A 48139-nucleotide genomic window follows, 5' to 3' on the forward strand; every position below is an offset into this window, starting at 1 on the left:
CAGCTCCTGATACGCAGCGAGCGCATGTTGTTCTCTTTCTACATTCGTACCAACACCGATATAGGTGGTGATCATGCTTGACCTCGCTCAATCACGACACCAACAGCGCGTGCTTGTGGCACTGCACCAGGTTTTGCTAAACGGATTTTCACCCAAGGCACAGAGAAACGCTGCATGATAAGCTCTGCCACTTCTTCGGCTACGCGCTCAACCAACAGAAAACGACCATTTTCAATATGGCTCAGTACCGCCTCACTCACTTGCGAGTAATCCAACGCATCTTGCACATCATCACTTTTACCCGCAGGCTTATTGTCGTGCGCCATTTCGATATCCAGAACCAACTTTTGTTTAATTTGTTGTTCCCAGTCGTACACGCCAATCGTGGTGATTACTTCTAATTGTTCAATAAAAACTTTATCCAGAGCCATCTTATGTCCTTCTATTACAGAGGTCGGATACCCGTGAGGGGTAATTTGATCGTAGTATTCTATACCTAAGTAACATTTACTTGGGTCATCACAATGTTACTTAGGTATAAACTGCGAAAGCATCTTTATATACAAGAAATCACATAATGCAAGCTCTATCACAGTGAGGATTTCTGCATTATGTGAATTCGAGGTATGATAGCAACTACGCGGGAACCGAGCATTAAATTCCAATCCATCAAGGACTTCTATGGACGCACTGGCACTGATAATGACAATGGCCGCCTATTTACTGGGTTCGGTTTCCAGTGCGGTTTTGATCTGTCGACTCTTAAAACTGCCAGATCCACGCAGTGTAGGCTCCAACAACCCTGGAGCAACGAACGTATTGCGTATTGGCGGACGAGGAGCCGCTGTTTCAGTCTTGTTGTGCGATATGCTCAAAGGCACCATCCCCGTATGGGGCGGATACTTTCTTGGTATCGACCCTATCATTCTTGGCGTCATCGCCATTGCTGCCTGTCTTGGCCACATGTACCCCATCTTTTTCCACTTTAAAGGCGGAAAAGGTGTCGCAACCGCGCTTGGCGCTATCGCTCCGATTGGTTTGGACTTAACAGGATTAGTGATGTTAACTTGGCTGTCAGTCGCCGCGCTATTCCGCTATTCATCCTTAGCGGCTCTCGTCACGGTTTTGGTCACTCCGTTTTATACCTGGATGTTTAAACCGCAATACACGTTACCTGTTGCTATGCTGTGTTGCTTAATCGTATTTAAGCATCATCAAAATATTCGGCGGCTTTTGTCTGGCGACGAGCCAAAAATCGGCGAGAAGAAACTGACACAAAAAAACTCGGCTTAATGCCGAGTTTTTCGTTTAAAGAGGGATGCATTGGTTATGCATGAACTCGATTCAGGAAGTTCAACAACATTTGGTTGACGAACTCCGGCTGTTCTAAACAACTGATGTGTCCCGCTTGCGGAATTTCTACCAACTCACTGCCCGTGATACAGTCTTTCATTAAATACGATTCGAAAACCGGGCGAGGCTTATCTTCACAGCCCACCGCAATTAACGTCGGCAGAGCGAATTTTTCCGAATCTTCAATCACATCACGGCGACCAAACACCATGCGACCAATGCGAGCCACTTCAACCGCACGCTCACCACTCAGGCTTTCTAAACTGCGTTTGAATGCAGCGACCAACTCAGGATTCACCTGCTCAGCGTTATCAGCAAAAAACAATGGCACGACAGCTTCAATAATTGGCGCAGGCACCGCTTGGACTTGGCTGATAGTATCAAGCATTGAAAAATACTTCTTATATGTAACTTCTGGCTCCCAACCAATGAAGGTATCCATCAATACCAGTGATTTCACACGTTGCGGTGCTTGAGCCGTCAGTTCCGCTCCCCACATGCCGCCAACAGATAAGCCCACCACAGAAAACTCTTCAATATCCAAATGATCCATCAACGCCAACATATGTTGTGCATAATCAACTAATGACTCTGTCGATGCAGGGGCCGCTTCTGACTCACCATGTGCCCACAAATCTGGCACAATACAACGATATGACTGGCTTAAAACTTCAATTTGTGGCGCCCACATTTGGCTATCCCACAAATAACTGTGACCAAACAGTAATACTGGACCATCACCTTTATCAAGGTAAGCAAGTTGCTGACCTTCAATTTCAAACTTATTCATTGTTATATCCATTTCTTATTCTTCCGCACTATCCTATCACTGAAACGATACCAAACTGCTCGCATCAGTCAGAATGTAAACGAAGCTTTTCATTGAATAGCTAAAAATAAAGGCCTCTGATGAACAGAGACCTTTATCGTAGTGAATCTATTTCAAACCTACCGCATAAGTTTGATTAAGCGACTGGCGTCAGTTGGTCAATCGGCCAACGTGGGCGAGCCTCTACCGACATATCGGCCACTTCGCCATTCTTCAAACGCTGCATACCAGCGTAAGCGATCATCGCACCATTATCCGTACAGAACTCAGTTCGTGGGTAGTAAACCTCACCGCCAACTTTCTTCGCTAGCTTCTCTAACTCTGCACGTAAACGACGGTTAGCACTCACACCACCAGCAATAACAATACGCTTCATACCTGTTTGCTCAAGCGCGCGTTTACATTTAATCGCCAATGTTGCACACACGGCTTCTTCAAATGCCAGAGCGATGTCTGCGCGAGTTTGCTCGTCATCGCCATTCGCAGCAATCGTATTTGCTGTAAAGGTTTTCAGGCCAGAGAAACTCATATCCAAGCCAGGGCGATCAGTCATTGGGCGCGGGAACTTAAAACGACCCGGCGTGCCTTTTTCTGCCAGTTTAGACAACAGCGGGCCGCCTGGGTAATCCAAACCCATTAGCTTCGCTGTTTTATCAAACGCTTCGCCCGCCGCATCATCAATTGACTCACCCAAAATTTTGTACTCACCGATGCCTCTCACTTCGACCATCATCGAGTGACCACCCGACACCAACACTGCCACAAACGGGAATGGCGGTGGGTTATCTTCTAGCATTGGAGCCAACAGGTGACCTTCCATATGATGAACAGGTACCGCTGGCACTCCCCAAGCGTAAGCAATACTGCGACCAATGGTTGCGCCAACCAATAACGCCCCAACCAAACCTGGGCCAGCGGTGTACGCCACACCATCAATGTCTTTTGAAGTGAGGTTCGCTTCTTTTAACGCCTCTTTGATAAGAGGAATGGTTTTCTTCACATGGTCGCGTGAAGCCAACTCAGGCACCACACCACCGTAATCTGCGTGCAGTTTTACTTGGCTGTAAAGCTTGTGTGACAGCAGACCTTTTTCATCATCATAAATCGCGATGCCAGTCTCGTCACAAGAGGTTTCAATACCGATAATGCGCATGGTTTTCTCAGTATGCTTTCTATATAGAGGAAATTTGGGCGTCATATTACCTCGCCTTGGTGCTGCAAACAAATTTTGTACAGACAATAATCGACAAAAGGCTTTACAAAGTAGTTGTGATCGGATTAAAATTCCGCACCATTTTTGATCAAGCTGGTAAGAGACCAAACAATTGTGATTTGGTCTGTTGAATGCCAGCGTTAACGAATAACCCCTGAGGTGAAAGGCATATGCCAGTAGTTAAAGTACGTGAAAACGAACCGTTCGACGTTGCTCTACGTCGTTTCAAGCGCTCTTGCGAAAAAGCAGGTATCCTTTCTGAAGTGCGTCGTCGTGAGCACTACGAAAAACCAACTACAGTTCGCAAACGCGCTAAAGCAGCAGCTCAAAAGCGTCACGCTAAGAAGCTAGCTCGCGAAAACGCTCGTCGCGTTCGCCTGTACTAATAACTGAGCTCCAAAAGGAATTTAGTTATGGCTCTGATTGATCAACTCAAAGAAGAGCAAAAATTAGCGATGAAAGCCAAGGACAAATTGCGCCTTGGTACTATTCGTTTAGCCCTATCAGCAATCAAGCAACGTGAAGTTGACGAGCAGATCACTCTGAACGATGACGACATTCTTGCAGTATTGACCAAAATGGTTAAACAACGTCGCGACTCTGTAGCGCAGTATGAAGCAGCGGGTCGTCAAGATCTTGCTGATGCGGAACAAGCAGAAATTACCGTTCTTGAGGACTTTATGCCTCAACCACTGACAGACGAAGAAGTAGCGGCTCTTATCGAGAACGCGATTGCTGAATCTGGCGCAGCTGGCATGCAAGACATGGGCAAAGTAATGGGCGTTCTGAAACCGCAAATTCAAGGGCGCGCAGATATGGGTAAAGTAAGCGGTTTAGTTCGCGCTAAACTGGCTTAAGATACCCCACCCAATTGCAGCAAGCCGTGCTATCCTTTGGAACGCACGGCTTGTTTGTATCTGGATGAATGGAATGAAATAAGTGAGCAACACGCTTATTCTTTTAAAGCATTCACTCCACTCATCATCTTCTTTTTTTGTTAGGTTTTATGGCTGGACACATCCCTCGCAGTTTTATCGATGACCTTCTAGCTCGACTTGATATTGTCGATATCATCGACGCACGTGTGAAACTTAAGAAAAAAGGCAAAAACTACGGCGCATGCTGCCCGTTCCACAACGAAAAGACGCCGTCATTCAGCGTCAGTCAAGAAAAGCAGTTCTACCATTGTTTTGGTTGTGGTGCGCACGGAAATGCCATCGACTTTTTGATGGAATTCGACCGGCTAGAATTCGTCGAAGCCATTGAAGAACTCGCTTCATACTTGGGCTTAGATGTTCCTCGCGAACAACGTAGTGGCGGTAATGGTTCGTTCCAGTCAGGCCCACAAGCAAGCAGCAGTGAAAAACGTAATCTATACGACTTAATGGGCAGCATTGCTCAATTTTATCGTAACCAACTCAAGCAGCCAGCAAGTAAAGTGGCGATTGAGTATCTAAAAGATCGCGGCCTGTCTGGTGAAATCGTCCAGAAGTTTGGCATCGGCTATGTGGCTGATGAATGGGATTTAGTTCGTAAGAACTTTGGCCAGAATAAAGAAAACCAAGACATGCTCGTCACAGGCGGCATGTTGATTGAAAACGATAAAGGCAACCGCTACGACCGATTCCGTGGTCGAGTGATGTTTCCTATTCGAGACAGACGCGGCCGAGTAATAGGCTTTGGTGGTCGAGTATTAGGTGATGGGACACCGAAATATCTCAACTCACCCGAAACCCCGATATTTCATAAAGGTAAAGAATTGTATGGCCTCTATGAAGTACTACAAGCGTACCGTGAGCCACCACAAATTTTAGTGGTTGAAGGCTATATGGATGTTGTCGCGCTTGCTCAATATGGCGTAGATTATTCCGTTGCCTCATTGGGTACCTCTACAACGGGCGATCACTTGCAAGTATTATTCAGGCAAACAAGCACTGTCGTATGTTGTTACGACGGTGACCGCGCAGGTCGTGAAGCCGCGTGGCGTGCCATGGAAAATGCATTGCCTTACCTAACTGATGGTCGCCAGTTAAAATTCATGTTTTTGCCGGATGGAGAAGATCCCGACTCTTATATCCGACAAAACGGAAAACAAGCATTTGAACAACAAGTGTCTAATGCGATGCCCTTGTCTGAATTCATGTTCAGCTCATTGACTCAGCAAGTCGATATGAGCACGAAAGAAGGCATGGCAAAACTGAGTACCCTTGCTGTTCCTCTCATCGACAAAGTCCCTGGCGGCACTTTAAGACTATACTTGAGAGAACTGCTTGGCCGCCGTTTGGGTTTGGTTGATGAACGCCAACTACAGCAGCTAATTTCAAAACAAGGTAAAGAGGATAAAAGGCCTCAACCTCATAAAGAAATCAAGCGAACGCCGATGCGAGAAGTGATCGCGTTACTGATTCAAAACCCACAATACGTAAGTATGGTGCCAGATCTAACTAGCGTTAGAGATTTACCCATTCCTGGTCTAAGTTTATTTGTTGATGTACTTGATAAATGCCAAGCGCATCCCCATATCAACACAGGCCAATTATTAGAGCATTGGCGAAACAGCCAAAATGAGACTCTTCTGTCTCGTCTCGCGAGTTGGGGCATTCCACTCGATGAGGACAACCAAGAAGAAATATTTTTAGACTCACTGGATAAAATTATTGCCCAGTGCGTAGAAAAACAAATTGAAAACCTGCAGGCCAAAGCAAGAAGTGTCGGTTTATCAGCCGAAGAGAAAAGGGAGCTGCTAGCACTTATGCTAGATTTAAAAGCGTAACCCTGTTTAATTAGTCAGCAACGATTTAATTTGTTATAGTAAGTGGTTTGCATTTCGCATACTGATTCCTTCACCAGATTACGAAGTTGGATACCGTCTATGGATCACAATCCGCAGTCACAGCTAAAGTCACTTGTTATTAAAGGCAAGGAACAAGGCTATCTGACCTACGCCGAAGTAAATGACCACCTACCTGCTGAAATCGTAGATTCAGAACAGGTAGAAGACATCATTCAGATGATCAACGACATGGGCATTAAGGTAGTAGAAACTGCTCCTGATGCTGATGATTTAGCACTGAACGATGACACAAATATTACCGATGAAGATGCAGCCGAAGCTGCAGCCGCTGCACTGTCTAGCGTAGAGAGTGAGATTGGTCGTACCACAGACCCAGTACGTATGTACATGCGTGAAATGGGTACTGTCGAACTTCTAACTCGCGAAGGCGAAATCGACATCGCAAAACGTATTGAAGAAGGTATTAACCAAGTTCAATCGTCTGTTGCTGAATACCCAGGTACGATTCCGTACATTCTTGAGCAATTTGACAAAGTTCAAGCTGAAGAACTACGTCTTACTGACCTTATTTCAGGTTTTGTAGACCCAGATGCTGACGACACCGCTGCACCAACGGCAACACACATCGGTTCTGAACTGACTGAATCTCAGTTAGAAGAAGAAGACGATGAAGACGTTGATGACGACGAAGATAGCGATGACGATTCAGATGATTCTGAAGAAGATGTAGGTATCGATCCAGAGTTAGCGCTAGAGAAATTCAACCAACTACGCAGCACCTATCAAAATCTTCAATTAGCAATCAACGAGTACGGCTATAACAGCCCGAAAGCAACCGTTGCTAATGAAATGATGCTAGACGTATTCCGCGAATTTCGTCTAACGCCTAAACAGTTTGATCACCTAGTGAATGAACTGCGTACCGCTATGGATCGCGTTCGTACTCAAGAACGCCTGATCATGAAGTCTGTGGTTGAATACGGCAAAATGCCGAAGAAATCATTCATCGCGCTGTTCACTGGTAATGAATCAAGCGAAGCTTGGTTGGATGAAGTTCTTGCTTCAGACAAGCCATACGCTGAAAAGATCAAACGTAACGAAGAAGAAATCCGTCGTTCAATCGCTAAGCTAAAAATGATTGAAGAAGAGACTTCTCTAAACGTACAGAACATTAAAGACATCAGCCGTCGTATGTCTATCGGTGAAGCAAAAGCTCGCCGTGCGAAAAAAGAGATGGTTGAAGCGAACTTGCGTCTTGTAATTTCTATCGCGAAGAAATACACCAACCGTGGCCTACAGTTCTTGGATCTTATCCAGGAAGGTAACATCGGTCTGATGAAAGCGGTAGATAAGTTCGAATACCGTCGTGGTTACAAGTTCTCGACTTACGCAACGTGGTGGATCCGTCAGGCAATCACTCGTTCAATCGCGGACCAAGCACGTACGATTCGTATCCCGGTACACATGATCGAAACGATCAACAAGCTAAACCGTATCTCTCGTCAAATGCTGCAAGAGATGGGTCGTGAGCCACTACCGGAAGAACTGGCTGAGCGCATGCAGATGCCAGAAGACAAGATTCGCAAAGTTCTGAAAATCGCTAAAGAGCCTATCTCAATGGAGACACCAATCGGTGACGACGAAGATTCGCATCTAGGTGATTTTATCGAAGATACAACGCTAGAACTTCCGCTAGATTCTGCAACTGCAACTAGCCTTAAAGTGGCGACAAAAGACGTGCTTGCAGGTCTAACGCCACGTGAAGCGAAAGTACTTCGTATGCGCTTTGGTATTGACATGAACACTGACCATACTCTAGAAGAAGTTGGTAAGCAGTTCGACGTTACTCGTGAGCGTATCCGTCAGATCGAAGCAAAAGCACTACGTAAACTTCGTCACCCAAGCCGCTCAGAGACTCTGCGCAGCTTCCTAGACGAATAAACGCAGCGCATATAAGCTTTAGAAATCAAAAAAAGGTGACTTTAGGTCACCTTTTTTATTATCGACTGTGCTAAGTGGATAAAAACTAAGCGCAATTGCCCCAGTTGGTATCTAGACACCTTGCAACGCTTCCCCTATAATCGTTGTCCTATTAAGGCCCCTTAGCTCAGTGGTTAGAGCAGTCGACTCATAATCGATTGGTCCGCAGTTCAAGTCTGCGAGGGGCCACCAAATTTCGAAAGGCGTAGCAGGTTAGTACCTACTACGCCTTTTTTGTGTCTGCTGACTTTGGGTACAGTTGTGGGTGTAGTAATTCGTTGCTCATATCCTCAACAACTTCAAACTTATTACCTTCCTCGGTTCTACCCCCTCTTTCTTTTCGCTTATTACCAAGCTTTCTATATAGTCGTAGAAACAAAATGTCTGCTCGCTATTTAAACCATTGACCCTTTTTCGACTTCTGATAGGATGGACATGTAAACGTATGGACGTCTAAAACAAAAATGGAGTTACAATGAAAAGTATTCGTCACCTAAAGAAACTAGCTTTGGTTCTCACGGCAGTAGTTGGCTTAAGTGCTTGTGGAGAAAAAGATGGCTCTATCATAAAAGTGGGAGCAACCGTAGGGCCTCATGCTCAAGTAGTTGAAGCAGTAGCGAAGGAAGCAGCGAAGCAAGACTTGAATGTAGAAGTCATCGAGTTTTCTGATTACGTGACACCCAATGCCGCGCTTAGTGATGGTAGCATCGACATTAACAGCTATCAGCACCAACCATTTTTAGACAACTTCAACAATAGTCATGACGCCCAATTAGTGTCGATTGGTCAATCCATTCTGATGCGCATGGGGCTTTATTCTAACAAGTATCGCTCATTACAAGAGCTTCCAAACAATGCACGCATAGCAATTCCAAACGATCCAACTAATGGTGGTCGTGGTCTATTGCTACTCGCCGATGCAGGTTTAATTGAGCTTAAACAAGGTGTTGGCCACAAAGCCGCCCTAACTGATATTACAAAAAATGCAAAGTCGTTTGAATTTGTCGAGGTAGATGCCGCCCAGTTACCACGAACATTGGATGATGTAGACGCGGCTGCGATCACAATGAACTACGTAATGTCTTCTGGTTTAGACCCGAAGAAACAAAGTATCTATCTTGAAGCAAAAGACGCACCGCTGGCCGTCATGGTCATCGCTACTCGTGACGCAGACAAAAATAATGAAGCGTATAAAAAATTCGTTTCTATTTACCAATCTCAAGCAATTCGTGATTATCTCGATCGTACGTTCAAAGGCACAATAGAAGCAGCTTTTTAATCAATAAAGCAACGAATACTTTGCCCACGAATCAGATAGAAAAGAGGCTAATGTTTTCTCATAGCCTCTTCTTTTCATTACTCACTAAATCGACTCATTGTCGACTTTCAGCCTCTAACTTCATTGCCAAATAAGCTTGGTCAGCAGAAACCAATTCAGGACGGTTAATCAACTTCCAGAGGAAATATGGTGGAATTAAAAATACGATGAAGTAGAGAGATTCATGGAAGAAAACATCGGCTATCGTTTGCTGATGCTCCCAAAGTGCCGTCAGTGCAAAGAGCTCTAACATCACGCCTAATACGCCAAAGACGACAGAGACAACAATCGCTAAACCCAGTAGTTCTCTAATAAAGTGCTTGTATGCCATGATACTAATTCCTTCTAGCAATAAGTCATACTAACTTACGCTCATAAGAACGAAACCAGCTTGACTATCATCAAACTCCCCTCATCACAGTTAAGAACTTAGTTTTATAAAAAAGGACTTGTATATAGCGCCATTGAAGATTGACCTCTCTATCACAATACAATGACATCATTTCTCGACTTTGAGACTAGCCTTTTACATTTATCAGCAGTGTAAACAAGAGGTCATAATGAAAAAATATACCTACCCTTTACTTGCCATCTCAGGCGGTCTTTTATTGACGGGCTGTGGTAGCGACGACTCTTCATCCGATACAGAAGCAGCCACTTTTTCTCTCAGCGTTTCCGATGCGCCTGTCGACGATGCCAACAAAGTCGTCTTAGCGTTTAAAGATGTTGTCCTTGTACCATTTGACCCAGAAACTGGCGAACAAACTGGAGAACATATTCTGTTAGATGTTAGTGACAATGGAGCACTACACCAAGTTGATCTAATGGAATATCAGGGAAGTAACGCTAAAACGATCATTAGCGAGCAAGACATCGCTCCTGGTGATTATGCTATGTGTGTGTACGCTAAAGACGGCAAACAATTAAACGATACAACGCTGTCATACGTAGAGAAGACAGACGGCAACATCAAAGGCTTAGTTGTGCCTAGCCGAGGCAGCTGTTTTGGTTTTAAACCAGATACGAGCGATCAAGGTCGCTTGAAGTTTTCGCAAAAAGGTCAGTATGTAAAAGTTCATACTGGTCATAATAGCTATGTTGTCGAGTTTGATTTGCGTAAAGGCCTGGCAGATCCAACAGGCAAAGATTACATGAACATGAACTCTAATGCGGTAAGCTTAGTAAACGCATCAGAATCAGGTCATATCGGTGGTGAAGTCAGTGAAATTCAATATCAAGCGTGTGAAGCAGACAGTGCAGCATCAAATGCAATAAATGACGTTCCTGCCGTTCACTCAGTCTATCTTTACGCAGGTTCGATGGATCGCTCAACCATGGGCGATATGGCCGCGATGGAACCACTCCAAGCGCCAGTTGCAGTAGCTAACGTGAATGAATCGCAAGACGAAGAAGGTAATACAACCTACAGCTACGAGTTTGGTTACATTGGCCCAGGCACCTACAGTATTGGGTACACCTGTAGCGCGTATGCTGATACACCAGATAACCATGAAACATCAGAAGATGGCTTCCTGATTTATCAACATTACACACCTGTTGATGTGGTCGAAGGTGAGCATACAGAGCAAGATATTAATCCTATCCTATAGCTCTCGTCTTATCGAAAGCCGCTCACACGATGAGCGGCTTTTTTTAATCCGATAAGTAATACTGAACGGTTGAGACCACTCGTACTTTCTTAATATATGGTGTGTTGCTATCACGATCGTAAATAGAGAACTGACCTTGCGTCGCACGCTTGATTTTACCAAGCGAACTTTGTGAATCTTTGGCGAACTTCTCTGCCACTTCACGAGCGTTTTTAGTCGCTTCCTCAATCATGTCTGGCTTTACATCATTCAGCTTAGTAAAGCTGTACTCAATGCGGTTCGCGTACGGGTCCTGATTCAGCAGTACGCCTTGCTTTCCTAGCTCACCAATCTCGTTAATTGCCGCTCGAACCACATCGACACTTTGACTATAAACCGTAACGGTCCGCGAGGCTAAATAACGAAACTCGATATCTTGCTCACTCCCGTATTGCTGTGCTTTTCTGTCAATGACAGCAGGAGAAGAAAGGGAAACGCTCGTTTCAGGGAGCCCTTTGGCACTTAAGAAATCCAGAATCAAACGCGTTTGCTGATCGATGTCATCAAACATAGCCCCCATATCATTACTCGCTAAGGTGAACTGAATTGGCCAGATCACTGTATCGGCAGAGTACTCTCGTTCAGACAATCCCTTCACCGTTACCACTCGCTCATAGGCTTTGTATTTGACTGCTGTTTGCTGAATAAAAAAGCCCAATACTCCTAAACCAATTATCAGACACAGCCCGAGCCATATTGACGCTTTATTGGAAATCTTCTCCATTCATCCTCCTAATTTCGCCAAAAGTAACAATTCGTCGTATCGATAACATAGCTCAACTACGGCCAGAAAATGGCGACCTAAAGCCAAGTTTTTGTCATATCGTTCGAAATGGTAAATAGAATAAATCACAATTGAACAGTGTTTTATTATGGTTTTTAAGATTATGTTGAAAATAAAATGGCTGGTAGTTCTAAGCGGATTATTTGTCTCAACGGCTTGTTTGAGTACTGACGACTTAGTAATGGATGACAACTCAACACAAGAACCCCAAGCGGGTATGTGCGATGAAGATCAATGCGAAGGGAAACGCTTTGATGGTCGTATTCTGCTAGACAATGAGCCGACCAAACAGGTCTTGAGCTCACTAGAAAGTCTCGGTGAAACGCTCAACTCTCTGAGTATCCTGATGTTTGCTGGCGACAAAACGTAACGCTAATACGTCCCTATCCCCTCGCCTTTGGTCAACAAAGCTTCACCAGTTTGTCACCAAAGGCTCATGGATTTGCCTCTGAACTGTCATCTGTAATTTCTACTATCCGATCAGCCACTTGTATGCTGAGGTAAATATGGATAGTTCAACCCCTTTTCGTCTCCCTCGTAAAACGCCGTTCGGCATTGGTGAAAACGTTGCAGAATGGGCAACGGGTTTAAGTCAGCTCGATAAATTCTACGCCCAACGCCCCGTGAATGCGGATACCAAAACTTTCTTGCGATTTACGCTGGATATTTTGGGAATCGACTATCGCATTGCCCATGGTTCGCTCGACGCAGTGCCAAAGCAAGGCGCAACCGTCATTGTGGCGAATCACCCTCTCGGTTGTGTTGAAGGCGTGATTCTCGCCGAGCTACTGTTGATGATACGAGACGATATCCAAGTTTTAGCGAATCAGTACCTAAAAACCGTACCAGAGCTCGACCAACTTTTTATTGGTGTCGACGTATTCGAAGGCAAAGACGCCGTCAAATCGAATATGAAGGCCCTCAGAGCAGCCAACAAACACCTTGCGAATGGCGGCTTGTTATTGGTTTTCCCTGCGGGTGAAGTGTCGCAGTTAGTGGATGCCAAACAACAGCGTTTAGAAGACAAAGAATGGAGCCGCAGTGTCAGTGCGTTAATTCGTAAGAACAAAGCCGCTACTGTTCCCGTCTTCATTCGTGGGCAGAACTCAAAACGCTTTTACATGGCAGGTAAAATCCACCCTCTTTTACGCACCTTGATGTTGGGAAGAGAGCTGCTCAACAAGAGCGCAAAAACCATTGAGTTGTCCTTTGGGCAAGCAATCAAGTTTAAAGAACTCAATAACCTCAACGATGATCAGATCGTCAATTACCTGAGGCTCAACACCTACCTGCTTAACCGCGATGTAAGTGCCACTCAGCAAACGGTCTCAGACAATGATCTCTTACCTATTGCAGCAGGGTTACCCATAGGCCAATTGCTTGAAGAGCTTCACAACTTACCGTCAGAAACCCAATTGCTTCAAAGTGGCGAGTTCGACGTATATTGCGCCAGTGCGCAGCAGATCCCATCTCTCCTGCATGAAATTGGCCGCTTGCGAGAACATAATTTCCGTGAAGTTGGCGAAGGGACCGGACAAGCGATAGACATCGATCATTTCGATCATGATTACCTGCACCTATTTGTGTGGGATCGTGAGAACCAATGCATGGTAGGTGCTTACCGTCTTGGATTAGTTGATCAATTATTGGCGAAATATGGCGTAGAAGGATTGTATTCGCGCACCTTGTTCAACTATGACCAAGGCTTTCTCGATCAAATGGGTAAGTCGATTGAAATGGGTCGTTCTGTGATTGCCGAGCAATATCAAAAAAGCATGAGTGCCCTACTCTTACTCTGGAAAGGCATAGCGACTTTTGTCCATCAACATCCCGAATACACGCACTTATTTGGCCCAGTGAGCATCAGCAACGATTACAGCCATACCGCGCGTCAGTTGCTGGCACAATCGATGACCCTACACCACTACGACAACGACTGCGCCGAATACGTCACTCCGTCAAACCCACTGCCAGAAACCAACTTAAACTGGAATACCAGCATGCTAACCGCATTGGGAGATTTACAGTTGCTATCTCGCGTGATCGCTCGAATTGACGAAGGCAAAGGCGTTCCGGTATTACTGCGCCAATATTTGAGTTTGAATGGTAAGTTGGTGTGTTTTAACGTCGATCCGGCGTTTAACAACGCACTGGATGGGTTGATTATGGTGGATTTACGCGATGTGCCTGAGAAAACGCTGGCACGTTACATGGGCAGTGGAAACGCGCGCGAGTATTTAGCTCTGAACCATTAACCGTCGTCGGAGGTATCGCGCTGCTCAAAATCGCTCTAAACAACACAACGCGAGCAGCGTGATGCGTTATTTACCCATAAGACATTAAAAACAAAGTGTTTAGTTAAACTCATCGCAAAAAGGCCAGTCATCTCAAGCTTTAATCCACAAAACGCCAACATCGCACAAACGTTCACGTTATAAACTTTCACAAAACCTCAAAATGGTCATAGATCACATTTTCAATCAAACCTAACGTCAAACAAAATGTGACATTGATCATTTCGAGTATTTAATTTGAGTTGAAAAAGAAATTAAAGGTGATCTTAATCACAATGAATTTTAATTTTATATTTGTCAGAAGATCGAATTGATCACTAATATTTTTATTGACAGATTTGAAAGTCATTTTTTGTTATTAAGTTACATATCAATTAATTGATCATCATCACTTAAAAAATGCTTTTCATCCGAAGAAATGCGGGGGTTGATCACGAAAAACCCGTCGTCAGTTCCAATTGGAAAATGTGTGGTAAATTGATTGGGTACTAAGCAATCAAACAAGCGGTTTTGGCGAACCGTTTACGACAACATATTCATCAGAACATCGAACGGGGAATTGTTATGATATCACCAGATGCCAAGATCAAGATACAAAATTTTGGTCGTTTTCTGTCAAACATGGTAATGCCTAACATCGGCGCGTTTATCGCGTGGGGCTTTATCACTGCTCTATTTATCCCAACCGGATGGCTACCAAATGAGACGTTAGCTTCCATGGTTGGTCCTATGATCACTTACTTGCTGCCACTACTGATCGGTTACACCGGTGGTAAATTAGTGGGCGGCGATCGCGGCGCGGTCGTTGGTGCAATCACTACCATGGGTGTGATTGTCGGTACCGACATCCCAATGTTTATGGGTGCAATGATGGTCGGCCCAATGGGCGGCTGGGCAATCAAAAAATTCGATAACTACATCGACGGTAAAGTAAAAAGCGGCTTCGAGATGTTGGTGAACAACTTCTCTGCGGGCATCATTGGTATGCTGTGCGCCATTTTGGCTTTCTTCCTTATCGGTCCATTTGTCAAAGTGCTTTCAGGCGCATTGGCAGCAGGCGTAAACTTCCTTGTTTCAGCGCACCTTCTGCCACTGACTTCTATTTTTGTTGAGCCAGCGAAGATCCTGTTCCTAAACAACGCGATCAACCACGGCATCTTCTCTCCACTGGGTATTCAGCAAGCGTCTGAAACTGGTCAATCGATCTTCTTCTTGATCGAAGCGAACCCAGGTCCTGGTCTAGGTATTCTGCTGGCTTACATGGTGTTTGGTAAAGGTACGGCTCGTCAAACGGCAGGTGGTGCATCCATCATCCACTTCTTCGGCGGTATCCACGAGATTTACTTCCCTTACATCCTAATGAACCCTCGCCTAATCCTTGCGGCTATCGCAGGTGGTATGACGGGCGTATTCGTTCTAACTATGTTTAACGCAGGTATCGTTTCTCCAGCATCACCAGGCTCAATCTTCGCAATCTTGTTGATGACTCAGAAAGGTTCAATCGTTGGTGTTCTAGCGTCTATCGCAGCCGCAACAGGTGTGTCATTCGCCGTAGCAGCACTGCTAATGAAGACACAAACGTCAACAGAAGAAGACGGTGATGAAGTAGCACTAGAAAAAGCAACATCACAAATGAAAGACATGAAATCTGCATCTAAAAACGATGCGGTGGTAAATAGCCAAAGCAAAGGTGACGTAGACCTAGCGACAGTACAAAGCATCATTGTCGCTTGTGATGCGGGCATGGGCTCGAGTGCAATGGGCGCGAGCATGCTACGCAAAAAGGTTCAAGACGCAGGTCTGAACATCCACGTAACTAACCTTGCCATTAACAGCTTACCAGAGAGTGCAGATATCGTGGTTACTCATAAAGACTTAACGGATCGTGCACGTAAGCATGCTCCACACGCACACCACATTTCATTGACTAACTTCCTAGACAGTGAAATGTACAACCAGCTAGTCACCAAACTACTAGCAGCACAAAACCAATCCGCAGCCAATGACGACCAGATGGTAAAAGTGTCAGTCATGGCGGCAAACGACGACAGCTTTGAGCCACAACAACCATCTGTATTCCAAATCCAGCGTGAGAACATTCACCTAGGTTTGAAAGCAGCCAACAAAGAAGAAGCCATTCGCTTTGCAGGCAACAAATTGGTTGAACTTGGCTACGCAGAACCAGAATACGTAGACGCGATGTTTGAGCGTGAAGCGTTGGTTCCAACTTACCTAGGCGAATCTATCGCTGTACCTCACGGTACGGTAGAAGCGAAAGACCGCGTGAAGAAAACCGGCATTGTAATCTGCCAATACCCATCGGGTATCCAATTTACTGAAGACGACGATGATGTAGCGAAACTGGTTATCGGCATTGCCGCTAAGAACGATGAGCACATCCAGGTGATTACCACCATTACAAACGCGCTCGATGAGCCGGAGGCAATTGAGAAGCTAACTAGCACCAACGATGTAGAAGAGATTCTGAACATCCTTGGCGGTCAACAAGCGGCTTAATTACTCCTTTAATTTGCTCCTGAGGCAAATGAGGTCAGCTGTCACCCCCTATGCGGTTGGCCTCACCCTAGTTTCGTAAGTCAACATTTTCAGATATTGGTAGGTAAGAATTATGAAAAACGCAGTTCATTTTGGTGCAGGTAACATCGGTCGTGGTTTCATCGGTAAACTCTTAGCAGACGCAGAAGTCGAGGTCACTTTCGCTGACGTTGATGCGCCGTTGGTAGACCAGCTCAGCCACAAACAAGAATACAAAGTGAAAGTCGTGGGCACCGAGTGCCAAATCGACACTGTTACCCACGTCACAGCGGTAAACTCAGCCAGTGATGACGTGATTGATCGCATCGTCAAAACCGATTTGGTTACCACAGCGGTCGGTCCAAACGTATTAGATATCATCGCGAAAACCATCGCGAAAGGTATCGCCAAACGTTTTGAAGCTGGTAATGACGCGCCACTTAACATCATCGCCTGTGAAAATATGGTGCGTGGTACCACACACCTAAAAGGCGAAGTATACAAACATCTGGATGAATCGCTGCACACAAAGGCAGACGAGTTGGTTGGCTTTGTTGATTCAGCGGTAGACCGCATCGTGCCACCAGCAGAAGCCGCCAACGATGACCCACTAGAAGTCACGGTAGAAAGCTTTAGTGAATGGATTGTGGATGAACAGCAATTCAAGGGCGAAATCCCTGACATCTCAGGCATGGAAAAGACCAACAACCTAATGGCCTTTGTCGAACGTAAGCTGTTCACCCTAAACACAGGTCACTGCATTACCGCTTATTTAGGTTGTTTGAAAGGGCACCGTACCATTCGTGAAGCAATTGAAGACCCAAGCATTCATGCTGAAGTAAAACAAGCAATGCAGGAAAGTGGCGAAGTGTTGATTCGTCGTTACGGCTTCGACCGTGATATGCACAACGCTTACATCGAAAAGATTCTAGGTCGCTTCGCCAACCCATATTTAGTGGATGAAGTGGATCGCGTTGGACGACAACCAATTCGTAAATTGGGTGCAAATGATAGATTAGTGAAGCCATTACTCGGTACAATCGAGTATGGCACTGAAAATAAAACACTTTTGAAAGGCATTGCCGCTGCCTTGAAGTACACTAACGACACCGACCCACAAGCGGTGGAATTACAAACCTCATTAAAAGCCGTGGGCGTAAAGAAAACGCTAGCAACGTACACTGGCCTGGCTGAAGACAGTGTTGAAGTGGCTCAAATCGAAGTGATTTACCACCAGCTTTAATCGAATCAAGGGGAGCTCTGCTCCCCATAAATATAATTTTAAACAGTTACTCAGTATATGGCAGATAACATCAACGAAACCGAGATCATTGAACGATTAAACAGCGCGCCATCGGTACGAGGCTTTTTTATTGCAGCAGTCGATGTGTTCAACGATTCCATCGACGGGCTAATACAAAGGATCTTTCGTAAAGATAACTTCGCCGTGCAATCGGTTGTTGGTCCCCTACTGCAAGACTCCGGACCGCTGGGCGATCTCTCCGTTCGTTTGAAACTCCTATTTGGCTTAGGCGTCCTCCCAGACGATATTTATCATGATATTGAAGACATCATTAAGCTTAAAAACCGACTCAATAGCGATGCATCCGACTACGAGTTCACTGATCCAAATATTCTAGAGCCAATCAAAAAGCTGCATCTGGTAAAGAAAATGGGCATGGTGCAATTAGAAGTCAACGAACCTGATGACGACATCGACCTTGAGTTTTATCAACTCCAACTTCAACGCCAGCAACAAATAATAAAATCAGGTCTCTCGCTCGCCATTGTCGAGATCTGTAACGAACTGGGCAAAGACAGCCCTTTTTAACCCAACCTCCGGCAAGGAACGCCTTCTCTACTAGCCTCTTTTCTTTGCGTATCCTTTCTGTATGACGTGCGTGAAAGCCATCACAGTCCATATTCGTATGTCTCTGTAATATCAGACCAATCTATCGCTGGCATTGAAACGGTATGGCATGCTTTCAATCGAAGACACTAAAACCAAATGGGCGTTTTTCCAGAAACACCATTGGGTATCTCCAGAATTTTCCCGCACTCCCGTACTTGAGTCGTGGGAGCGTTGCATAAAGCAATGCAGTCCTTACACCTGGTCAAAGCCACATATTGCCTCTGGATTTACCTTCTCATCTCTGATGAAACGCAACGAGCACCTCATCGAATGCGCCACTACCGTACTTGAAGACACTTACGACATGCTAGGAGACGAAGACCTGCTATTGATGGTGACTGATGGCAACGGCTGTATTCTCTCCACCGTCGGGCACGACTCTATGCGACAAGAGATGCAAGCACTCGGTATTAAACAAGGCTGCTTTCTGTCTGAAGGGAAAATTGGCACAAATGCAGTCAATCTCTGTATCAACACTCACATCCCATGTGAAGTTTTTGCTGCAGAACATTTCAATCGCCACTTACACTCTTATGCCTCTGTAGCGGCGCCTGTTTTCGACCAATTTGGCAAATTACGCGGTACAACATGCCTTTTCAAAAAAGCGGAAAGCTATAAGAAAGAAGACTTAGTCATCATCGCGTCGAGCGCGAAAGAAGTCAGCTTGCAAATCCATATTCAGTCGGAACAAGAAAACATTAACCGCCTCACTTGTGCTCACAACGCAACACTAGAATGCATGGATGACGGCCTTCTTGCCTGGGATGAAGAAAGCCGTATCACCATGGTAAATCATCAATCAGAGCGCTTGTTAAACATTGAAGCCAGTCAGGTCTTGGATAAAGAAGTCTTTTCTGTTTTACGCTTCCCGCCAAATGTCCTCAATAGTATTGAGTCGGGTGCAAACATCAACCGCAAACTCACAACGGTAGAAGTTCGTGGAGAGTTTGTTGAGGCAATCATTACCTTGCGTCCACTCAACGACGGCACACACTTATTGTTCTTGCACCCTATCGATAAAATTCGCGAACTTGCTCAACAACAAATAGGTGGCAGTGCGCGCTATACATTCAGCACTTTGCCTGTCATTTCACGAAAAATGAAGCACGTCATTACCGTGGCAAAGCGGGCCATAAAGTCCAAATCACCGATTCTAATTACGGGTGAAGAAGGCGTAGGAAAAGCTACTCTCGCCATGGCGATTCATAATGAAAGCGCCTACAAAGAAGGGCCGTTCATTACACTCAACTGCCGCTCCATCAATACAGAACAACTGGTCAAAGAAACTCTGGGATACGACGAGGGACAAGGCATGCCCTCTAAGTTTGAACTCGCCCATGGCGGTACGCTCTTTTTGGAAAAGGTGGAATATCTGTCACCCGATTTACAAGCCGTGCTACTTAAGTTGTTAAAAACTGGGCTCGTCAGCCGCAGCGACAGTTTGCGATTGATCCCCGTAGATTTTCAACTTATTACCAGCACCGCTTCAGAGATCAGCGAGTATGTCACTCAGCGCTCATTTGGTCGGCAACTTTATTATGAAATCTCCTCGAACGAGCTGCATATTCCACCACTAAGAAAGCGCAAAGAAGATATTGAATTTCTCGTCCAGCAGCTTATCAGCCATTATGAGCGCCGCCACAATGTGACGATCTCGATAGAGCCAGTCGCACTGGAAGCGTTGATGAATTTTCGTTGGTCAGGCAATAACTCCGAATTAAGAAACCGAACTGAGCGAATTTTGCTTAACCGCAGTTCGAACTTAATTAAGCTGAACGATATTCCAGAAGACATTAAACTGAATTCTCGCCATACCGCAGAGAATACGCCGGTAATCACGCTAGAAGAAGCCGAGAGAAGGGCTATCGTTCACGCTTGGAATCAGTGTGATGGAAAAATGCATGATATGGCGAAAGCATTGCAAATTGGCCGCACGACCTTATGGAGAAAAATTAATAAGTTTGGGCTGCAGGAGCAAATGAAGCTGTATTAAGCCGTGAAGTGGCGTTCCTATAACAAAAGTAAAACCGGCGTAAGCACGCCGGTGTAGATGTACTAACGATACGGTGTCGATTAAACATCAACAGACAGCTGACGAATCTGCGCTTTTAGTCCCGGTAGCAGACTCGAACTGGCGCTGAATTTTCGCAACCCCACGCGAAGCAATGTTTCTGTGGCATTTGGATCGCCAGCCATCTCGCCACACATACTGACCGGTATGCCCGCGCGATCGCCTGCTGCACATGTGAGTTCAATGGCTTTTAGTACCGATGGTTCAAAGTAGTTCACCAATTCGGCAACGGCGGCGTTGCCTCGATCGGCAGCCATAACATATTGAGTCAAATCATTGGTGCCGATAGAGAAAAAGTCGACTTCTTGGGCTAACGCATCAGCATTCAACACCGCGGCGGGTACTTCAATCATAATACCGACAGGCAAATGAGTCGCATCCAAGCCGAGTTGGTTTGCTTGATGCGCCAACAGCGCTTTTACTTTTCTCACTTCTTCAACCTGAGCCACCATCGGTATCATCAATTGAATATTCGGTTGCTCGTGAAAGGCTCTCAGAATGGCTCGAAGTTGGGCGGTAAACAATGACTCATGTTGAAGGCACAACCGCACCCCTCTCAAACCTAAAAATGGATTATCTTCCGATGGCATAGGGTAAGCGGCTAAAGGCTTGTCACCGCCAACATCTAAACTACGAATCGTAAGTGGCTTATCACCAAGTGCGGCGGCAATATCACGATACACTTGATATTGCGCTTCCTCAGTTGGCAATTCATCACTGTTTTGAAATAGAAACTCAGTCCGAAATAGACCAACGCCCTCAGCCCCCGATGTTAGCGCATCATCAATATCCTTTGGTCCGCCAATATTGGCGAATACTGGAATATGGACGCCATCACAGGTGACTGCGGCTTGCTGAGCACTCGCTAGCGAACTTTGTCGGGAGTTTTGCCACTCAATTTGCTGAGCTTCTAATTCCTGCTGTACGACATCTGAAGGAGAGAACCATAAATGTCCTCGGAAGCCATCAATAGTCACCACTTGACCAGCACGCACAGCATCAAGGCAGCCCTGAGCTTTAACGATGGCAGGAATCCCCATCGCACGAGCAAGAATCGCACTGTGAGAGGTTTTCCCTCCTTCACTCAAACAGATACCAAGCACTTTCGATTTATCAAGCCCGGCCACATCAGAAGGCATCAGGTCACGGGCCAACAAAATACTCGGTTCCTGAATGTCGATGGCATTTGGCGTTACGCCTGTCATTTCGACCATAACTTGGCGTGCGATATCATGCACATCTGCTTCGCGCTCCCGCATGTACTGACTTTCTGCCTGGCGAAACTCTTCGGCCAACGTTTGCAGTGATTCTATCCAAGCTTGCTCGGCTATCATGCCCGTTTGAATTCGCGACTCGACCGATGCCCATAATTCTGGGTCACTGAGCATCATGCTATGAGCAGAAAATATTTCCCCTTTCGGCTGCTTCGCTTGCTCCTGCAAATGTTGAACAACCACGCCTATCGCATGCTTGACCCGTTCAATTTCATCTTGTTCACTTTGGAAATCACGTTCAGGCACTGCTGGCATTTCATGAGTAAAAAGGACAACTGGAGCAGTAGCGATACCGTCATTGACTCGAATACCAACAACAGCACCTTCAATCTGATTTGGGACCATGTCATCGAGCAAAGTATCCGTGCTCTCTTCAGGCTCGATAATGCCTTGCTCAACCGCCTCTTTTTCTCCAAAGTGCTCACTAGCTAAGGCTTCAAATGCCTTGATTGCTTCACTGGATTGAGAGCCGAGTGCGCACAGCGTGATCGTCTCTTGGCTACGAACGCCAAGTTTCGCAATGCTGTTTAAGCTTTTCGCGTTCACACGGCGCTCGCCTTTTTTCAACCATAATTGGCAATCAAAAGGCGCGAGTGCACCAACAATGGCCGCAGCGGGACGAGCATGTAATCCATGCGGATTTTGTACTACCCAATCAAATGTCCGCTCTTGCTCAAAGTTCTCTGATACTGGCACTATCTCAGCGGATGTTAGTGGCTGATCACCAAGGTGCTCTCGTTTTACGCTTAACGCATTCTGTGCCTCTTCGACTACCGTCGATAAAGGTAGTCCGGCAGCAGCAGCCACCGACGCCGCCATGGTTCCTTCAACAATAGGGGCCGAGATAAGGGTGACATTTTCCCTCACATGATCATCAATCAGATCCAGAGCCATTTCCGTGCTAAGCAACGCGCTGCCAAGATCCATCAATACAACAACCCCTTGTTGATCTTGTACCTGCTCAATCGCTTCCATCACGGCAATGGCATCAGTTCCGATCGGGTTCTCTGGATCATCAATCCCAGCCGCAATCGCAAGCTTGGCTTTGCCTTGCGTCATTTGGGTGGCAAGTTCGGCCACCCCTTCTGCAAGGCGACGACTATGAGATACAACTACAATTCCCACCATCTTAATTACCTGCTATTGCCTGCTGTAGTGCTTTAATCATTAACAAAGAAGAGGTTGCACCGGGATCTTGGTGACCAATACTGCGTTCACCTAAATAGCTTGCTCGCCCTTTTTTCGCCAACATTTCAATCGTGGCAACCGCGTTCGTTTCTGCTAGCTCAACCATTTCATTCAATAAATGGTCAGCGCTCATACCATTTTCTAACGATGCCTTCACGCTAACTAAAACGGGTAACCAAACATCACACATGGTTTTATCACCCAGTTCCGCTTTACCACGAGACACCACACCATCCACACCGCTTTTTAGTGCATCCACTAACTCTTCAAACGTTAATTGCTCTCGAGTTCCGACAGCGGCAGCCGTGCGAATAAACAGCGTGCCATAAAGCGGGCCACTTGCCCCACCGACACTAGAAAGCAAGGTCATGCCCGTATTCTTGAGAATGCTGCCGATATTTTGGTCCGCAAATTGCGGCAGTTTTTCAGCAACTTTTTTAAAGCCGCGGTTCATATTGAGACCGTGGTCGGCGTCACCAATATCACGATCAAGGTCGGTCAGAAAATCTTGATTCTCTTGATACGTTTTTGCACATAGCTCTAACCAGTGAACGATATGTTGTTTTTCAATTTGCATGTTTGCTCCCCCCTGTTACCACTTGATCGCGGCCGTATCGACAGGAGCATCAAACAGCTCCAACATCTCTTTATCTGCTTTCAGCAACGTAATTGAAACGCCTTCCATATCGAGTGACGTACAGAAGTTACCAACCATATTACGCACGATACGGAACCCCGCTTGCTCGCAGTTATGAGCAAGACGGCGGTATACTCCGTAAAGCTCTGAAGTTGGCGTACCGCCCATACCATTCACCATCACAATGTAGTCGTGTTCAGCAGCAAAAGGCTCAATGCTGGATTCCACTTCATCCCATTCACCTTCGTCACGATTCCAAATACGCAAAGTGCGCTGATAAGGTGTGTTTTCAGCAACTTCAGCAAACATTTCATCCACTAACGTATCGACGTCGGTGTATTTCACTCGCTTGATACCTGGTTCACCATGGATACCAACACCAAACTCCACTTCATCATCTTCCAGAACAAAAGATGGTTTACCCGCCGCTGGCACAACACAAGCATTAAGCGCCACGCCAAATGAACGACAGTGATTATTAACGCGACGAGCCAGATCTTCACATTGCTCCAACGAATAACCTTTGTTCGCGGCAGCCCCAACTAACTTCTCAACCAATACCGTTCCAGCGACGCCACGGCGACCAGCGGTATACAGGCTGTCTTTGACTGCAACATCGTCATCCACCAACACCGACCCAACTTTAATGCCATCGGTATGAAGGAGCTCCACGGCCGTTTCAAAGTTCAACACGTCGCCGGTGTAGTTTTTAATGATAAACAGCACGCCCTCACCAGTATTCACTTGGTTACCACATTCGTACATTTGATCAGGCGTAGGTGAAGTAAATACCTCACCAGGGCAGGCACCTGTCAGCATGCCTTTACCAATAAAACCTGCGTGCAAAGGTTCATGACCACAGCCACCACCAGAAACCAATGCCACTTGCCCCGGCGTTTCCTCGTGCCACATGTAACGAGGCTCGTAGTTGGCTTTTAGCTCATGGCGAGACAATGCCAGGCCCTCCATTTGCTGCAATACAACATCATCGACTTGGTTAATTAACTTTTTCATCGTTCTATCTCATTCCATTTATATTTTTATGTAGGGTATGAATTCATCTTAAACAGAGAAAAAACGTGCTCAACAAAAATCAATCCGTTTCATATTGAAACAACGACTTCGGTATTTTCGTTTCAATATGAAACGAAAAACGACAGATTCGCTTGAATAGTGATCGGCGCCATAAAGCATACTAATGCTTATTACTTCTGACAGTCGGTTTGACACCGAGGTCATAAAAGCATGGAACAAAACCAGAGAGATCCTTCACCACTTACCTCACCAAACCTAATATAAACCTTATCGCTACAATGGATTTTCATTGCAGTCCAAAACACACATAAAAAAGGTTAAAGGTTTGAATTATGGACAAAATTATTATCAGCCCAAGCAAATACGTCCAAGGTGAACAAGTACTTACATCTATCGCTCACTATGTGAAAACATTAGGTGAACGTCCGTTAGTCATTGCCGATGAGTTCGTGACTAACCTGGTTGGTGATGACGTCAAACAAAGCTTTGCTGACGAAAAGCTTCCACTCACTATGAACATTTTTGGTGGCGAATGTTCGCGCGTTGAGATTGAACGCATCACGGACATTTGTGCGACTCAAAAACACGATGTCATTGTCGGTATTGGTGGTGGTAAAACCTTAGATACAGCTAAGGCCGTTGCGTTTTACACCAAAATTCCTGTCGTGGTGGTTCCTACGATTGCCTCGACTGATGCGCCGACATCAGCTCTTGCGGTGATATACACACCTGAAGGTGAGTTTGCAGAATATTTGATGATCCCTAAAAACCCAGACATGGTCATCATGGATACATCAGTCATCGCCAAAGCCCCTGTTCGCCTACTGGTATCGGGGATGGGCGATGCGCTCTCCACCTACTTTGAAGCTCGTGCCAACATGACCTCTGGTAAGACAACAATGGCAGGTGGTTTAGCGACGCGTTCAGCGCAAGCGCTTGCGAAACTTTGCTATGAAACCTTGCTTGAAGATGGTGTAAAAGCAAAAGCTGCGGTAGAAAATGGTGTGAGCACCAAAGCGGTAGAAAATATTATTGAAGCCAATACATACCTAAGCGGTATCGGTTTTGAAAGCAGTGGCCTAGCAGGCGCTCACGCTATTCATAACGGCCTAACCAAGCTCGAAGAGTGTCATCATCTTTATCATGGTGAGAAAGTCGCGTTCGGCACGCTTGTTCAATTGGTGTTAGAAAACGCAGCGATGGAAGAGATTAATACGGTTCTCGCCTTCTGCCGATCGGTAGGTCTACCAACCAACTTATTTGATATGGGCGTTAAAGAGCTTAATCACAATAAGTTGCGCGAGGTCGCCGAAGCTTCAACGGCCGAGGGAGAAACCATCCACAATATGCCATTCCCAGTGACGGCAGAAAATGTCTACTCTGCAATTCTAACGGCTCATCAACTGGGTCAATAACCCAAATAACTTCAAACAAGTTTGAGTCCCAAAGGCAAGCCTTAGCTTGCCTTTTATGCTTCAACTAACTTATCACTTCCATTGACACCTGCCGATGGCAACATCATAACAAACTGCGTCTTTTCTTTATCTGATGTTACTTTTATCTGTCCTTCATACGCTTGCACGATAGATTGGGTAATCGACAAACCTAGCCCTGCACCGACGCTGCCTACATGTTGGCGAGACTTATCTGCGCGATAAAAACGGTCGAAAAGGTACGGTAAGTTTTGCTCTGCAATGGTGTCACCTTGGTTGCTGACCGATATCGTAACCCATTCATCAACTACTTGAACGTCAATCACAATGGTTGAATCAGCATACGCATGGCGAACCGCGTTGGAGAGCAAGTTGCCCACCGCACGCTCAAACATGTTTTTGTCCATATAGAGCTGACCGTCGCCTGAGCTCACGATTCGCACCTCAGCATCTTCGGCCAATATTTCAAAATACGCGACCAAACGGTCAATTTCCTCCTGCACCGCAAACACTTCGTCATGGCGATGAATGAGCTTGTTTTCAGCCTTGGCAATGTAGAGCAAATCGTTGATGGTTTTCGTGATGCGGTTGAGTTCTTCCAACGTTGAGGCAATTGCATCCTGATACTCTTCAGGCGTTCGACACGCACCTAAAATGACCTGATTTTGCGTAGTAATGTTGGTGAGTGGCGTTTTTAATTCATGTGCTATATCAGAAGAAAACTCCCTCAAGCGGCGAAAACCAGTTTGCAACCTATCGAGCATCGCGTTGTGTTTGTTGGCTAACTCGTGCAGTTCTATTGGCAACGAATCGGGGTCGAGACGAATGCCCATTTGCTCTGGGGATATCTGTTGAATGTGCTGATTCAATCCCACAATCGGCTTCAACCCACGTTTTACAATCCAACCGCTCAACGCTGAAGAAATCACAAACGCCAAACCGAGCGCCCAAAACAAAATCCAGTCGAGTTTATCCAAAAACAAAATATGGTGGTTGATACTCATACCGAGCACCACCTGATACTCCCCAGCTTGAAACGCAAACGCGCGAATATTCAGCGAGTCCTCACTCCATTCGATGGCACGCTCGTGATTTAAGACCTGAGGTGAGCTAATGCTGTAGGCTCGGTTCTGAGGAATCGTCAGGCTCGAATTCTGATACACGTTCTGCTTGCCTTCAAACACCCACATATAGAGCGTACTGTTATTCGCTTGCTTGAACACATCCTCTGGCGAGCGTTTTAACTCGTTCTCAATGGCATTGAACTTACTGGAAATATAGCTGAAATCTTGCGAATAAAAGTGGTGCTCAATGGCGTACTGTAGGATGAAAGCCAAAGAAAAATAGGTAACAAACGTCATGCTAACAAACATCAGCACGAGCTTGTTTTTCATGGAAAAAGGCAGCGAAAACTTAGACATCACGACTCTCTTCGAGTTTGTAGCCCATCCCTCTGACAGTGTGAATCAGTGGTTTATCGAACGGTTTGTCCACTTTGCTACGCAGACGTTTGACCGCCACATCAATCACATTGGTATCGCTGTCAAAATTCATATCCCACACTAACGACGCAATGGTGGTACGTGAAAGCACTTGGCCAGTTTTGCGCATCAACAACTCAAGCAGGGCATATTCTTTGGCGGTAAGCGACATCGACTGCCCCGCGCGCGTGGCAACGCGTTTGATCATATCAAGTTCTAAATCTGCCACACGTAATGTTTGCGGCGATGCGACCACTTGCGCGGTAATATGATGACGAAATACGTTTTGAACACGCGCCAGTAGCTCCGCAAACGCGTAAGGTTTTACCACATAGTCATTGGCACCCAGCTCAAAACCGCGCACGCGATCTTCCACTTGCTCCTTCGCTGTCAGCATGATCACTGGGGTGTGAATCCCACTACTGCGCAATGTATTAAGCACCTGCCAACCATCGAGTTTAGGCAACATAATGTCGAGGAGGATTAAGTCATATTCTTCACTGGTAGCGTGATACAGCCCATCGACCCCATCATGCACTAAATCCACCACATACCCAGATTCAATCAAACCTTTTTGCAGATATTCTCCGGCTTTGTGCTCATCTTCGACGATCAATATTTTCAACTTTACTTACCTAGTGTGTTAGCGGGAGGGTGAGAACCTAGTATAAAGATCGAAAAAGAGCATGATGTGAACCACACCATACTCTTCCCCATTGGCAAACCATTATCGATTGTTATCGCGTTCGGCATAATGCACTTTGACATTCACTTTGCCCAAATATTCCAACTGACCATCTTCATTCATGCGTTCTTGCACGGTCACGAAGCCACCATCTTTTAAATGCGTACTGCGAGACTTCACATTAAACGTCAGGATATTGAGCTCTTTATTCAGTTCACGAGCCGTCATGGTTTTAAGTGAATTGAGTTCAGACAGTGCCTGTTGATAAGCCTCATCTGACGTTGCTGTCGGCGTAACTGAGATGGTTTTCATCTCTTCGCGGCTCACGTAGTTACCACCAGTGAAAAGTGGTTGAGCGAATGCAGATGCGCTAGTGATTGCCATTACCGTTACAAAAAGAGCAGTTTTGATTGCGTTCATGTTGTTAACCTTTGAGTGCTTGTTTTCAATGAGGTCATTATTGAACACCGCCTCTGACACCATCCTTTCAACAAAATGACATTTTTGTCATGAAAGCAACCTACTGGCGAAGGCTCTTGAGCGTTCCATTACGCTTAGAATAAGACAAAAAAGCGGCACATACTCTCGCATGTGCCGCTTGGGTGTCGGAGGACATTAAAGTTTGAAACTTTTCTATTTCCGAAGTGCGTTACTATCGTGGCTAAAAGAACCCAATACTGACAATAAAGATCGACACTTAGACTCAATCAATGTGGCTATCCAACGAAAGTGTGACAACAAAGTTTGAAACTCGCTTTTGGACAGAAATCATTTGCGGGAGTCTGAATGTTAGCAAATAGTGAATTACTAAAAGTATGGAATATCGGTAATGTTTGATAGCAAAGCTCAAATCCACTAGAACCATAGTTAGTTCAACGACAATGCTCAGGTATGCCTATTCACGAACGCAGCTCCGGAACTAACGAAACTCACAAACATTGTGGCACCGACAGATCAGAGATTTTGTCGATGCCTTTCCCCAGTCGTGATTACTTAGCTAACTGCTGTTCCACTAAGGTTTGCCAATAACGCATACCCGTACCCAGAATATCGTCATTGAAGTCGTAGTGCGGGTTATGGAGCGCAGTTCCACCACATTCTCCAACACCATTGCCAACTAGAATGTAACACCCTTTTACCTCACGTAGCATGAAGGAGAAGTCTTCACTGATCGTAAATGGTTCGCAGTTGCCAATAACATTGTCTGAACCTACGACGGCTTCTGCCGCCGCAATCGCGTGTTGCGTTTCTTCTGCCGTATTAATTGTGGAAAGAAAGCTATTGTTAAAACGGTATTGGTAGTCAACGCCCGCTGACATGCATTGACCAGCTACGACGCGCTCAATTCCCTTCTCGATCTTGTGCAATGCTTCATCGGTAAAGCTTCGCGTATCGCCGGTGATGGTCACTTGTGATGGGATCACATTCACTGTGCCATTGGTCTCGAAGTTCGTCACGGAGATGACAGCAGTCTCGTTAATGGCACTTAAGTTACGAGAAACAATGGTCTGCAACGCAGTAACCACTTGCGCCCCCACCACAATAGGGTCAGTCCCCATGTGCGGCAGCGCTGCGTGACCACCCGTTGCGTTGATCGTGATTTCGAAGCTGCTTTCACTCGCCATCACAGAGCTTGGGCGAGTCACAAACTTACCAGCAGGGATACCAGGCAAATTATGCATCGCATATATCGCATCCATATTCCAACGAGTAAACAGACCATCGGCAATCATCGCTTTCGCACCAGTACCACGTTCCTCATCCGGTTGGAAAATGAAGTACACGATACCATCAAAATTTCGGCTTTGAGACAATTCACATGCCGCGCCTAGCAACATGGCTGTGTGGCCATCATGTCCACAAGCGTGCATGGCACCTTCATGTTTTGACGCATGACAAAACGTATTCTCTTCTTTAATTCTCAAAGCATCCATATCGGCTCTAAGACCAATACTGCGCTCACTGGTACCTTGACGTAGAATACCTACCACACCTGTGCCACCGACCCCACGGTGAACTTCAAGCCCAAACTCTTCCAATTTGTTCGCAACAAACTCGGACGTTTTGAACTCTTCTGTACCAAATTCTGGGTACTGGTGAAGGTGTCTACGCCACTCAATTGCGGATTTTTCTACGGTCATATCTTTCTCCAAAGAAGAAGCTACCTAACCAGATAGCTTCGCATATTATAAGTTATAATTCGGTTTAAGCTTCTTGTGATTTAAGGTTTTGCTCTGCTTTCGGCTCTTCTTTTGTCTCGTATTTTGTGAAGACGTAAAGTGCAACAACAATTAACGAAACAATAATGGTTTTGCCCATCGCCATTTGCTCACCCAGTGTAAGTACCGCGACAAGGTAGCCAACAAGTGGCATTAGGTTCAGAGCCATCGTTGATTTTTCAACACCAATACGTTTGAAAGAGTAAAGCTGAATGAGGTAACTACCACCTGAAATACCAGTACCTAAGAAAATCAGTAGTGCAATCAGTAATGGGCTAGAGAAGATGATATAAATTTGAGATAGTGTCGGAGGACATTAAAGATTGAAACTATTCTGCCTCCGAAACCTTTTCCTTAAGTCGCTACCAACCACCAAGCATGACAATAAAGATTAAAACTAATATCGTACCCTCTGCTCTTACTTCCTAAGCAATGTACAATAAAGTTCGAAACTTTCACACAAAATACTCAATCACTTAACACCCATTTAACCTGCTAATGAAGTATTAAGAAAAAAGCACATTTTTTGGCCATAGCACGATATCAGGTACCAAGATAAGAAGTGCTGACATAAAGAGCAAAATGGCAATAAATACGGGGGTGCCTTTGATGACTTCCAAATAGTTTTTTTTGAAAACCGCGATGGCGGTAAAAATGTCACAACCGAAGGGTGGTGTGGCAGAACCAATTGCCATTTGTAGCGTGATAATCACCCCAACTAACACAGGATCAATGCCGACAGCAGTGAAGATAGGAACAAATATAGGAGTAAGAATTAACAGTACTACGATGGAGTCAACAAACATACAGCCAATGAAAAAAGCCAGAGCGATCACGAACAGAACTAACTCCTGTGATGCGTCTTCTAGGTTAAATGGTGACAGGAGGTCTTGAGGAATCATTTCGAAAGAAATGTACCACGAGAATGCTTGGCCCATGCCAACAAGGATAAAAACAACCGCGGTGATCATACCGGTTGCAAGTGCGGCATCTTTGATGTCTTTAAAGCCAAGAGTACGATAGATCACAGCTTCAATGAAGATGGCATAGAGGACCGCGAATGAAGCGGCTTCCGTCGGAGTGATAGCCCCAGTATAGATACCACCAATGATCAAACATGGGAATCCCAATGGTAAAAGGGCCTTTTTTATCACTGGAATCTTTTCTGCCCAGCTTTTTTGTTCAATGTTCACCAGACTGTCTTGGTGTTTAACGCTGTAAAAATAGCTATAAATACAAAAGAAGAGTGCCAATATAATGCCGGGAAGTATGCCAGCAATAAACAATTCACCAATACTGGTATTTGCTAATGTGCCAAACAGAATCAGCCCAATGCTAGGTGGAATGAGGTAAGCAATGTCACTGGCATTAATGATCAATGCCATGGTAAAACTGTCTTTATAGCCTGCTTTAAGCAGCTTAGGACGCATGATCTTACCGACAGAAACCACCGTAGCTTGAGTCGAGCCAGAAACAGAGCCAAACAGCGTGCAGCTTAAACACGCTGTGATAGGCAAACCACCTCGACGGTGGCCGACAAAGACTTCGATGAGGTTGAGGAGATTATCTGCCGTTTTGCCCTTGGTCATAATTTCAGCTGCTAAAATGAACATGGGAACCGCAATAAGTGCATTAGGCTGAATACCAGTCACCATTTGTTGAATGGTAACTTGCGGATCGACATCTGAAAAATGGATCATGCCAATAAGGGTTGCAATGGCTAATGGGAAAATCATTGGGAAACTTAAGAAAAGAAACACTACCATAACGATGCTGAGCACCGCTGTTACTACATAGGTGTCAAATTCACCCACAATCGCCATAGAAATAAAATCAATCATTCTTCGCCTTCTTTTTTATCGACAACTAGAGGGGAGACATAAACCTCTTCGTGAGTAACATTGACATAGGTTGTGCCGAAGTACTGTAAACTGGCAATGCCCAAGCTAACAGGAATAATGATATAAACGTAATACACTGGCATAATCAGCGCTGGGCTAACCTTGTTTAATGCCTTTATATCTAAGACATACATGGTGGAAAGGTAACAAAGATAAGCCATGAGCAATCCCGAACAAAAAGAAATCAGGATCATGAGGCATTTTTTCTTGCTTTTACTCAGGGGGTCGTACAGTGCCGTCATTCTAATGTTACGCCCTTGACGCACGGCATAAGAAAATCCAGCAAAAGTAATGAAAACAATGAGAAACTGATTAAGTTCTTCTGTAAAATACAAACTTTTTGAGAAAAAATATCGCCCAATAGCATTACTAACTGAGTTGATCATTATCAGTAAAATGCCAGAAATGAGGATAGTGGTTTCGATTTTTTCTAGAAGTTTATTGATGAACGTAAACACACTGAATGTGTCAGATTGAGGGGCTGTCTGAGTTTGATTCATAATAGATAACCGTTTAGATGCTGACATCATATGGGGTGTCAGCATCTAACTTAAACAAAAGTTACATTGAGGACGCTTTTTCTACTTCAGACATTACATTGTCGATTAGTATTTGAGCATCTTTTCGTGCTTGAGTTTGCTCACCTTGAGCGTAGGTTTCTGACACAACGTCTAGATAGACATTGTGTAAGTTTTCTGCCCGCTTTTTGAATTGTGCGATTTCGTCATCTGTTAATTCAATTATTTGAATATCAGGACGCTCTTGTTTGATCTTTTCTAAGTTCTCACTGTTGATCTTAACTTGATAGTCATAAGCGACTTTGTCTGCCACATCAATGGCTTTTTCAATCATGGCTTGTTTTTCTGGTGGCTGCTTTTTAAACCATTGGTTGTTGACTGAGACCGTAGAAACGTAAGGCTGCTGCTTTGGGTTGATGAGGAAGTCTTGCACTTCATACCATTTCGCGTTGTAGATGAAGTAAGGTGGGTTCACCATACCATCAATGGTTTTCAACTGCAGTGAGCCGTATACTTCCCCCCAAGAGAGTGGTGTTGGGGTTGCACCAAAAGCTTTGTAGGTTTCTGTTGGGATTGTGGATGTAAAGGTACGGATTTTTTGGTTTTCAAAATCTCGTGGTGAACGAATCGCTTTGTTAGCACCCCATAGCATTTGACCTTCAGACATCATCGAAAGAAGTTTAAGGTTAACAGACTCAAATTTTGGCTCAAGACCTTCATAAATTGACGTACTTTCAGTTAAGATTTGGTGCGTTTCTTCTTCGCTACCATTAAGTAGATAAGGTAGGCTGACTACTTGAATTTCAGGCACATATGACCCTAAGTGACCAGCTCCAACACTCACGAATTGGATGGTGTTCTTGGTAGCTAACTCAACGATATCGTTTTCAGTGCCTAGCTGGCCGTAATAATAGATTCGAACGCGAATGTCACCATCAGATTGCTCTTTAATTGAATCAGCAAAAGCTTGAGCATAAATGTCTTGAACATCGTTTTTCGCTTCTTCGGATGCAAATTTCCACGTTTCAGCGCATACACTACCTGCACCTAATACCGTTAAGAGTGACAATACAGTAACTAATTTCTTCATTACATATCCTTGTTAGATAATCCGTTGCGTCTGTGACATCTGATTTCGTTGGGAATTAAGCCAACCTTTTATAGCGTAGACACAACACAGTTTCTTCAAGAAACATTTTATTAACTAAATTAAAGCTAAGTTAAAAAATGCGCTCTCCTTATTCACAGTTCATTTACATCATCGAATGTTTTGGGGTTAAATAATGTGACCTAAGTCAACTCAATTATAAAAATGAGTTAAAAAAAGTGAATTCATTGTTCAAATGATATACAGGTCACATTATGCAACATATAGTTAACTATTCTGATTTTTTAACCTTCTTTTGAATGTTATAGTTAATTTTATGTTACATTTCGGTGCATTAAAATGAATAAGGACGCGTTGAAATTATAGACTCTGCTGTGACTATAGATTCGTTACAACACTATTCTAAGTTAACAATTTTTGACAGACATACTCTACAATGTCATTTCAGGGTTGGCTGATACGCTTGCAAATCAGCTAGGGGGATTGAGATTCATTCACTTGAAAGTTCCGTCGTCAAAATTGTGAACGGACACTATAGCGCGATGTGGGGCTAAAAGAGCTTTCAAGGTACGAAGAAAAAGTAGATTTACAGCCAAAAGCTACTTCTCAGCTCGCGGCGTTTTTCAAGGTAGCCGTCATCGTTTCCTTATTAAGCAGTTCCTCTTTCTGGATTTAGGTGGACTTCACCAACTGGCTCACAGTTCTTAATATCGCTAAGTCAGGGTTTTGCTGCTCGCTATACCTCAAGCTCGGCGCGTCAAAATATCTTCATCTTTTTCATTATGACGTTCTGAAGGCATGATATATTTTAGCTCAGTGTACTTGTTCCCAGCGTTGTACCTGCGCACGAAAGCTTCAACCCAACTGAGATTACTGTCGAGAGTTTCAAAGCCCTTTGTTGGCCAACTTAGCACAAAAAATCATTTACGAGAATTTGAACATTTGCAAGCAATGAATTGCTAGCAGTATGAAAAACCTCTTAATTCGGTGTCTAGTTTTGATTAAATGGTACAGTTCAAGGTTAACTATAGTCATAGTTCAACAGTAACGCTTCAGAATATCTGTACACGAATGCAACTCCGGGCTCAACAAATCCACACACATTGTGGCACCGACATATTAGAGGCTCTGTCGATGCCTTTTCCCAGTTGTGCTTATTTAGCTAATTGCTGTTCCACTAACGCTTGCCAATAACGTATGCCTGTTCCCAAAATTTCGTCATTAAAGTCATAAAATGGATTGTGAAGTGCTGTTCCACCGCATTCACCGACGCCATTACCAACTAAGATATAGCAGCCTTTTACCTCGCGCAGCATGAAGGAAAAGTCTTCACTAATTGTAAATGGCTCACAATTACCAATAACGTTATCTTTTCCTACGACCGATTCTGCAGCTTTAATCGCATATTGCGTTTCCTCTGCCGTATTAATTGTTGAAAGAAAACTATTGTTAAAGTGATATTGGTAATCAACGCCAGCTGACATACATTGACCAGCCACAACACGCTCAATCCCTTTCTTGATCTTGTGCAGAGCTTCATCTGTAAAGCTTCGCGTATCACCAGTGATCATTACTTGCGATGGGATAACATTCACGGTGCCATTTGTCTCAAAGTTTGTGACTGAAATGACAGCTGTTTCGTTGATAGCACTTAGATTACGAGAAACAATAGTCTGCAACGCTGTAACCACCTGTGCACCAACCACAATAGGGTCAGTCCCCATGTGCGGTAGTGCTGCATGACCACCTGTAGCATTGATAGTAATTTCGAAACTACTTTCGCTAGCCATTACCGAACTCGGACGAGTCACAAACATACCGGCAGGGATGCCAGGCAAATTATGCATCGCATATATCGCGTCCATGCTCCAACGAGTAAACAGACCATCAGCAATCATAGCTTTCGCGCCAGTACCACGCTCCTCATCCGGTTGGAAAATGAAGTAGACAATACCATCAAAGTTTCGGCTATGAGCCAATTCACATGCCGCACCTAGCAACATGGCTGTGTGACCATCATGTCCACAAGCGTGCATGGCACCTTCATGTTTTGACGCATGACAAAACGTATTCTCTTCTTTAATTCTTAAAGCATCCATATCGGCTCTAAGACCAATACTACGCTCACTGGTACCTTGACGTAGAATACCCACCACACCTGTGCCACCGATCCCACGGTGAACTTCAAGCCCAAACTCTTCCAATTTGTTCGCAACAAACTCGGACGTTTTGAACTCTTCTGTGCCAAATTCTGGGTATTGGTGAAGGTGTCTACGCCATTCAATTGCGGATTTTTCTACTGTCATATCTTTCTCCAAAGAGGAGGCTACCTAACCAGATAGCTTCCCATATTATTAGTTATAGTTAGGTTTAAGCTTCTTGTGCTTTTAGGTTTTGCTCTTCTTTTGTCTCGTATTTTGTGAAGACGTAAAGTGCAACAACAATTAACGAAACAATAATGGTTTTGCCCATCGCCATTTGTTCACCCAGTGTAAGTACCGCGACAAGGTAGCCGACAAGAGGCATTAGGTTGAGAGCCATCGTTGATTTTTCAACACCAATGCGTTTGAAAGAGTAAAGCTGAATAAGGTAGCTCCCCCCTGAGATGCCAGTACCAAGGAAAATCAACAGAGCAATCAGTAATGGGCTAGAGAAGATGATGTAAATTTGAGACAGATCTAGACCCATTGCAAATACCACGAAGATACCCATCACTGCTACCGAAATATACTGGTATAGCATAGACACCACTGAGCCATATTTGTCTGCCAGGCTCGCACGAAGGTGAGCCGTCCAAGCAAGCGCAAGCATTGAACAAGTAACATACACATAGCCTAGTAACGGCGTACCACCTTCAATTGTATTCGTCGGCCCTACGCTCATCGCGTAAATACAGACTGCCGATGCGATGAATGCACCCCATTGGATTTTGTTCATGCGGAAGTTCATGAACATCATACCAAAGAAGACGGTAGCGAATGGCTGCATACCCTGAATAACACCGTTCTCTGTGGCACCGATGTGAGCCAATGACAGGAAGTTAAATAGTGAAAACACCCCTTGCCCTACTATGCCGCATAGTGCAATTCGACCGATATCTTTTTTGTCAATTTTCAGTGACGACCCCAAGTCCACACTTAAACTCTTACTGCGCGACGTAAAACAGAAAATAATTGATAAGCCGATAACCGCTGTGACATATCGGAAAAATACCAAAGTCATTGGATCGACGGCCATAGAAAGAGGCTTAGAAACCACGCCTGTAACGCCCCAAATGCACGCTACCGCTATCGCAGCAACCCACCCTAAAAATGTGTCTTTATTTGCTGTGTTCATTTTGAGTCCTTTTCGTTTCACGTTATGGCCAACGTCACGAACCTCGCGCGTGGCTTGTCGTTATAATTGGGTATTTAGTCGATAATAATCAGTTCAGGTTCAGCTCGCTCAGATAGCCATTCCGCACCATCTTCAGTAATGACGATGTTTTCTTCGTGAACCATCGATTTGCCCGGTGCGTAAACCATGCCTGGCTCTAGTGTCATCACCATACCCGGCTTCAACACCGTATTGTCTGTTGCAGTGTTTGACGGGCGCTCCGTCAGCTCCATACCTAAACCATGACCCAGACGACCTACGTCATTACCCAGTGCACCGTTTGCTTCTAGCACTTTCCACATCGCGTTATAGATATCCGTCGTTGTCGCACCTGGTTTCGCAGCTTCAAAACCTTTGGTCGTCGCTTCATAAGTTGCTCGGTATGCCGCTTTTGTCTGCTCACTCGCATGTCCGAACGCCCAGTTACGGTCAAAGTCTGAGAAGTAACCATCGCGAACGGCACCGGTATCAATGATCAATACATCGCCCGGTTCAAGAATGCGGTCTGTTGGACCCATAATGATGCTGTCGTAACCATCAGGACCTGAGCCCGCAATAATGTATGGGCACTCATCCGCGCCTTCTAACAGCATGTCGATACGGAACTGCTTACAGATCTCACGCTCCGTCATACCGGCTTTGGCGTATTGTGGAACTTTCTTAAAGCCGACATTGGTGATGCGACAGATTTCTCGTGTCTTCTCAATTTCCGCTTGAGACTTAATTTGACGAAGCTCATGCATCTCTAAAGACACATCCACAAAGTCCTTCTTCACCATGGTGGTCAATTTCAGGTAGTTGTTCATTGGCATACGTAAGTGAGACTCGATACCCAGCGTCGCACCCACTCGGCCGTGGCGGCAAGGCAATGAGTTTAGAGCACTTGCGACCAAGCTAATGCCGTCATCTTCTGGACGAGGCGATGGCCAGGTAATGATATTGTCAATCCAAGTACCTGCCATACCACTGGCGCCGATTTCTGGAATAATCGCAATTGGTTTTCCTTCCGCTGGCACGATTACAAACCATGGGCGAGTTGGGCTGTGCCAGAACTGAGTATGAAAGCCAGTAAAGTAACGAACATTTGGCTCGGTGGTAAAAATCATTGCATCCAGCTTCTTGTTATGCATGACTTTTTGAGCGCGTTGGGTACGGTGTTCAAATTCAGATTGGTCAAAACCACGATTCAGAAAATTGTTCATTGGAGCCTCTTTGTTTATTCTATTAGACTTAGCTGTGGATCAATTAAGTCTTATAGTTAATATTTGTGAACAGTATGAAGGCAGTTTACTGATATTTGAGTTAAATAATGTGACCCGGATCCTACAGTTAACTATTGTTCACTATTGAGACTAAAAATCCCTTTTAACTTTGATTTCCATCAAGCTCAGTTTCCTTTAGTGAACTAAAAAGTTGAAAGACATTGAAAGCAAGATGAGACTGGTTACATTTAGTTAATGTACGGGTTGATTTCCAGCGAACATCAAGGGACAATAAACCTCAAGTTAAAGTTAACAGTAGTGGTCTATAATGAATGCATCAGCTTATAAGTCATTTAACGTCAAGTTCACTGAAATTGATCGACAATATCTTGAGTCCAATTTTCGACTAGCGGAAACCATTGCAGACTTTATCGGTCCGCACTGTGAAGTGGTTATTCACTCGTTTGAGAGCTTTGAAAAGTCCGTAGTGAAGATCGTCAACGGACATCACACCGGTCGTGAAGTGGGATCACCAATCACAGATATGGGATTGCGAATGCTAAGCGCATTCGAAAGGACAGGGGAAGTAACTCCTAAAAGCTACTTTACTAACAGTAAAGACGGCTCACTCTTAAAATCAACAACATGTGTGCTTGCAGGGGAAAATGGTAAACCCATTGGGCTGTTCTGTATTAATATGAACTTATCACACCCTTTCCCTGAAATTATCAAAACTTTAATGCCAGATGCTTCATTACCTCATGTTGGTGTACATGAAAACTTTAGCTCTTCGGCTACTGATGTTATTGAGCAAGCCCTTGAACATGCGGTTGAAGAAGTACAGAAAGACGCTTCTATCAATTTAAAAAGCAAAAATAAGGCGATCACTAAGGTCCTATTTGATAATGGTATTTTCGAACTAAAAGAGGCTACCGGGTTAGCTTCTGAACGTTTGGGTATTACACGCCATGCAATCTATAAGTACATTAGAGAGTTCAAAGCCTAACGGGCGTTTACCCCGGACCCTAAAATTAAGCCTCACAATAAGTGAGGCTTAATATTCAATTGTTGACGCTTAAAGCCACTTGATGCTTCTTGGACGAAGGCCTAACAAAAATAACCATACCGCCAACAATTAATCCCATTGCAACCACTCTAAGTATTGTCAGCTCTTCATTAAAAACAAAAGTTCCAATTAGGAAGGCAGATACTGGAATTAAGTTTAAAGCCATACTGCTCCCATCAACTCCAACCCTCTCAATACCATAGATGTATACCAGATAGCCTAATCCGGATACACAAGTTCCTAATATCATTACGCAGAGCAGTTTATAAGAAGGGGTAAGTAATAACTGGATACTGCTAAAATTTACTCCGTCGAAGAGTAGGTAAAAGAAGAACCCCAGAGCAGCAAAACCGAACTGGTAAAACATTGTCTGAGCCCCACCGTACTTCTGAGCCAGTTGTGCCCGTAGGTGAGTCACCGAAGCAAAACTCACCACGCTCAACAAGCAAATGAAATGACCAATATTAAATCCTTGTTTCGAACTTGAAGGTGAGAAGACCAATAACGTCACCCCAACGAGAGCAATAAACGCAGCCCCCATCTGAGTCAAGGTAAACCGCTCGCTATAGAACAGCGTACCCATCAATAGAATGGCAATAGGGACCAACCCTTGAATAACTCCATTTTCAGAAATAGTAATGTAATCAAGGGAAAGAAAAGAGAAAAAGCTAAATAATCCTTGGCCGACGACACCACATAAAAATAGTTTCAAAACATCTCTACGATTGTGCCAACTAAACCGAAAAACTTGCCTTGGTTTCTTTGGCGACTGTCCAAAGAAAAGAGACACTGACAAGACGATGAATAATACGGCAAAAGCAATCACATAGCGTAGCCATACCAGGACCTTCGCATCAATGACGCTGAGAGGCAAGGTTGCTAAAGAGCCCTCGGTACCCCACAACAACGCAACTGAAATCGCCGCAATCCATCCCTTAGCAGTATTTGTCATGGTTATGGTTAGTTGCTCTCAGCCAGTTGTGCTTCAACTTCTGGCGCTTTCTTGTGAGCAAATTTCATAAACATCATCATGGAGCCGATAACGACCGCAATCGCTAGCAACCTCATTGACGTTACCGCTTCACCAAGAGCGAACACCGCGAGTACAAACGAAGACAATGGCATTAAGTTCAGCGCCATACCTGTACCGTCTACACCGACTCTTTCCATTGCATAGATATAAATTAGGTAACTGATACCAGAAATACCGACACCCAAAATAGTGATGCAAATAATACGCAATGGAGAAGAGAAAATACCTAGAGCAGAAGAGAAGTCCGCACCAACAAACAGCAAGTAGATCCCGAAGCCAATCGCGGCAAATACGAACTGATGATACATGGTCGCAACTGAACCGTATTTCTCTGCAAGCTTAGCCCGTGCATAAGCCATTGTTGAGAAACTCGCCGCACTACCAAGGCAGATTAAGTGGCCAATATTAAAACCACTGCCTTCGACCGATGGATCCATCACCAAAATCGCTACGCCTGCAAACGCACCAACCGCCGCGACAATTTGCAGTACAGTAAATCGTTCACCGTGACGCAAGAAACCCACGCAAAGGATGATGATTGGGATTAGCCCCTGTATAACGCCATTTTCAGATGCAGTGATATAGTCCAAAGACAGAAACGACAGGAAACTAAATGCGCCCTGACCAATAATCCCACAAGAAGCAGCCCAAAAGATATCATGGCGATTTTCCCAGTTAAGTTTGAAGTCGACTTTTTTCTGTGGCTTACCAATCGCGTTACTGACCTTGATAATGACAAACAGGGTAATGAAAGCAACGGTATAACGAACCCAAACTAACACTTGAGCGTCCATAACTTCTAAGATCGGTGTTCCCACAATCCAAGGAATACCCCACAACAAACCGATAAATATGGCTGCGATCCAGCCTTTTACTGTGTTACTCATTATTCTTTCCTATAAATTTAGTAATTTTCCGTAACCTGGACATTGAGCTTTCTTGCCGACTAGGTGCATGGCATGCCAGAACATAGCCGAGTTGCTACAAACTACCGGGATGTTGAACTTGTCTTCAATTTCTTGGATATGATCGAGAACGCGAAGGTTAGTGCAGGACATAAACACAAGGTCTGCGCCCGACTCCGGCAAGATCGTTTCTAACGCCTCCAACATGGATGCTTTAGAGATCTTGGTAATGTCGGTATCCTTCTCGATCCCCAATGAACCTAAAATGCACACCTCAAACCCAGCAGCGGTCAATTGGTTATAGAGAGGGAAGTTCACCTCTGTTGGATAAGGAGAGAATACGGCGATCTTGCGTGCGCCTAAGTGCCTAAATGCAGCTTGAGCTGCTGTCCATGGGTTCGTTGCGGGAATATCTCCACGGTTTTTCGTGAGCAGTTGTCCAACCTTTTCTTCCCCTATAATGATTGAGGCAGAGGTACAGCCAAAGGCCATCACATCCATTGGTAAACCCGTAGCTATCAGATCCGATGCTTCACTGATACCCGTGGCAATTTGATCCAGCGCTTCTGGCGTCATTTCACTGCTGTAATAAACACGAGAACTAAAAACGCCCGCCTGCGTTCCCAGTAACTTTGCCCAGTCCATTTCTAGTGAATGATCCGTGCTCAGTTGAACTAGCCCGATATGCACCCGATCAATCCGAGGGGCTTGTGTATGCGACAGGCTAATTTCCCAATCTTTAAACTCTTGTAAGGTTTCCATAATATTTTCTCGTCTAGGTGCTTCTCTGAATATCAGGCAGACAGAGAAGTACTTTGGGGGGATTAATCGATAATGATCAGTTCAGGTTCCGCACGCTCAGATAGCCACTCTGCGCCATCTTCAGTAATGACGATGTTTTCTTCGTGAACCATAGATTTACCCGGTGCGTAAACCATGCCTGGCTCTAGCGTCATCACCATGCCCGGCTTCAACACCGTATTGTCTGTTGCCGTGTTTGAAGGGCGCTCCGTCAGCTCCATGCCTAAGCCATGACCCAAACGACCTACGTCATTACCCAGTGCACCGTTCGCTTCTAGCACTTTCCACATCGCGTTATAGATATCCGTCGTTGTCGCACCTGGTTTCGCGGCTTCAAAACCTTTGGTCGTCGCTTCATAAGTCGCTCGGTATGCCGCTTTTGTCTGCTCACTCGCATGTCCGAACGCCCAGTTACGGTCAAAGTCTGAGAAGTAACCATCGCGAACGGCACCGGTATCAATGATCAACACATCACCCGGTTCAATAATGCGGTCTGTTGGACCCATGATGATGCTGTCGTAACCATCAGGACCTGAGCCCGCAATAATGTATGGGCACTCATCCGCGCCTTCTAACAACATGTCGATACGGAACTGTTTACAGATCTCACGCTCCGTCATACCGGCTTTGGCGTATTGTGGGACTTTGTTAAAGCCGACATTGGTGATGCGACAGATTTCTCGTGTCTTCTCAATTTCCGCTTGAGACTTAATTTGACGAAGCTCATGCATCTCTAGAGACACATCAACAAAGTCCTTTTTAACCATGGTGGTCAGTTGCAGGTAGTTGTTCACTGGCATACGTAGGTGAGACTCGATACCCAGCGTCGCGCCCACTCGGCCGTGACGACAAGGCAATGAGTTCAGAGCACTCGCGACCAAGCTAATGCCGTCATCTTCTGGACGAGGCGATGGCCAAGTAATGATGTTGTCAATCCAAGTACCCGCCATGCCACTGGCGCCAATTTCTGGAATGATCGCGATAGGCTTACCTTCAGCTGGAACAATAACGAACCAAGGGCGCGTTGGGCTGTGCCAGAACTGGGTATGAAAACCAGTAAAGTAACGAACGTTTGGTTCAGTAGTAAAAATCATTGCATCCAGCTTTTTGTCATGCATGACTTTTTGAGCGCGTTGGGTACGGTGTTCAAATTCAGATTGGTCAAACCCACGATTCAGGAAATTGTTCATTGGAGCCTCTTTGTTTGTTCTTATTCGACTTAGTTGTGGAGCAATTAAGTCTTATAGTTAATAATTGTGAACGGTACGAGGGTAGTCTACCAATATTTTAGTTAAATAATGTGACCCAAAACGCAGGGTTAACCATAGTTAACTAAAATACAGATTTTTGACATAAAATCGTGACAAAAGCCTCGCCAAAGTGACATGTAGTTAAATTTACTATTGACCCAGTCGAATAAAAGTAGTTTTATAGTTACCAAGAGTTGATTTTATCTTGAATAAAAAAGCCACTCTCAAAATGACATACGTCAATAACGTTAACTAAAGTTACCTGATCGGAAGTAAAGTTTGATAAAGTTAACTTCCGACGTCAAAAGTTAAAGAGGCAAGAGATTAAAAATGAAAACTAAAGTACATACTGACAATGCACCAGCAGCTATCGGCCCTTATGTTCAAGGCACTGTTTTCCAAGATTTAGTATTTACATCTGGTCAACTTCCGTTAGACCCTAAGACCATGGCTTTTGTGGAAGGCGGCATTACTGAGCAATCTCGCATGTCACTTGCAAACCTAAAAGCAGTGCTGGAAGAAGCTGGCGCTTCCATGGAAACCGTGGTGAAAACAACCTGCTTCCTATCTGACATGGAAGACTTTGCTGCATTCAACGAAGTGTATACTGAAGTATTTGGTACTGAAAACGCGCCTTCACGCTCGTGTGTAGAGGCGGCAAGATTGCCAAAAGACGCGCTTGTTGAAGTAGAAGCGATCGCTTACGTAATCAAATAAAATGCAACGAAAAGGTCATTCCCTCTCGATGGCCTTTTCTTCTCCCAACGTTATTCATTAAGTGTGCCCTATGCTAAATCTATCTAAAAACTCATTCTTTTCCGGGAAAAAAAGCGAACTCTTTAGTGTTGAGCAAGCCAAACAAGCCCGTGCCTTTCATTCTCAGATCGACGGCTACCAGCCAACACCCCTCGTTTCATTGCCAGCACTAGCAAAACAACTTGGTGTAAAAGCCATTTTGGTAAAAGACGAATCGAAGCGCTTTGGGCTTAACGCCTTTAAAGTGCTTGGCGGCTCATACGCTCTAGGTCGTCAGTTAGCAAAACACCTTAATGTCGATATCGCAGAGATCGACCTGAAAACCGTTTCATCAAAACTGGAAGCACCGTTAACCTTTGCAACCGCGACAGCGGGCAACCATGGTACTGGCGTGGCTTGGGCAGCGCGTGAAATGGGACAACAGGCGGTTGTTTATATGCCAAAAGGCTCGCCTCAGGCTAGTGTCGATCGCATTCGTGGCTTGGGTGCAGAGTGTATCGTGACCGAAGTGAACTACGACGATACCGTGCGTTTGGCAAATGATACCGCTCAAGCCAACGGTTGGATGCTAGTACAAGACACCGCTTGGGACGGTTATGAAGAGATCCCAACTTGGATTTCACAAGGCTATATGACAATGGCCGACGAAGCTGTAGAACAAGTAGAGCAACTTGGTTTTGACGCGCCTAGCCATGTCATTCTCCAAGCGGGTGTTGGTGCGATGGCCGGTGGCGTATTAGGTTACTTAGCCGATAGGCTGGATCCAACTAAGTTTGACACTATCATCGCAGAGCCAAAAGCCGCAGATTGTATCTATCGCTCTGGTACCAGCGAAGCAGGAAATATGGTTAACGTGACAGGCGACCTTAGCTCTATCATGGCAGGTCTAGCTTGTGGTGAACCTAACCCTGTGACATGGCCAATTTTAAGAGATTGCAGCCGTTACTTTATCGCTGTAGAGGACAATGTCTCTGCAACAGGTATGCGAATGTATGGTAACCCACTGGCCGGCGATCAAGCGATCACCAGCGGTGAGTCAGGTGCGATTACTCTTGGAGCACTGAACGAAATCGTCAAACACAACGGAAATGTTGGCCTTAGTGAAGAATCGGTAGTCCTACTCTTCAGTACTGAAGGTGACACAAACCCTGAACGCTACCGCCAAATCGTTTGGGAAGGTGCATTCTCGGTATAGTTGCCGTTTAGACCCCCTTCTTAAGTTAAGAGATTCTCTTCACTGAGCTTTCTCTCAGATTAGACACTTTTCCTCTACAGAAAAGTGTCTAATTTATCGATGTCATATGCCAGGACGTGCAATTTAAGGTGCTTGAGGCAGAGTGATTAATTAATACCCAGCCAGTAAGGGAACGTTTGTCGGACACTAATTGTAGGTTAGTTTATAGATTAGTTTTAGTAGGGGAAACATACGCTCCTTATTTAAATAGAATCTTAACTCTGAACTACAAAGTGTCGGAGGACATTAAAGTTTGAAACTTTTCTATTTCCGAAGTGCGTTACTATCGTGGCTAAAAGAACCCAATACTGACAATAAAGATCGACACTTAGACTCAATCAATGTGGCTATCCAACGAAAGTGTGACAACAAAGTTTGAAACTCGCTTTTGGACATAAATGAGTTTCGGAAATTAGAATATTAGCATCTCATAAATTACTTACAGTATGGAAAAGTCGCTTAACTCGATGTCCAAAGCTAATGGTGTAGATAGCTCAGGAGTAGTCCGCTTCAATCTTCATCGAATAATCTACTAAATAAAGTGGCGTCAGGTTTGTCCAATACCCGGATAAGATGTCAGCGGCGCGACATCTATCCTTATTTGTCATGTAACTATGCCTACGTATGACTATGCAGTACTATTAGCGATATTTTATGAATTTATACTTAAGAGACTCTAATGATTAAATTTTTAGCACCTGTAATCATAGTTGCAGCTACAGGCCTTGTCGGTTTGGTTAACAAAGATGCTATCTATGAAAAGTACTTGCAAACACAAGTTAACAAGAACTTAGTTATAGAAACTGGTAGCACAAAGTATTGTGGTCACGTTATCAAAGATAATGAGACTCCAGAGCAATTAGTTAACAGAGTTAAACAGCAATTCAATGGTGCGACTGCATTTAGACAAATTATAGATATTTACGAAAACATTCTACATGACACGGATGAAATTGAAGCGATAACTAAAAAAATTAGTGATTGGGGTTGGCAAGGTGATGATTCCCTTGTAGAAGAAATAGCCAAATACAAGGATGATCCATACCAGCAAGACTATTTAGCTGAACTCATCGCGTTACAAGATTATAGAAAGTCAGCCTCACATAATAAAGATGAATTGATAAAAGAGCGTGATTCCCTAAGAGATGCTTTGTATTTGGCAAAAAAAACACAATTAGAGAAAGATATTTCTAATGCTATATCTCAGTTTTCCTGTGAACTGGACGATGAATCATTCAACCAAGAAGCAGATGTCATTCTAGCAGGTTTAAACCCAACGCTTTCAGGAGAAGAAAAAAAACACCTAGAAGAAATAGTAAAAGAACGAACTGTACAAGGGTTAAAGAATGCCTCAGTGCCTTTAGAAACGTTTACTAAGAAATTTTATGAACTTATTAATGACGCTGTCGCAGAAATCAAAATCCTTGACTCTGAGACTATAGTCAAAGACCAAACGATTACTAACACTTTATCGGTTGTATCAACAAACGCTTTTGGAAAAAAACAACGCTTTGAAGTCGGTTGTGTAGCATATGCTTTTGGCATAAACCCTATATTTGGCTCGGCGCGTATCTTTAAGTGCTTTGTTCGTAAATCAGGGGAAACGTTGGGAGATAGTATCTACCTTCACGACCTAATGCTTGTCGAAGAATTCGATGATGAAAACCAATGGAACAAAGTTAAAAAAGAAGTTCTAAAAGAGTTTAAATAACGACATCTCACATGAAAATCCGCCTATCTCAACCTTAGGCGGTAGCTTTATGCGCATTAAGCTCTTTTTGTCATACATTTGATTTATCCTGAGTTTTAACCGCATTTACGAAGTCACTTTTCAGTCTGTTGAACGAACCAAAAGTAGCCGAAGGCTCATCTGCAAATAAATCGGTCACCTCTGAAACTAATAAGCTAGCTTTGTCATACACTTCGTTAGTACTAAATAATTCAATAAGAACGAGATCCTCGTTGATTGGCGAGAGATAAGTTGAGTAGTTTTTAGAGCTATCTAAATCTAGGGCACTAATCGCAGTTGACACCTTTGACAAGAAAGAACAGTAGATTAAGTTCAAATTTTCTTTTTGCTTTTGCCGCTCGTTCGTTTCAAGTTCCAACTTTTTAAATTTGTATGTTGCCACATAGGAAATAACAGAACCAACCACAACACCCATGAAGCCGATCAAAGGTAAGTGTTCACCGAGCCCATATTGACAGAAAAAGTGTGACACTCAGCACTTGATCCACTTTTGGCTATTGAGTGATCATTCCAGTGCTTCATCCTGTTTGTTATGAGCAGAAAGAAAGCCCCTAAA

General features: G+C 44.6%; 42 protein-coding genes, 1 tRNA gene and 1 pseudogene (1 of these 44 only partly in view). 19 read left to right on the plus strand and 25 right to left on the minus strand.

Annotated elements, in window-relative coordinates:
* Positions 1-75 carry the 5' portion of a 2-amino-4-hydroxy-6-hydroxymethyldihydropteridine diphosphokinase gene (gene folK / locus L3V30_RS13510; protein ID WP_012841141.1) on the minus strand. The gene continues 414 nt to the left of window position 1, outside the view, so only the first 75 of its 489 coding nucleotides appear in the window; it begins with the start codon at positions 73-75; its stop codon lies off the left edge, out of view.
* Positions 72-431: a bifunctional dihydroneopterin aldolase/7,8-dihydroneopterin epimerase gene (folB, locus tag L3V30_RS13515; RefSeq protein WP_005395977.1), complete on the minus strand. Its 360-nt coding sequence runs from the start codon at positions 429-431 to the stop codon at positions 72-74. The genes folK and folB overlap by 4 nt, the downstream gene beginning before the upstream one ends.
* 250 nt (positions 432-681) lie before the next feature.
* Here folB and plsY point away from each other — a divergent pair, with 250 nt between their 5' ends.
* Entirely contained in the window at positions 682-1293 is a 612-nt protein-coding gene (gene plsY, locus L3V30_RS13520; RefSeq protein ID WP_005379857.1) for a glycerol-3-phosphate 1-O-acyltransferase PlsY, read from the plus strand.
* A gap of 34 nt (positions 1294-1327) precedes the next feature.
* Here the strand turns inward: plsY and L3V30_RS13525 are convergent, their stop codons facing one another.
* Together L3V30_RS13525 and tsaD are read right to left on the minus strand one after the other, a co-directional pair.
* On the minus strand, positions 1328-2143 hold the full coding sequence (locus L3V30_RS13525) for an alpha/beta fold hydrolase (RefSeq protein WP_046874009.1): 816 nt from the start codon (positions 2141-2143) through the stop codon (positions 1328-1330).
* A 175-nt stretch (positions 2144-2318) separates the two neighbouring features.
* Positions 2319-3335, minus strand: coding sequence for a tRNA (adenosine(37)-N6)-threonylcarbamoyltransferase complex transferase subunit TsaD (tsaD, locus tag L3V30_RS13530; RefSeq protein WP_046874179.1), 1017 nt, complete (start codon positions 3333-3335; stop codon positions 2319-2321).
* 230 nt (positions 3336-3565) lie between these two features.
* On the opposite strand from tsaD, the gene rpsU reads away from it, so the two are divergent.
* The 6 genes from rpsU to L3V30_RS13560 all read left to right on the plus strand — a co-directional run bounded on the left by rpsU (position 3566) and on the right by L3V30_RS13560 (position 9448).
* Entirely contained in the window at positions 3566-3781 is a 216-nt protein-coding gene (gene rpsU, locus L3V30_RS13535; protein ID WP_001145625.1) for a 30S ribosomal protein S21, read from the plus strand.
* A gap of 27 nt (positions 3782-3808) precedes the next feature.
* Entirely contained in the window at positions 3809-4252 is a 444-nt protein-coding gene (locus L3V30_RS13540; RefSeq protein WP_005395984.1) for a GatB/YqeY domain-containing protein, read from the plus strand.
* Between the two features lie 149 nt (positions 4253-4401).
* A complete protein-coding gene (gene dnaG, locus L3V30_RS13545) occupies positions 4402-6168 on the plus strand; it encodes a DNA primase (protein WP_046874010.1) in 1767 nt (588 codons plus the stop codon).
* A gap of 99 nt (positions 6169-6267) precedes the next feature.
* Positions 6268-8130, plus strand: a complete 1863-nt coding sequence (rpoD, locus tag L3V30_RS13550) for an RNA polymerase sigma factor RpoD (RefSeq protein ID WP_005395986.1) — start codon at positions 6268-6270, stop codon at positions 8128-8130.
* 155 nt (positions 8131-8285) lie between these two features.
* Positions 8286-8361: transfer RNA gene (locus L3V30_RS13555), tRNA-Ile, on the plus strand.
* Positions 8362-8644: 283 nt separating this feature from the next.
* Positions 8645-9448, plus strand: coding sequence for a MetQ/NlpA family ABC transporter substrate-binding protein (locus L3V30_RS13560; protein ID WP_237309084.1), 804 nt, complete (start codon positions 8645-8647; stop codon positions 9446-9448).
* Between the two features lie 94 nt (positions 9449-9542).
* On the opposite strand, the gene L3V30_RS13565 is transcribed toward L3V30_RS13560, so the two are convergent.
* Entirely contained in the window at positions 9543-9818 is a 276-nt protein-coding gene (locus L3V30_RS13565) for a hypothetical protein (RefSeq protein WP_005383040.1), read from the minus strand.
* Positions 9819-10047: 229 nt separating this feature from the next.
* Here L3V30_RS13565 and L3V30_RS13570 point away from each other — a divergent pair, with 229 nt between their 5' ends.
* A complete protein-coding gene (locus L3V30_RS13570; protein WP_237309085.1) occupies positions 10048-11097 on the plus strand; it encodes a DUF4382 domain-containing protein in 1050 nt (349 codons plus the stop codon).
* Positions 11098-11140: 43 nt separating this feature from the next.
* Here L3V30_RS13570 and L3V30_RS13575 read toward each other — a convergent pair whose 3' ends face one another.
* The gene (locus L3V30_RS13575) at positions 11141-11860 is read right to left on the minus strand and encodes an SIMPL domain-containing protein (RefSeq protein ID WP_237309086.1); all 720 of its coding nucleotides are present in this window, start codon (positions 11858-11860) and stop codon (positions 11141-11143) included.
* A gap of 163 nt (positions 11861-12023) precedes the next feature.
* Between L3V30_RS13575 and L3V30_RS13580 the strand changes: the two genes are divergently transcribed.
* From L3V30_RS13580 to dhaR, 6 genes are all read left to right on the plus strand, one after another.
* Entirely contained in the window at positions 12024-12290 is a 267-nt protein-coding gene (locus tag L3V30_RS13580; RefSeq protein ID WP_041852999.1) for a hypothetical protein, read from the plus strand.
* A gap of 136 nt (positions 12291-12426) precedes the next feature.
* Entirely contained in the window at positions 12427-14175 is a 1749-nt protein-coding gene (locus L3V30_RS13585) for a GNAT family N-acyltransferase (RefSeq protein ID WP_237309087.1), read from the plus strand.
* Between the two features lie 603 nt (positions 14176-14778).
* Complete coding sequence (locus L3V30_RS13590; protein WP_237309088.1) at positions 14779-16731, plus strand: PTS mannitol transporter subunit IICBA; 1953 nt, start codon at positions 14779-14781, stop codon at positions 16729-16731.
* 112 nt (positions 16732-16843) lie between these two features.
* Positions 16844-17992 carry a mannitol-1-phosphate 5-dehydrogenase gene (locus L3V30_RS13595; protein ID WP_237309089.1) on the plus strand — a complete coding sequence of 383 codons (1149 nt, stop codon included), beginning with the start codon at positions 16844-16846 and terminating at the stop codon, positions 17990-17992.
* Positions 17993-18049: 57 nt separating this feature from the next.
* Complete coding sequence (locus L3V30_RS13600) at positions 18050-18580, plus strand: MltR family transcriptional regulator (RefSeq protein ID WP_012841150.1); 531 nt, start codon at positions 18050-18052, stop codon at positions 18578-18580.
* Between the two features lie 148 nt (positions 18581-18728).
* Positions 18729-20654: a dihydroxyacetone kinase operon transcriptional regulator DhaR gene (dhaR, locus tag L3V30_RS13605; protein ID WP_237309090.1), complete on the plus strand. Its 1926-nt coding sequence runs from the start codon at positions 18729-18731 to the stop codon at positions 20652-20654.
* 80 nt (positions 20655-20734) lie between these two features.
* Here dhaR and ptsP read toward each other — a convergent pair whose 3' ends face one another.
* Genes ptsP through dhaK form a run of 3 tightly spaced genes read right to left on the minus strand, consistent with a single transcriptional unit; the run spans position 20735 to position 24845 of the window.
* Positions 20735-23134: a phosphoenolpyruvate--protein phosphotransferase gene (gene ptsP / locus L3V30_RS13610; RefSeq protein ID WP_237309091.1), complete on the minus strand. Its 2400-nt coding sequence runs from the start codon at positions 23132-23134 to the stop codon at positions 20735-20737.
* Between the two features lies 1 nt (position 23135).
* Positions 23136-23771 (minus strand): dihydroxyacetone kinase subunit DhaL, encoded by a 636-nt coding sequence (gene dhaL / locus L3V30_RS13615; RefSeq protein ID WP_005379705.1) that lies wholly within the window; start codon positions 23769-23771, stop codon positions 23136-23138.
* A 15-nt stretch (positions 23772-23786) separates the two neighbouring features.
* Positions 23787-24845, minus strand: a complete 1059-nt coding sequence (gene dhaK / locus L3V30_RS13620; RefSeq protein ID WP_237309092.1) for a dihydroxyacetone kinase subunit DhaK — start codon at positions 24843-24845, stop codon at positions 23787-23789.
* A 353-nt stretch (positions 24846-25198) separates the two neighbouring features.
* Between dhaK and L3V30_RS13625 the strand changes: the two genes are divergently transcribed.
* Positions 25199-26281 carry a glycerol dehydrogenase gene (locus L3V30_RS13625; protein WP_237309093.1) on the plus strand — a complete coding sequence of 361 codons (1083 nt, stop codon included), beginning with the start codon at positions 25199-25201 and terminating at the stop codon, positions 26279-26281.
* Between the two features lie 53 nt (positions 26282-26334).
* Here L3V30_RS13625 and L3V30_RS13630 read toward each other — a convergent pair whose 3' ends face one another.
* The 11 genes and pseudogenes from L3V30_RS13630 to L3V30_RS13680 all read right to left on the minus strand — a co-directional run bounded on the left by L3V30_RS13630 (position 26335) and on the right by L3V30_RS13680 (position 38788).
* Complete coding sequence (locus L3V30_RS13630) at positions 26335-27720, minus strand: heavy metal sensor histidine kinase (RefSeq protein WP_237309094.1); 1386 nt, start codon at positions 27718-27720, stop codon at positions 26335-26337.
* Positions 27713-28405 carry a heavy metal response regulator transcription factor gene (locus L3V30_RS13635; RefSeq protein WP_237309095.1) on the minus strand — a complete coding sequence of 231 codons (693 nt, stop codon included), beginning with the start codon at positions 28403-28405 and terminating at the stop codon, positions 27713-27715. The genes L3V30_RS13630 and L3V30_RS13635 overlap by 8 nt, the downstream gene beginning before the upstream one ends.
* A 102-nt stretch (positions 28406-28507) precedes the next feature.
* Positions 28508-28885: a DUF3316 domain-containing protein gene (locus L3V30_RS13640; protein ID WP_031815906.1), complete on the minus strand. Its 378-nt coding sequence runs from the start codon at positions 28883-28885 to the stop codon at positions 28508-28510.
* Between the two features lie 569 nt (positions 28886-29454).
* Complete coding sequence (locus tag L3V30_RS13645) at positions 29455-30606, minus strand: M20 aminoacylase family protein (RefSeq protein ID WP_237309096.1); 1152 nt, start codon at positions 30604-30606, stop codon at positions 29455-29457.
* A gap of 64 nt (positions 30607-30670) precedes the next feature.
* Positions 30671-30988: pseudogene (locus tag L3V30_RS13650) on the minus strand (EamA family transporter); the annotation flags it as partial.
* Positions 30989-31190: 202 nt separating this feature from the next.
* Entirely contained in the window at positions 31191-32525 is a 1335-nt protein-coding gene (locus tag L3V30_RS13655; protein WP_237309097.1) for a TRAP transporter large permease, read from the minus strand.
* Entirely contained in the window at positions 32522-33085 is a 564-nt protein-coding gene (locus L3V30_RS13660; RefSeq protein WP_237309098.1) for a TRAP transporter small permease, read from the minus strand. The genes L3V30_RS13655 and L3V30_RS13660 overlap by 4 nt, the downstream gene beginning before the upstream one ends.
* A gap of 61 nt (positions 33086-33146) precedes the next feature.
* The gene (gene dctP / locus L3V30_RS13665; RefSeq protein WP_237309099.1) at positions 33147-34193 is read right to left on the minus strand and encodes a TRAP transporter substrate-binding protein DctP; all 1047 of its coding nucleotides are present in this window, start codon (positions 34191-34193) and stop codon (positions 33147-33149) included.
* A gap of 1172 nt (positions 34194-35365) precedes the next feature.
* On the minus strand, positions 35366-36517 hold the full coding sequence (locus L3V30_RS13670; RefSeq protein ID WP_237309100.1) for a M20 aminoacylase family protein: 1152 nt from the start codon (positions 36515-36517) through the stop codon (positions 35366-35368).
* Between the two features lie 64 nt (positions 36518-36581).
* Positions 36582-37547: a DMT family transporter gene (locus tag L3V30_RS13675; protein ID WP_237309101.1), complete on the minus strand. Its 966-nt coding sequence runs from the start codon at positions 37545-37547 to the stop codon at positions 36582-36584.
* A gap of 74 nt (positions 37548-37621) precedes the next feature.
* Positions 37622-38788 carry a Xaa-Pro peptidase family protein gene (locus L3V30_RS13680; RefSeq protein WP_237309102.1) on the minus strand — a complete coding sequence of 389 codons (1167 nt, stop codon included), beginning with the start codon at positions 38786-38788 and terminating at the stop codon, positions 37622-37624.
* A gap of 328 nt (positions 38789-39116) precedes the next feature.
* Here L3V30_RS13680 and L3V30_RS13685 point away from each other — a divergent pair, with 328 nt between their 5' ends.
* Complete coding sequence (locus L3V30_RS13685; RefSeq protein WP_237309103.1) at positions 39117-39794, plus strand: PAS domain-containing protein; 678 nt, start codon at positions 39117-39119, stop codon at positions 39792-39794.
* A gap of 55 nt (positions 39795-39849) precedes the next feature.
* Here the strand turns inward: L3V30_RS13685 and L3V30_RS13690 are convergent, their stop codons facing one another.
* The 4 genes from L3V30_RS13690 to L3V30_RS13705 form a co-directional block, all read right to left on the minus strand.
* On the minus strand, positions 39850-40806 hold the full coding sequence (locus tag L3V30_RS13690; protein ID WP_237309104.1) for a DMT family transporter: 957 nt from the start codon (positions 40804-40806) through the stop codon (positions 39850-39852).
* Positions 40807-40814: 8 nt separating this feature from the next.
* Positions 40815-41774 (minus strand): DMT family transporter, encoded by a 960-nt coding sequence (locus L3V30_RS13695; RefSeq protein ID WP_237309105.1) that lies wholly within the window; start codon positions 41772-41774, stop codon positions 40815-40817.
* A 9-nt stretch (positions 41775-41783) separates the two neighbouring features.
* The gene (locus tag L3V30_RS13700) at positions 41784-42554 is read right to left on the minus strand and encodes an Asp/Glu racemase (protein ID WP_237309106.1); all 771 of its coding nucleotides are present in this window, start codon (positions 42552-42554) and stop codon (positions 41784-41786) included.
* Positions 42555-42616: 62 nt separating this feature from the next.
* Positions 42617-43783, minus strand: a complete 1167-nt coding sequence (locus tag L3V30_RS13705) for a Xaa-Pro peptidase family protein (RefSeq protein WP_237309107.1) — start codon at positions 43781-43783, stop codon at positions 42617-42619.
* A 390-nt stretch (positions 43784-44173) separates the two neighbouring features.
* Here L3V30_RS13705 and L3V30_RS13710 point away from each other — a divergent pair, with 390 nt between their 5' ends.
* The 3 genes from L3V30_RS13710 to L3V30_RS13720 all read left to right on the plus strand — a co-directional run bounded on the left by L3V30_RS13710 (position 44174) and on the right by L3V30_RS13720 (position 47544).
* A complete protein-coding gene (locus tag L3V30_RS13710) occupies positions 44174-44560 on the plus strand; it encodes a RidA family protein (RefSeq protein WP_213871519.1) in 387 nt (128 codons plus the stop codon).
* 70 nt (positions 44561-44630) lie between these two features.
* On the plus strand, positions 44631-45794 hold the full coding sequence (dpaL, locus tag L3V30_RS13715; protein WP_237309108.1) for a diaminopropionate ammonia-lyase: 1164 nt from the start codon (positions 44631-44633) through the stop codon (positions 45792-45794).
* Positions 45795-46512: 718 nt separating this feature from the next.
* Entirely contained in the window at positions 46513-47544 is a 1032-nt protein-coding gene (locus L3V30_RS13720) for a hypothetical protein (RefSeq protein WP_140150479.1), read from the plus strand.
* 70 nt (positions 47545-47614) lie between these two features.
* On the opposite strand, the gene L3V30_RS13725 is transcribed toward L3V30_RS13720, so the two are convergent.
* Complete coding sequence (locus L3V30_RS13725; protein ID WP_125653104.1) at positions 47615-47998, minus strand: hypothetical protein; 384 nt, start codon at positions 47996-47998, stop codon at positions 47615-47617.
* Positions 47999-48139 lie beyond the last annotated feature (141 nt).

Origin of the sequence: Vibrio sp. A1-1, assembly GCF_021728175.1 — a bacterium.
GTDB lineage: Bacteria > Pseudomonadota > Gammaproteobacteria > Enterobacterales > Vibrionaceae > Vibrio > Vibrio diabolicus.

Bases quoted from the DNA above. Each gene is read 5' to 3' on its own strand.
- folB (WP_005395977.1), bottom strand. From the start codon at position 431: ATGGCTCTGGATAAAGTTTTTATTGAACAATTAGAAGTAATCACCACG.
- plsY (WP_005379857.1), top strand. From the start codon at position 682: ATGGACGCACTGGCACTGATAATGACAATGGCCGCCTATTTACTGGGT.
- L3V30_RS13525 (WP_046874009.1), bottom strand. From the start codon at position 2,143: ATGAATAAGTTTGAAATTGAAGGTCAGCAACTTGCTTACCTTGATAAA.
- tsaD (WP_046874179.1), bottom strand. From the start codon at position 3,335: ATGCGCATTATCGGTATTGAAACCTCTTGTGACGAGACTGGCATCGCG.
- rpsU (WP_001145625.1), top strand. From the start codon at position 3,566: ATGCCAGTAGTTAAAGTACGTGAAAACGAACCGTTCGACGTTGCTCTA.
- L3V30_RS13540 (WP_005395984.1), top strand. From the start codon at position 3,809: ATGGCTCTGATTGATCAACTCAAAGAAGAGCAAAAATTAGCGATGAAA.
- dnaG (WP_046874010.1), top strand. From the start codon at position 4,402: ATGGCTGGACACATCCCTCGCAGTTTTATCGATGACCTTCTAGCTCGA.
- rpoD (WP_005395986.1), top strand. From the start codon at position 6,268: ATGGATCACAATCCGCAGTCACAGCTAAAGTCACTTGTTATTAAAGGC.
- L3V30_RS13560 (WP_237309084.1), top strand. From the start codon at position 8,645: ATGAAAAGTATTCGTCACCTAAAGAAACTAGCTTTGGTTCTCACGGCA.
- L3V30_RS13565 (WP_005383040.1), bottom strand. From the start codon at position 9,818: ATGGCATACAAGCACTTTATTAGAGAACTACTGGGTTTAGCGATTGTT.
- L3V30_RS13570 (WP_237309085.1), top strand. From the start codon at position 10,048: ATGAAAAAATATACCTACCCTTTACTTGCCATCTCAGGCGGTCTTTTA.
- L3V30_RS13575 (WP_237309086.1), bottom strand. From the start codon at position 11,860: ATGGAGAAGATTTCCAATAAAGCGTCAATATGGCTCGGGCTGTGTCTG.
- L3V30_RS13580 (WP_041852999.1), top strand. From the start codon at position 12,024: ATGTTGAAAATAAAATGGCTGGTAGTTCTAAGCGGATTATTTGTCTCA.
- L3V30_RS13585 (WP_237309087.1), top strand. From the start codon at position 12,427: ATGGATAGTTCAACCCCTTTTCGTCTCCCTCGTAAAACGCCGTTCGGC.
- L3V30_RS13590 (WP_237309088.1), top strand. From the start codon at position 14,779: ATGATATCACCAGATGCCAAGATCAAGATACAAAATTTTGGTCGTTTT.
- L3V30_RS13595 (WP_237309089.1), top strand. From the start codon at position 16,844: ATGAAAAACGCAGTTCATTTTGGTGCAGGTAACATCGGTCGTGGTTTC.
- L3V30_RS13600 (WP_012841150.1), top strand. From the start codon at position 18,050: ATGGCAGATAACATCAACGAAACCGAGATCATTGAACGATTAAACAGC.
- dhaR (WP_237309090.1), top strand. From the start codon at position 18,729: ATGCTTTCAATCGAAGACACTAAAACCAAATGGGCGTTTTTCCAGAAA.
- ptsP (WP_237309091.1), bottom strand. From the start codon at position 23,134: ATGGTGGGAATTGTAGTTGTATCTCATAGTCGTCGCCTTGCAGAAGGG.
- dhaL (WP_005379705.1), bottom strand. From the start codon at position 23,771: ATGCAAATTGAAAAACAACATATCGTTCACTGGTTAGAGCTATGTGCA.
- dhaK (WP_237309092.1), bottom strand. From the start codon at position 24,845: ATGAAAAAGTTAATTAACCAAGTCGATGATGTTGTATTGCAGCAAATG.
- L3V30_RS13625 (WP_237309093.1), top strand. From the start codon at position 25,199: ATGGACAAAATTATTATCAGCCCAAGCAAATACGTCCAAGGTGAACAA.
- L3V30_RS13630 (WP_237309094.1), bottom strand. From the start codon at position 27,720: ATGTCTAAGTTTTCGCTGCCTTTTTCCATGAAAAACAAGCTCGTGCTG.
- L3V30_RS13640 (WP_031815906.1), bottom strand. From the start codon at position 28,885: ATGAACGCAATCAAAACTGCTCTTTTTGTAACGGTAATGGCAATCACT.
- L3V30_RS13645 (WP_237309096.1), bottom strand. From the start codon at position 30,606: ATGACCGTAGAAAAATCCGCAATTGAGTGGCGTAGACACCTTCACCAG.
- L3V30_RS13655 (WP_237309097.1), bottom strand. From the start codon at position 32,525: ATGATTGATTTTATTTCTATGGCGATTGTGGGTGAATTTGACACCTAT.
- L3V30_RS13660 (WP_237309098.1), bottom strand. From the start codon at position 33,085: ATGAATCAAACTCAGACAGCCCCTCAATCTGACACATTCAGTGTGTTT.
- dctP (WP_237309099.1), bottom strand. From the start codon at position 34,193: ATGAAGAAATTAGTTACTGTATTGTCACTCTTAACGGTATTAGGTGCA.
- L3V30_RS13670 (WP_237309100.1), bottom strand. From the start codon at position 36,517: ATGACAGTAGAAAAATCCGCAATTGAATGGCGTAGACACCTTCACCAA.
- L3V30_RS13675 (WP_237309101.1), bottom strand. From the start codon at position 37,547: ATGAACACAGCAAATAAAGACACATTTTTAGGGTGGGTTGCTGCGATA.
- L3V30_RS13680 (WP_237309102.1), bottom strand. From the start codon at position 38,788: ATGAACAATTTTCTGAATCGTGGTTTTGACCAATCTGAATTTGAACAC.
- L3V30_RS13685 (WP_237309103.1), top strand. From the start codon at position 39,117: ATGAATGCATCAGCTTATAAGTCATTTAACGTCAAGTTCACTGAAATT.
- L3V30_RS13690 (WP_237309104.1), bottom strand. From the start codon at position 40,806: ATGACAAATACTGCTAAGGGATGGATTGCGGCGATTTCAGTTGCGTTG.
- L3V30_RS13695 (WP_237309105.1), bottom strand. From the start codon at position 41,774: ATGAGTAACACAGTAAAAGGCTGGATCGCAGCCATATTTATCGGTTTG.
- L3V30_RS13700 (WP_237309106.1), bottom strand. From the start codon at position 42,554: ATGGAAACCTTACAAGAGTTTAAAGATTGGGAAATTAGCCTGTCGCAT.
- L3V30_RS13705 (WP_237309107.1), bottom strand. From the start codon at position 43,783: ATGAACAATTTCCTGAATCGTGGGTTTGACCAATCTGAATTTGAACAC.
- L3V30_RS13710 (WP_213871519.1), top strand. From the start codon at position 44,174: ATGAAAACTAAAGTACATACTGACAATGCACCAGCAGCTATCGGCCCT.
- dpaL (WP_237309108.1), top strand. From the start codon at position 44,631: ATGCTAAATCTATCTAAAAACTCATTCTTTTCCGGGAAAAAAAGCGAA.
- L3V30_RS13720 (WP_140150479.1), top strand. From the start codon at position 46,513: ATGATTAAATTTTTAGCACCTGTAATCATAGTTGCAGCTACAGGCCTT.
- L3V30_RS13725 (WP_125653104.1), bottom strand. From the start codon at position 47,998: ATGGGTGTTGTGGTTGGTTCTGTTATTTCCTATGTGGCAACATACAAA.